This is a genomic window from Ectothiorhodospira sp. 9100 (assembly GCF_022227565.1).
Classification (GTDB): Bacteria; Pseudomonadota; Gammaproteobacteria; order Ectothiorhodospirales; family Ectothiorhodospiraceae; genus Ectothiorhodospira; species Ectothiorhodospira marina.
Map to the genome: position 1 here is coordinate 56,855 of NZ_JAJNAN010000004.1, position 57,671 is coordinate 114,525.

Sequence of the window (57,671 nt, forward strand, 5' to 3'; positions counted from 1 at the left end):
GCCCCTTGCGCAGCTTCTCCGCATCCCGCTCCGTATCCGCGAGAAAATCGCTCAATTGCTGGCTCACCTGTCTGAATTCCTCAAGGGACATCTCGCGCTGGCGAAAGCGCGCCCATTCCCCACCCAACTCTCCGGCTCGACTGGCCAGCGACTCGGCCACGGGCAGGTTGTCCTCCACTGCATTGAGCGTACGGTGGGCCGCCTGCTCGGTCATGGCCACCACGTAGTTCAGACGCTCCTTGGCATCGGGAATGTCCTGATGAGTGAGTTCAGACAGGCGAGTATCCAGGCGGAAGCTGTTAAGCGCCTCATGCAGATCACGGGTCAGTTTGCCCAGTTCCTGGAACAGCATGCTCTCGTGCATGCGGCCCAGTTCCTCGATCAGATGGCCGGCCTTGTCTTCGTGACCGGCTTCCATCATCTGAACCAGTTCCCGGGCCCGTTCCAGTTGTTCCTTCCTGAACAGGGCCTCTTTGTCACTGTCTTGGCGAGTATCCATGGGGAATGATCAACCGTTTTGCTCGAGGCGTTCGAAGATCCTGTCGATCTTTTCCCGCAGGGTTTCGGCCGTGAACGGCTTGACGATGTAGCCGTTCACGCCCGCCTGGGCCGCCTCCACGATCTGTTCACGCTTGGCTTCCGCGGTCACCATGAGCACCGGCATGTCCTTGATGCGGGGATCCGCCCGGACCGCCCGTAGCAGATCAATACCGGGCATGATGGGCATGTTCCAATCGGTGACCAGAAAATCGAAGTTACCATTTTGCAGCATGGGTAACGCCGTATGTCCGTCATCCGCCTCGGAGGTATTGTTGTACCCAAGATCCCGCAGCAAGTTCTTGATGATGCGACGCATTGTGGAAAAGTCATCCACAATGAGGATCTTCATATTCTTATCCACAAAAACCTCCAGTGATGCGCAAATCGTTAGCTGCGCGTCCACCGCGCAGAATGAATACGTGTTCCAGACTTCGGCAGCCTTGAGGGCGTCTCAGACCCGGACGCCATCCCCTACCCAGTCGCCCATGCGTGCCTTCAGTCGCATCAGTGCCTGACCATGGAGTTGGCAAACCCGGGATTCGCTGACCCCCAACACCTGGCCAATCTCTCGCAGGTTCAATTCCTCGTCATAATACAGGGACAACACGAGTCTTTCCCGTTCCGGCAACTCGCCGATGTTGTCCACCAGGGCCTTCTTGAAATCGGTTCGCGTCAGATCCATCAGGGGATCCGGCCCATCGGAGGTCAGCAGGTTGTCTACCGAGGAGTCCGCATCCCCCAGGTCGTCAAAGCCCAGCACCCGGCTTGAGACTGCATCGCGGAGCATATCCTGGTAGGTGGTCATGTCCACACCGAGCGCCTCCGCAATCTCCGCCGCCGAGGCCTCCCGTCCCTCCCGATTCTCGATCTGACGGATCACCTCGCTGATCCGTCGCGAGTGTCGATGGACGGAACGGGGCGTCCAGTCACTGCGACGGACCTCATCCAGCATGGCGCCGCGAATGCGGATACCGGCATAGGTCTCGAAACTGGCACCCTGGGATGGATCATACTGACGGGCAGCCTCCAGCAGGCCGATAATGCCTGACTGAATCAGATCATCGACCTGAACATTGGAAGGCAGGCGCGCCAGCAGGTGATAGGCAATACGCTTCACCAGGGTGACATGCTCATCCACCAGGGTATTGGGGTCCAACTGTTGGCTGGCATACATGGCAAGACCGCTTATGGCGCTGGCTCCAGGTCACTCTGATCGGTATTGATCAGACGTTCCACGAAAAATTCGATTCCCCCCCGGGCCCCCCGCGGCATGGGCCACTGCTCAATGCGCGAGGGCAAGGCCCTGAAGGATCGGGCAGCCGGTGATGAAGGAAAGGCCTCAACCACGGACTGACGACGTTGCACCGCCTTGCGAAGATAATCGTCGTAAGGAATCGAGCCCACATAGTCGAGCATGACATCGTCGAGAAAACGGTCACAGACGGCGACCAGTTTGCGGAACAGACTCCGCCCCTCGTCTTCCTGCTCATTGCGCACCATGTTGGCCAGGATGCGAAACCGCATCACCCCGTGATCCCGATACAGGACCTTGATCAGTGCATAGGCATCCGTGATGGAAGCCGGTTCATCACAGACCACCACCAACACCTCATGGGCGGCCCGACAGAAACTGGTCACGCTGTCATGGAGACCGGCGGCGGTATCCACCACCAACACATCCAGCGGGTGAGTGAGTTCACTGAAGGCATGGATGATGCCTACATGCTGAGCGCGACCCAGGTCAGCCATATCGGCGATACCCGAAGCTGCCGGCACAATCAGTATACCGTTGGGGCCCTCCACCACCACCTCGTCCAGAGAACAATGTCCCTCCAGTACGTGAGACAGATTCCTCTTGGGCTGCAACCCCAACAGCAGATCCACATTGGCCAGCCCCAGGTCCGCATCCATGAGCATGACGTGCTTGCCTGCACGCGCCATGGCGGCACACAGGTTCACCGATACATTGGTCTTGCCCACCCCCCCCTTGCCGCTGGACACGGCAATCACCCGAACCGGCCGGGACGTATCCCGACGCCCCGAGGCGCTGCTTTGATTCTCACTGGGTGAAGGCATGGGTAAACCTGGCGCTAAGATCGTTGACACTGTCAGGACGCGGGGTCACGGGCGATTGCCGTGCCCGCGACAGGGAACGAGGCCGACGCTCGGAATACCTCTCCGGGGCCTCAAGCGCCGCCGCCGCCATCTGAACCAGCCGCGGGGCACTGGCGGCCAGCAAATCCTCGGGGATCCTCTGGCCTGCACTGATGAAATTAAGCGGCAGCCGGGATGAGATCAGGGCGGACAACACCTCGCCCAGGCTGGCGGCTTCATCCATCTTGGTCAAGATGCAGCCCTGGGGCTGCAACCCGCTGAATCCGCTCAGGGTCTCGTCCACCACTGCCTTTTGCACGTTGGCCGCCATGACCAGCATCACCCGGGCGGCAGACGTCGACGTCACTCGGGCAAGCTCATCGAGCATGTCCTTGTCACGCTGATTGGTTCCGGTCGTGTCGATCAATACAAGCCTTTTGGACTTCACCCGCCTAAGCATATCCTTGAGTTGCTGCTCTGTCTGCGCCAGATGAACGGTCACTCCCAGTAACTGACCGATGGTCTGCAACTGACGATGAGCGCCCAGACGATAGACATCGGTGGTGATGATCGCGATGGACTCCTGCCCGTGCCGCAGGCTGACCAGCGCCGCCAGTTTGGCCAGCGTTGTGGTCTTACCCACGCCGCTGGGACCCACAAAGGCAATGATACCATTGTGATCCAGCAGATCATCGTCCGCGATGGGCAGCAGGGCCGCCAACTGGCGCAGGGCCTCGGACCAGCCCTCCACGGGCTCGAACCGACCGGCACCAGGAGCCTCATCCAACTCCACTGCACTGGCCACTGTCCTGGCGACTTCGTGATCCACCCCCATGGAGGCCAGGCGCTGAACAATAGCGGCACGCCAAGGCTCGGAACGGGCAAATTCCTGATCCATCAGTACCGAAAGCTGCTCCTGCAACAGCCCGCGCAAACCCTGAATTTCCTTGCGCATGGCCTTGAAGGCAGCATCCTCGGGGTCACCCTGAGCTGCTGTCCCGGCCTTGGCCGGACCCGCCTCCGTCTTGCGGGAGGGACGGCCCTTGGCCTTGGCCTTGGCCGGCGGCTCAACCAGAGGTGTCATCATCGCGCTCAAGGGGTCATCACCCGACGACTCCATCGTGTTCCCGGGGGAGTCCGTATCCCGAGGTCTACGGGCCCAGGAGTCTCCATGACGCGAGGGGGTGGTCCGCCCTCGAGGCGTCGAGGTCGTATCGACACTCAACGAGAGCAGGTCCTCCTCGAGCCCATCGTCCCGCGGCGAGGATTCAGATCCCGAGGCAGCCCGCGGATCTTCCTCATGACCTGCCTGATCCGCCATCTCCGTCACCAGGTCCTCGTCGTAATCGATGGCGGCGATCAGTTCGATCCCTCCGTCCACGCTGCGACTTGAGAGGATCACCGCATCCGGACCCTGGCTGTCACGCACCTGACGAATCGCCTGGCGCATGTCGGGTGCAAAATAGCGTTTAATCTTCATGTCGATACCCGTTATCCGTTTTATCCCGACCCCGGCACATGACCCAGGCCGGTCTGCATTTCACCCGTCAGGTCTCTTCCCGTCCCACGGTGGCCACCACCCGGATCTGCTTGTTATCCGGTATCTCGGTGTAGGCCAGTACATTCAGCCCCCGTACAGCACTGCGTAACCAGCGGGCCATCCAGGGCCGGATGTCGGGCGAGACCACCAGGACGGAGGGTTCTCCGGACATTTCCTGGCGCTTGGAGGCCTCGGCGATGGAGCGTTGCAGGCGTTCAGCCAGCCCCGGCTCGATGCCCAACCCCGCTCCCGAGGCCCCTTGCGAAGACTTCTGCAAAATCTGTTCCAACGAAGGATCAATGGCCAGCAAAGGCAACTCCGAGGCCGTTCCGATGATGTTCTGCACGATGGAACGGGACAGCGACACCCGCACGGCCGCCGTCAGAACGTCGGGATCCTGACTGCGCGGACCATGCTCCGCCAAGGTTTCGGCGATCGTGCGCATGTCACGAATGGGGATCTGTTCCGCCAACAGGTTCTGCATGACCTTGAGCACCACGCCCAGGTTCAGGGTCTTGGGCACCAGGTTCTCCACCAGCTTGGGCGAATGCTTGCCCAGGGTATCCAGGAGGTGCTGCACCTCCTCATGACCCAGCAACTCGTGTGCATGATCCCTGAGAATCTGTGACAGATGGGTCGCCACCACCGTCCCGGCATCCACCACGGTGTAGCCCAGTCCCTGGGCCTCTTCCCGCTGCGCGGGATCGATCCACAGGGCATCCAGACCGAAGGTGGGATCCTTGGTGGGTGTGCCTTTCACCTCGCCGAAGACCTGCCCGGGATTGATGGCCATCTCCCGGTCAGTGAAGACTTCGCCCTCCCCCACCGTCACCCCCATCAGGGTGATGCGATAGTGATTGGGCCCCAGATCCAGATTGTCACGGATGTGCACCGGCTGAATGAGAAAGCCCAGTTCCTGGGATAGCTTGCGACGCACGCCCTTGATACGCCCCATGAGCTGCCCTCCCTGGGAGCGATCGACCAGGGGGATCAGGCGATAGCCCACCTCCAGCCCGACCAGGTCCACGGGAGGGACATCGTCCCAGGTGAGTTCCTTCATCTCCGGACTCGGCGGCGGTGCTTCGGTTTCCACTTCGTCGGCCTGGGCCAACTCCAGCGCCTTGCGTCGCTGCATCATGAAGTACCCACTCGTCGCCATCAGCAGGGCCAGACTCAGGAAGACCATATTGGGCATGCCGGGCACCATGCCCAGAGCCCCCACAATGCCCGCTGCCACATACAGCGCCCGTGGTGCGCCAAACAACTGGCTGAGCACCTGCTGGCCCATATCCTGGGCGCTGGACACGCGTGTAACAATGATTGCCGTGGCCGAGGACAACAGCAGTGATGGGATCTGCGCCACGAGACCATCACCAATGGTCAGCAGGATATAGTTGGTGGCGGCATCCGCCACACTCATGCCCTGCTGCAGGGTGCCAATGATCAGTCCACCAATGATATTGATAAACAGGATCAGAATGCCGGCAATGGCATCACCGCGCACAAACTTGCTGGCACCATCCATGGAACCATAGAAATCCGCCTCCTGAGACACCTCTTCACGCCGGCGGCGGGCCTCATCCTGGGAGATGAGCCCGGAATTGAGATCGGCATCGATGGCCATCTGTTTGCCCGGCATGGCATCCAGTGTGAAACGGGCACTCACCTCCGAGACGCGCCCCGCGCCCTTGGTCACCACCACAAAGTTGATGATCACCAGGATGGCGAAGACCACCAGGCCAACGGCGTAGTTGCCGCCCACCACGAAGTCGCCAAAGGCCCCGATGACATTGCCCGCCGCATCGGTGCCGGTATGGCCCTCCAGCAGGATCACCCGGGTCGAGGCCACGTTCAGGGCCAGACGCAGCAGGGTCGCCACCAGCAGCACCGTGGGGAAGACGGCAAACTCCAGCGGCCGTGGCGTATAAATGGCCACCATGATCACGACCAGTGACAGGGCGATATTGAACGTGAACAGCAGATCCAGCGCCAACGGTGGCAGCGGGATCACCATCATCGCCAGCAGCGCCGTCAGCAGCATCGGCGCGCCCAGGCCCGACTGCCGGATACTGCGCAGGGCTTCCATCAGGGCACTCATTTACTGTTCCTCCCCACGTGTGGGATCGCGCTTGAGAAATTCACTGGGCACCGGCAGATCATCGGGCGGCGGCGGCTCTTCAGCCCCCTGGCGGTGGGCATGACGCAGTTGATAGACATAGGCCAGCACCTGCGCCACGGCCACATAAAGTCCTGCCGGGATCTCCTGATCCAGACGCGTGCTAAAAAATAGCGCTCGTGCCAGCGGAGGCGCGGAGAACAGGGGCACCCGATGCACCCGCGCCGTCTGACGGATCTCGGCAGCCACTTCATCCACGCCTTTGGCCACCACCCTGGGCGCGCCCATTTTTGACTGGTCATACTTCAGTGCCACCGCATAGTGGGTGGGGTTGGTCACCACCACATCTGCCTTGGGCACCTCCCCCATCATGCGCCGCTGGGAGATTTCCTGCTGTGTCTGGCGGATCTTGCTCTTCACCTCCGGCTTGCCTTCCGTCTCCTTGAACTCGTCCTTGACCTCCTGCTTGGTCATGCGCAATTGCCGCTGGTGATTCCAGATCTGAAACGGCACATCAATGATCGTCACCAGGATCATCGAGACACTCAAGACCACAAAGGTCCAGGCAATCAGATAACCGGCATGGACCACCCCTGGCACCATGTCCTGGGCGCCCAGGCCGACGATGCGTCCGGAGAGGGTCCACAACAGCAAGGAGGCCACGGCAGAGATCAGCGAAAACTTCGCCAGAGTCTTGCCCAGCTCCATGGCGCCCTGGGGGCCAAAGATCCGTTTGATACCCTTGATGGGGCTCAGTTTATCCGGCTTGGGCGCCATGCCCTGGGGCCGGAAACGCCCACCTCCCATCACCACCGGCCCGACGATGGCCGCCACCACCAGGATAACCATCATGGGTGCCAGCACCAGCAGGGCTTCGGCAATGCGGTGCTCAAGGGCTGTCAACATGAAGGCGGGATCAAAGATACGCGCCCGATCCACCATGAAGCTGCGTCGGATCAGTTCCTGAATCCGGTTGAGCATGTCGCCACCGAGCATCAGCAGCGTCCCTGAACCCGCCAGCAACACCAGGGTGGTGTTGAGTTCCTTGGAACTGGCCACCTGCCCCTTGTCCTGGGCATCACGCAGGCGTTTGGGGGTGGGTTCTTCGGTTTTCTCCTGAGACGTCTCGTTTTCAGCCATGAGTTAACTCCCCAGCATCCGTGTGATCACAGTGAATGCCGCCATGGCCAGATCCTCGATTCGAGGGATGAGCGCGGGCAACGTGAACATGATGAGGATGAATCCCAACAGGATCATCATGGGGAACCCCACCGCAAAGATGTTCAACTGCGGCGAGGCACGGGTAATCACCCCCATGGATAGATTGACCATGAGCATGGCAGACACAATGGGCAGGCCCACCAGCAGGGCCCCCACATACATGGTCGAGCCGAACTGCACCACGGTCCACATGTCCACCCGGTTCAGGCCGTCCACCGCCACCGGCATCAACTCAAAGCTCCGCACGATCATCTCCAGCATCACCAGATGACCATTCATCGCCAGAAAGATCAAAGTGCCCATGATCACGAAGAACTGCGACACCACCGGTACCTGAACGCCCATTGCCGGATCCACCATGGAGGCATAACCCAGCCCCATGGACAGGGCGATGGATTCACCTGCCATGGTCAGGGCACTCAACACCATCTGCATGATGAAACCCATGGTGACGCCAATCAGCACCTGTTGGGCGGTGACCACCAGCCCCTCCAGACTGAACGGCGACACGGAAGGTGGTTCGGGCAGCAGGGGGGCCACCATCAGCGCCAACACCAGGGCCAGCACGATACGAATCCGGACCGGGACCGTGCCTGCACCAAAGATGGGAGCCGCCAGCAACATGGCGCTGATGCGCACGAAAGGCCATACGAAAGCGGCGACCAGGGCAATGAGTTCGGTTTCCGTGAAACTGAACATGGGGCCGCCACCTATCCGATCAGGCCGGGGATGGCGTCGTAGAGGCGGGTCACGTAATTGACCAGAAGATCCAGCATCCAGCTTCCAAACACGATCAAGGCGGCGAACATGCCCAATAGCTTGGGAATGAACGACAGGGTCATCTCCTGGATGGAGGTGGCAGCCTGGATCATGCCGATGAACAACCCGATACCCAGCCCGGCAAGAAGTACCGGGGCAGAGAGCATGATGATGGTCATAATGGCTTCCTGGCCCACTTCAACGACGGTTTCGGGGGTCATATCGGCCTCCTCTCAGGCAAAAAAACTGGTCGCCAGGGTGCCCATGATCAGGGCCCAACCGTCCACCAGCACGAACAGCATGATCTTGAAGGGGAGCGAGATGATCAGTGGCGAGAGCATCATCATCCCCATGGACATCAGCACGCTGGCCACCACCAGGTCTATGATCAGGAACGGAATCAGGATCAGGAAGCCGATCTGGAAGGCGGTCTTGAGTTCACTGGTGACGAATGAGGGCACCAGCACCGAGAACGGTACATCCTCGGGTGTCTCGAAACTCTCATACCCGCCTATCCGGGCAAACATGGCAATATCCGTCTCCCGGGTCTGCTCCAGCATGAAGTCCCGCATGGGCCCCCAGGCCCGCTGCACCAGTTCTTCCTGGGAGATTTCTTCTGCCACGAAAGGCTGGATGGCCTCCTCGTTCACGACCTGAAAGACCGGCGCCATGATAAAGAGGGTGAGAAACAGCGCCAGACCGATGAGGATCTGGTTGGAAGGCGTCTGGGTGGTACCGATGCCCTGACGCAGAATACCCAGCACGATGATGATGCGCGTGAAGGACGTCAGCATGATGAGCGCTGCCGGCAGCAGGCTCATCAGGGTCATCAGGATCAGGATCTGCAGGGTGACCGAATAGGTCTCACCGCCATTGGCATCAGGCTCCACGGTCAGGATGTCGAATCCTGCCTGGGCCAGGGCCGTATCCAGGGGCAACAGGGCCAGTAGTGGCAACCACAGGGCCCACCCGACACGGGGTTTCATGACGACGTCCCCTGACCGCTCATGGCGGTCCGCAAACGCTGGGCGAAAGAGGGATCGGTGCCCTTGGCCGCCGCGGGGTTCACCTCAATGGGCCGCTCCAGCACGTGCAGCGTCTGCACGCGGCCCGGGGCCACCCCCACCACCATCTGCACATCACCAACCTGCACCAGCACCATGCGCTCCCGAGAACCCAGCGAGACACTACCAAGCACACGGAATTCACTGGAGAGTCCACCGGACAAACCATGAATGCGGCGCAGCACAAAGCCCAGCGCCACAATGGCCACCACCACTACCATCAGGCCCAGCACCAATTGCAGTAAATACGCGCCACCGTCGCCGGTCATACCCAGACCCGGCGCGCCACGGGGAGCCTCCTCGGCCGCCAGCAGCCAAGGCAGACACAGCAGCCCCAGGGCCATCACGATTTGTGTTGCAGTGCGCATGGTGGACCTCACTTGAGCTTTCTCACCCGTTCCGCCGGGCTGATGACATCAGTGAGCCGAATGCCGAATTTCTCGTTGACCACCACCACCTCGCCATGGGCCACCAATGTGCCGTTGACCATGACATCCAGGGGTTCACCGGCCAGGCGGTCCAGTTCCACCACCGATCCCTGGTTCAATTGCAAGAGGTTACGGATGGGGATCTTGGTACGGCCGATTTCCATGGAGATGGTGACCGGCACGTCCAGGATCACGTCCAGATTCAGGTCCGGATCCCCTTTGCCTTTCTTGGATTCATCCATGAGATCTTCAAACTCCGCCCGAGAGACCTTCTTGGCCCCCATGGCCGCCGAGCTCTCACCTGCGTGTTCGAAATCATCCTTTTTGGCCGCCTTGGTATCAGCTTTCTTTTCCTCGGCATCCTTCATGGAGGCTTCCTGTTCAGCCAGGAGCTGATCCAGATCATCCTGCGCATTCTGGTCGTCTTCCTTGCCCTCAGGCTGCTCCTTGCTCTCGGCTTCGGCCTGCTCCGCCAGAGCGGCAGCCCAGGGATCCTCGGCATCAGCCGCGTTGTCCTGATCGTTCTTTTCACTCATGGTAGCCTCCTGATAATCAGTTAGAGAGCTTCACTTGCCCTGCAATCTTTAAGGCGTTCAGTCCATTGGAGACGCCAAACTCTCCCCGCAGGACCGGCACGTCCTCTGCCCGGAGAATGATGTTTTCAGGCATCTCGATGGGAATGACGTCACCGGGCTTGAGGTTGATCATCTCCGCCACGGTCAACTCGGCCTCTGCCAGGGTCGCGCTGATCTCCACCTCGATCATTTTCAATTCTTCCCGAAGAGCCTTGGGCCAGCGATCATCCACATCGGCGCGGTCACTTTGCAGGCCGGTATCCAGCTGATCCCGGATCGGCTCGATCATTGCGTAGGGCATGGTGATGTGGAACTCCCCACCACCGCCATCCAGTTCCACCTGAAAGGAACAGACCACGACCACTTCGGTGGGACTGACGATATTGGCGAACTGCGGATTGACTTCCGAGCGGCTGTATTCGAATTCCAGATCCATCACCGGGGCCCAGGCCTGCTGGTAATCCTTGAAAGCCTGCTCGAGCAGCATGCGGATCACTCTCAGTTCCGTGGGCGTGAACTCCCGGCCTTCGATCTTCGCGGGGTAACGTCCATCCCCACCAAAAAAATTGTCCACCAGGATGAAGACCAGCTTGGGATCAATCACGAACAGGGCTGTCCCTCTCAAGGGTTTGACACGAACCATGTTCAGGCTGGTGGGCAGATACAGTGAGTGGACATACTCACCGAACTTCATCATCTTCAATCCGAGCACCGAAATCTCAGCGGACCGGCGCAGCAGCTCAAACACACCGATACGCATATACCGGGCGAAGCGTTCGTTGATCATGTCCAGGGTCGGCATCCGCCCCCTTACGATGCGGTCCTGGGTGGTCAGATCATAACCACGCGCCACCCCATCATGGGCCAGGAAATCCTCCTCGGTTTCCACCGCCCCGCTATCGACCCCGTGCAAGAGGGCATCAATCTCGTCCTGGGAAAGAACATCATTGGTCGGCATGGCCCAGCCTCACTGCATCACCAGGTTATTGAAATAGATCGCTTCCACGTTCGCGGGCGCACCGCGCTGCTCAAGTACGCTGCGAATTTCCTCCAGCACTTCCTGGCGCAAAATCTCCTTGCCTTCCGCGGTGACCAATTGGTCATACGTCTTCTGGCTCAGCAACAACATCAGGTTGTTGCGTATCACCGGCATGTGCCTTTCCACTGCCTGAAAGACGTCTTCATTGCGCGCCATCACCACAATGCCCACCTGGGCAAACCGGATACGCTCCGAACCCGAGAAATTCACCACCAGGGGTGGATCCAGCGGCAGGTATTGGGCTTCGGGAATCACGGTCTCCTCCTCCGCGGCGTTCGACCCGGGCATGACCAGGAAATACCAAGCGGCAGCTCCTCCCACGCCTGCGGCCACCACAAAGGTCAACAACACAATCAGGATCAGTTTCAAGATGCCCCCCTTGCCACCGCCTTTGCCGGCATTGGGATTCAGGTCGAGCTTGCTTTTTTCAGGTTTCTTGGCCATCGAATGGTCTCCCTCTTCTGGAGTTGATGCAAGGCATATGCCATGCGGGAAGCCCCCAAAAATAAACTCTCAATCAATACGTTAAAATAAACCCGCCAAACGCTGCGCCAGAATTTTGACAGATATCGCAAACGCAAAGACGCCCCCTGCTCCTGGAGAAGCAGGGGGCGTGTCAAACTTGGGGGAGTCTAACGAAGTACCGAAGTTTCTGCAGGCATGATGGCGGATGGCCCAGCCTTTGGGCCGATCGTTCAGGCGAGCAGGGTCAGATCTTGAATCGGCCCACCGACGATTGCAGATCGGCTGCCAAGCGGGCCAGCTCCTCGCTGGCGCGGGCAATCTGGTCCGAGCCGGTTGCCGTCTGCTCGACGGCATGGCTGATATTGTTGATATTGCGGTTGATCTCCTCCGCGACCGCAGACTGTTCCTCTGCAGCGCTGGCGATCTGCGCGTTCATGTCGTTGATGTTACCCACAGACTGGTTGATGGACTGCAGGCTCTGGCCTGCCGAAGCCGCCTGCTCAACACTATCCCGCGCCTTGGTACGGCTGGTTGTCATGGTCCGTACGGCCTCATGCGTTCCCGCTTGGAGACGCTCGATGATGCCACGGATATCGTTGGTGGACTCCTGTGTACGACTGGCCAACGTGCGCACCTCATCGGCCACCACCGCGAAGCCACGGCCCTGCTCACCGGCTCGGGCCGCTTCAATGGCCGCGTTCAGGGCTAACAGATTGGTCTGTTCCGCCACATCGCGAATCACATCCAGCACCTTGCCAATCTCGTCACTTTGATGAGACACCTGCTCAATCGCCCGCCCCGCGTTCTCCACCTCCTGAGCCAGCGTCTCGATGGCATCAATCGTCCGGGCCACCACCGCATTGCCGGCATGTGCCTCCTGATTCGTACCGGTCGCTGCCTGGGCCGCCTCGGAAGCATTGCGAGCAACATCCTGAACCGTGGTAGCCATCTCATTCATCGCTGTAGCCACTTGATCCGATTCACTTTGCTGTCGTTTGATCTGCTGGACTGTTGCCTCGGTGGTCGCTGAGAGCTGCTCCGCTGCCGCGGCTACCTGAGTGGCAGCACCGACAATCTGCCGCACCAGCTGGTGAATCTTGTCTACAAAACCATTGAAGGACTGGGAAAGTTGTGACAGTTCGTTACGCCCCTGGGCGGGCAGACGCTGCGTAAGGTCACCATCCCCCTGGGCAATCTCATCCATGCGCTGTGCCGCGAGTCTCAGGGGTACCACAATGCCACGGGCGATGAACCAGGCCGCCAACAGTCCACCCAGCATGACCAACGCACCAATACCCAGAACGAGCCCCAGCGCCTGACGGTACTGCGCCACGTAGTCGCTGCGGTCAATCATCACCTCCAACACTCCGACAGGCCGGCCCGCAAAATCCACCACCGACTCTGCATAGATGGCGGCGGCTTGCCCCTGATGCTCGATGGTTTGCAAAAGGTTTTCGCCATCCATCACCCGGTCGAGATGATCCTCACGGAGGCGATCCGGGCCACCGATGGTGCCGGCAAACGTCTCAAAACCCCGTTCACCGCGAATATGCAACGCCGCATGAACACCGTACTTCTCGGTGAAATCCTGAAAAAACGGCTCTCCAAAGGACAACCCGAACTCCACCACCCCCACCTGTTCACCCTGATGGCGAACCGGAGTGACACCACGCACACCCAGGCCAGCGACACCGCGCTCGAGTCCCCTCACTGATCGCCCCTGACGATTGGCCTGAACCACGGTTTCCCGCATATTGCGCAGATCGTCGCCGTAACGCTCCAGCATGTGCAGACGCAGAAAGGAGGTGGCAGGCGCCGTCAGAAACTGGAACTGGACGGCATCATATTCATCGCGCATGCGCTCAAAGACAGGCAGGGTCAGTTCGGTTAATGTCTCGCGCTCACGCTCCGCAAAGGCCCGTTGCACGTTCGGCGAACTGGCCACCACTTCGGCCTGGGCCTGCGCCCGCAGGCTGGTCTCCTCCACGGACGTCTGCAACGCCATGAACAGATCCTCCAGTTGCCGCAGCTGGGCGCGTTCGGTGATCTGGCTGATCGCATTGAGAGCCACGGGTATGACCAGTCCCAAGGTAGCCAAAAGGACCAGGGCAATCCCCACCATCAAGCGGATACCGATGCGAACGTTGCTCAACATGTCCTTTCACTCTCCTTTCGTCTCTGTCCCTGATGGATGACAGGCGTCATTTCCGTTCATGGAACACAGGGCGCATCGGTTCCCGACAGGCACCCAAGCCGGGTTCAGGCGTAAGCGTCCAGCAGGCCCGATTGCCGATCAGGGGCGGGGCCCTCCAGAGACTCGGACGTGAACGCGCCCTCTGCCCGTGTCGCTCCGCCCGACGGGCCCTCATCCTGAGGTGACTGCCCACCCTCGCCCCCTTCGCGGTGCGAGACATCCACATCACCGAGCTGTACACCGTTTTCGGCAAACATCTCCCGCAGCCGAGGGATGGCGGCATCCAGGGTATCCCGAGTGGCCGCGTGGGGCGCGAGAAACTGCACATTGGCGCGATCTCCCTCCATGGACACGCGGATCTCCAGCGGCCCCAGATGGGGTGGGTTCAGGCGCAACTCGGCCCCCTGCACATTCTGGTTCACCATCCAGAGCACCCGGTTGCCCACCGCCTCATTCCATTTGGACTGCGACATATTGGGTTGCGGCATGGGCACCTCCAGGGTCATGACCCGTGGACCTTGTTGCTGAGATGCAGGCTGCAGGCCCAGCGAGACATCCCCGGCCAACTGGACGGACAGCCCCTCCTTGCCCGCCCCCTCCGCCTGGGAGGTCGCACGGGCCAGCAGGGATTCGATGGACTGCATCTGCATTTGGGCCGGTGCCTCACCCTCGACGCCACCCCGCCACACCTGTGCCATGGCCAACACCAGCTGATTGGGCCGATTGCCCGGTTCCGCTGCCGGGAGCGGCAAGACCTGGCCGGACTCAGGCAACTCCGCCCCCTTCAGAGCATGGAGCATGGCGAAAAGCCCCTCCGCATCGGCTTCGCCCTGTTCCTCCATCAAGGCCCTGAGCTTGTCGGCATCCAGATCAGTCGGCAATACAAGCCCCTCCGGAAGCTGATTGCCGAGCTCACCCGGTAAATCCGCCTCCAGATCCTGAAAATACAGTAAAAGACTCTCCCAGAAGTCTCCCCCCTCGACCAGTTCCTCCTGAAGTTCAGGCGGCAATTCCTTGACGAACTGCGCCAGGCTGCCTTCTCCGGAGCCCCGTGTTGACGGGGGTAGTTGCATGATGGGCATATCCATGACGGGATACCTATGTGGTGATCACTCTTGTCCAGTTAACAATCAATAAACGTGCCGATCTAAAAATCGGGTTTGCGTCTCACATTGCGATCATCCTGCTCAGCCTGTTCCCGCCGATCCACCTCGTAACGCTCCTCGCGCTCAAATCGCTCAACCACACGGTTGATCGCTTCGGTACGCCCCCGGGCCTCCACCCATTGACCCCGGCTGCGCTCCAGCTCTGCCCTTGCCGCCTGCACCAGCTTCATCTGTTGATCAATGGCCTGGTTGAGTCGTGACAGGAATAACCGGTAGTCACGCACGCCCACGCCATTGAGGGGAACGGAGGTACTGGATTCAAATCGCTGCGCATATTCATCGCGATAACCGCTCAATTCATCCAGCCTGGCGAGGCGGTCATCCAGGACCTTCTGCCAATCCCCCAGTTGACGCGCAGCAGTCTGCTGTCGGGTGTCGGCCAACCGGGCCACGGGTTCCATACGTTTGGATCGATTCATCGCATCTCACCTCACGACGCTATTCCACGACCTGCATTGACATCCTCCTGAGCGGGCCTTTCTGCCTGCACCGCGCTCCGTCTGGAAACCAACTCTTCCAAATCCCGCAGGCTCTTCTTGAAGTTCACGGCTTCTCGCAGATCCTGCTGTAAAAACCGCTCAAGACGGGGGAACAGGGCAATGGCCTCGTCCACACGGGGGTCGGACCCCTTTTGATAGGCGCCTACACTGATCAGGTCGCGATTTTGCTGATATTGTGAATATAATTGTTTGAACTGACGCGCTGCCTGCATATGCCCCGGGTCGACAATGTCATTCATCACCCGCGACACCGAGGCCTCCACATCAACGGCTGGATAACGTCCCGTATCGGCAATACGCCGGGAGAGGACCACATGCCCATCCAGGATGGCACGAGCCGCGTCGGAAATCGGGTCATTGGTGTCATCCCCCTCCGCCAGCACCGTGTAAAACGCTGTGATCGAGCCTGAGCCCCGATCCCCATTGCCGGCGCGCTCCACCAATTGCGGCAGACGGGCAAAAACCGAAGGCGTGTAGCCCTTGGTGGCAGGCGGTTCGCCGATGGCCAGGGAAATCTCCCGCTGCGCCTGGGCAAAGCGGGTCAGCGAGTCCATCAACAGCAGCACGTTATGTCCCTTGTCGCGGAAATATTCGGCAATGCTGGTGGCCAGCATGGCGCCATGCAGACGCATCAACGGGGGATGGTCAGCGGGCACAGCCACCACCACCGCCCGCGCCATCCCCTCCGGCCCCAGGATCTTCTGCACGAATTCGTTGACCTCACGTCCGCGCTCGCCGATCAGCCCCACCACGGTGATATCCGCCGCGGTGTAACGGGTCATCATCCCCAGCAGCACACTCTTGCCCACGCCACTGCCTGCAAACAGGCCCATGCGCTGACCTCGCCCCACGGTGAGCAATCCGTTGATGGCACGGATCCCCACATCCAGCGGCTCATGAATGGGTTCCCGTGCCAGTGGGTTGATGGGCCTGCCATTCAGCGACACATGATCATCGCATTGGGGTAATCCCCCCCCATCCAGAGGCCGGCCCGAGCCATCCAGAACCCGGCCCAGCAAAGCTTCTCCCACCAGCGTCTCCCGTGCATGACGCGTGGGAATCACCCGGGCTCCCGGTGTCAGGCCGCTGATATCGCCCACGGGCATCAGATAGGTCCGCTCCCCGGAAAAACCCACCACCTCCGCCTCGACCTCCTGGCCACCCAGACTGACGACACGACACCGGCCACCGACGGAAACCTGACACCCTTCCGCCTCCAGAGTCAGCCCCACCATGCGCACCAGGCGACCCTCGGCCACCACCGAGCGGACATGTTCGAGGCGACCCCGATAGCGCTTCAGACGCGCCTCAAGCCGTGCGATACGGGCCTGGGGGGCAATCAACCGGGGAATGATGGCGGCCTCACCCATTCTCGCCGCCAGAACCCGCTACCCGGGGGTCGGGGGAAGGCGCCGGTTCAGCCTCCCGGGCAGGCTCTGTCCTTGCCGATACAAGGGCTTCGGTCGGGTTGTCCTCCTCAATGTGGTCACTGCGGCGCTCGCCGCCCCACACTGATGCAATCACGGCATTCAGCCTCGCTTCCAGACTGGCATCCACCCTTGAGGTATCCGTCTCCAGCTTGACACCCCCCCGGCTGAGCGTGGGGTCATCCACCACCGACCAGGGTCGCTCAAGATCATTGAGATGCAGTGCATCCTTGACCAGCTTGGCATCCTGGGGATGCAGATACAGCCTGACCTTGCGATCGGCACTGGGGAGTACACTCAGGGCTTCACGCAATACCGCCACGACGGCCGATGGATCCGTGCGCAGTTCGCGGCGAACCAACTGTCTGGCCACGGCGATGGCCAGCTGTACCAACTCCTCCTCGATCACCGCATCCAGTTCTTCGTAGGGAGTCACCAGCCCCTGGAGCAACCGGTCCCAGGCCTTTAACCGCTGCTCGGTGGTCTTTTCGGCTGCCTTGACGCCCTTGGCCTCACCATCCTTGTATCCCATCTCGCGCCCGGTGCTCAGCCCCTCTTCGTAGCCGGCTTCCCGCCCCCGCTCAAATCCAGACTGATAGGCCTGGTCCTCGATCTCGCGAATGCGCTCCGCGGTGGGTAACATCAAGCCCGCATCGGCATCGGTCTCCTCATCGGCCTGCGCCTCAGGTTCGGGAGCCGGCGGCGGGTCGCCCACCTCGGGGATCTTCCACAACTGGGCCTGGCCGGCCTGGGCCTGGGGAATCACGCGTTCGTTGCCACCCATGCTCTTGCCTCCTTAGACCATCTGCTCGGAGCCCTTGTTGCCAAGGACAATCTCGCCGGCCTCGGCCATGCGGCGGGCGATGCCGAGGATTTCCTTCTGGGCCGTCTCCACTTCGCTCAGGCGCACCGGCCCCTTGGCCTCGAGATCGTCCTGCAGCATCTCGCCAGCCCGCTTGGACATATTCTTGAAGATTCTGTCCTTCAGGTTCTCGTCGGCCCCCTTCAGGGCCATCACCAGGGAATCCGTGGACAGCTCCCTGAGCAGGGACTGGATGCTGCGGTCATCGAGATCCGCCAGATTACCGAACACGAACATGAGATCCTGGATCTTCTGACTCAGCCCTTCATCCACATCCCGCACCTTATCCAGTATGGAGCCTTCCTTGGAGGAATCCATGAAGTTGAGGATGGTGGCTGCGCTCTTGATTCCACCGACACTGGACGACTTGACGTTCATGTTGCCGGCGAACTGTCGCTCCAGAATCTCGTCCAGCTCCTGCAACGCGGTCGGTTGCACACCGTCGAGTGTCGCAATGCGCATGAGGATGTCCGGCTGCGTCCGATCCGGCAGGAAGGAGAGTACCGAGGCCGCATGATCAGGGTCCAGGTAGGACAACACGATGGCGATGATCTGAGGGTGCTCAAGGCGAATCACCTCGGCGACCGCCCGCGGATCCATCCATTTGAGGGATTCAAGACCCTTGGAGTTGCGGCCCAGCAGGATCCGGTCGATGACGCCATCCGCCTTGTCCTTACCCAGCGCGCTGTTGAGCACACTGCGAATGTAGTCGTCAGAGCCCATCCCCAGGGCTGTCTGCTCATCCACCGTGGCGACGAAATCATCCACCACCTGCGCCACGTCCGATTTCGAGACGTTGGTCAAGGAGGCCATGGCGGTCCCGACGCTCTGGACCTCCTTGGGCCCCATGTGCCGCAGTACCTCCGCTGCTGCCTCTTCACCAAGGCTCATCAGAAAGACTGCGGCGCGATTCGGACCGCTCAATTTGCTTTTAGGCTCCATCTTCCGCCACCCAGTTTTTCACCACTTGAGCCACCAGTTTAGGATCATCCTTGATCAATTCACGCACCCGCTCCAGGTTCGTCTCGTAGTCACGGTTACCCTTGCCGGGCAACGCCATGGGTTCATCCCCCTGACTGGTCAGGCTGAGCTGGTCTTCTCCCACCTCACCCTCACCGGCGGCCTTGCCCTCTTCGTCCTCTTCCTTGCCGGCAGCCCCCTGGGCAGCCAGCCCCTTGAGCAGTGGCCGCACCACCAGCAGGATGGCCAACAGAGCCACCAGAGCCAGTAGGGCCGTGCGGGCCAGTTCCTGCGCCCAGGCCTGCTCCCATACAGGTGGCTCGGGCAGCGGCTCAGGCTCCGGTTCCACCCGGAAAGGCGCACTGATCACATTAACACTATCACCGCGCCGGGCGTCAAAACCAACCGCCTGCTGAACCAGGCCCTCGATGCGCGCCAACTCCTCCGGCGGCAGGGGCTCACGCACCATCTCGCCCTCTTCATTCATCTGTTCCTGAAAGTCGACCACCACGGCCACCGACAGGCGCCTTACCGTGCCGGGTGCCTCGCGCACATGGCTGATGGTGCGGTCCACTTCATAGTTGCGTGTCCCACTGCGCCGCGACGAACCCGGCAACTCCGCGCCGGGCTCCATCACCCCCTCACCCTCGGCGCCCAGTTCACCGCCGGCAGGTGGCTGGTTGGTCAGAGCACCCGGGATGCCCATGACGCCCCCGACCGCTCCTCGGGTTTCTTCCTCCGTATACTGTTCACTGCGCAGCGCAGTGAGTTCCGGGTCGTAGTTCTCGATGGTGCGTTCAATACGAGAGAAATCGAGATCCGCGGACACACGCGCCCGCACGCCGTCCTCGCCAACAATGGGGGCAATGATGTCCATCACCTGCTGAGACAGATCCTCTTCCATCAAACGGGTGAACTCCAGGTTGCGAGTGGACAGGGTCATGCCATCGTCCTCGACATCCTGTGTCATCAGCCGTCCGCGCTGGTCCACCAACGTCACACTCTCGGGCTCCATGCCCGGCACACTGGACGACACCAGGTGCACAATGCCGGCCACGCGCCGCTCATCCAGAGTCCGCCCGGGATGCAGGGTCACCACCACCGAGGCACTGGGCTGTCCACGATCGCGCACGAAGACGGTTTCGCGGGGCATGGCCAGATGCACGCGCGCCGCTTCCACACTGGACAAGGTGGCTACGGAGCGGGCCAGTTCTCCCTCCAGAGCCCGGTGATAGCGGGCAGTCTGCACCAACCGACTGGTGCCGATCCCCTGGTCCTCCTGCATGAGTTCGAAGCCAAAATCGCTCGACTGTGGCAGACCTTCCGTGGCCACCTGCAAACGGGCCTTGTGCACCGAATCGGCGGGCACCGTCAGGGCGCCCGACACCGGGTCCACCCGGTAGTTGATCCCCTGCTGATCCAGGGCCTGCATCACCTCGGCACTCTCGCTTTGTCCCAGGTCTGGATAGAGGATGGTGTAGTCGGGTCGGTTGAGCCAGATGAACAGGCTCACCACCAGCGCAATCGCAGCGGCCACACCGACCAACAGGCCGATCTGGCTCTGTGCGGGCAGCCGGTTGAAACCTTCGACCTGCTGATTGAATGTGGTGGTCAGTGAAGTGGCCATAATGATGCCCTACCGGTCCTCAGACCTGCATGTTCATGATGTCCTGATATGCGGACACCAGACGGTTACGAATCTGGGTAGTGGCCTCAAAGGCGACACTGGCCTTTTGTTTGGCCACCATGACCTGGGGCAGATCCACATCCGGATCGCCCATTTCAAAGCGCGTTGCCAGCTCACCGCTCGACTTTTGAGTCTCGCTCACCTTGTCCAGGGACTCACGCAGCATGGTGGAAAAATCCGGCTGACCGGGCTGGATCTCCCGATTCGCGGCAGGTTGCCCCTCCACCCCGGCATTCGCCGCCAGCGAACGCATCTGTTGCAACACCTGGTTGATTTGTCTGTCGCTCATGACAGTGCCCTCCACATACGATTCAATTCACGACCCATGTCGTCTCAAGCCATCTACCCACGGGAGTCGAGTTTCAAGGAATGGTCACACCGGCTTCACGCAACCTCGCCAATTTGTAACGCAGCGTGCGCGGGCTGATGCCCAACCGGGCGGCAGCGTCCTTGCGGCTGCCATCCTCCATCCGCAGTGCATCCAGAATCAGCTGCTCCTCGCGGGAGCGCAGGTTATCGCCCAGTCGCTGATCTCGAATGACCGAGGAAGATACGTGTTCGGCCTGCCCCATGAACGGTGGCTGCAGTGACGTATCCAGACCCGTCACACCCTCGAACTGAAGGGATTCAGCATCGATATCCACCCCATCCCGCAGGATCATGGCGCGCTGGATCACGTTATCCAGTTCCCGCACATTGCCAGGCCAGGGATGATCCACGAGACGGGCCGCCGCCGCCTGGGTGAGTTGTGCGTGATCGATGCCGCGCCCATGGACATGAATGAGCCGTCGCGCCAGGGGCAGAATATCGCCAGGGCGGTCGCGCAAAGGGGGAATCAGAAGGGGAAACACGTTCAGGCGGTAGTAGAGGTCTTCCCGAAACTGGCCATCGGCCACCGCCTCCTGGAGATTGCGATTGGATGTGGCTAGAACACGCACATCCACCGGACGCGGATGACGCCCACCCAGGCGTTCCACCTCCCGCTCCTGCAATACACGCAACAGCTTGGCCTGCAGCCCGTGGTCCATCTCGGAAATCTCATCGAGCAGCAGGGTGCCCCCCTCGGCCAGTTCGAATTTGCCCGGCCGGGATTCATAAGCACCGGTGAAGGCACCCCGCTCATGGCCAAAGAGCATGGCCTCCAGCATATTTTCAGGGATTGCGGCGCAGTTCAGCGCCACGAAGGGGGCGTTCGCCCGGGAAGAATGGTCATGAATGAAACGGGCGAAGACTTCCTTACCTACCCCGGATTCGCCGTTGATCATCACCGTCACTTCGGACGCGGCAACGCGGCGAGCCAATGTCAGGAGATCCCGACTTCGGGGGTCTTCAGCCACCAGATCCGGAACCTCGCCATCAGGCTCCGTGGTCATGAGGGTCATTTGACTCATTGCACCTGCTCCACATCGTGTCCTGTTGTGACCTGTCAGCGACGCAGCGCGAGACGGGCCTTTACCAGAACTAAAGCAGGTTACATGCCAATCTATTTATTAATTTATATTCAATAACTTAAAATTAACACTCAAGAAATCGTCAAGATTCCGCCGCATCTTCCTCGCGGGTAATGCCAAATTTCCGCATCCGCTCCACCAGCGTCGTGCGGCGCATGCCCAGGAGTTTTGCCGCCTGAGCCACCACGCCACCCGACTTGTCCAGGGCATCCCGGATAAGACGCATCTCCAGCTCACCCATATATTCCTTGAGATCGAGACCTTCATCAGGGACACCGTCGCTGGCGGCTCCTCCAACGCCGCTCGCCATGAAGGGACTCGACACCTCCCCGGCCTGTTCCAGTTCATCCTCACTGAGGTCGCCACGGAACTTTCGAGGCAGATCCATCGGCTCCACGGTCCCACCCGGGTGCATGATGGCCAGGCGCTCCATGAGGTTGGCCAGTTCGCGTACGTTGCCCGGCCATGGGTGCCGGGCCAGCACCTGGAGTGTGCCGGAAGACAGGCGTACGCACCCCCGCCCCTCGGCCTCCATGCGGCGGAGCAATTCACTGATCAACAGCGGCAGGTCTTCGATACGCTCTTTCAGGGAGGGCACTTCAATGGGAAATACATTGAGTCGATAGTAAAGATCCTCGCGAAACCCGCCCTCCTCAATGGCCGACTCCAGATCGCGATGGGTGGCCGCGATGATCCGGGCATCCGTGGTCAGGGTCTTGGTGCTACCCACCCGCTCGAAGGTCCGTTCCTGCAACACCCGCAGCAGCTTGACCTGCATGGGCACAGGCATGTCACCGATTTCATTGAGGAACAACGTCCCGCCCTGAGCCAGCTCAAAACGCCCAGGGCGGGCACTGATCGCCCCCGTGAAGGCACCTTTCTCATGCCCGAACAACTCGCTCTCCAGGAGTTCACCGGGAATGGCGCCACAATTGACGGCCACAAAGGGCTTGCCCTGCCGGGCAGAGCAATTGTGAATATTGCGGGCCACCACTTCCTTACCGGTCCCCGTCTCACCAAGGATCAGCACATTGGCATCCGTAATGGCCACCTGCTCAATGTGATCACGGATACGTTGCATATGCCGATTACAGCCCACCAGGGACTGATAGAGCGCCTGTCGAACCCGGCCACTCAGATCCACGCCATTCACCACCAGATGCCGGGCGCGCTGCAGGGTATCGGACCATTGCGTCACGCGTGGCGGATAATCCAGACGACGCAGCAAACGGGGGGCAACCTCCTCCGGGAGGGCGCCGAACTCACTCTCGTCACCCACCAGCGCGATGGGCGGCGGCTGTCCCTCATGGCTCTTCAACGCCTCAAGGGATTTCAGGTCCCGAGCACTTCCCACACAGCCACTGACCAGAACCATCAGCCAGGACGTATCCGTATCCAGACCCGTGGCCACATCATCCAGCGAGACCACCACGGGATCGCATTCCATGAATTCCAGGACGGTACTGAGTTGCTGAACGCGCTCTGGCTGGCTGGCAAGCACCATGACGCTCCGCGGCATCCGCGGCAGCGGCGTATCGATCATGTTGAATGTGCCTGTATCGTCAATTGCCATGAAATTGTCAGCCGGAAGCAATCGCTGGGCCCGCAGGATAAACCCAAAACCTCACTCATGTCCCACCAGGCCTGCCCCTGACAGGTTCGCTTCCGTTATACCGCACCATGTCACCGACAAGCGGAAGCCCGGTCAGCGGGACCGGGACTGGGCCACGCTGCGGCGGTGTCGCCTGAATACCAGCTTCTGGATACCCTCTTCAAGTAACGGGCTGAGGCCACGAAACCGCACGGAAATCTCGTAACCCTCCGGCAACGCCTGGCACGAGGCCACCTCGCCGTAGAGCTCCAGCGGCCGTGGGAATTGCGGGCACAGGTGCCAGTGCATGCGCAGCATCTGGCCCGGCTCCAAGCGCTCTCCTTGCACCCACCCCAACCCCTCCGCAGAGATCCGCATGTTCACCGGATCCGGTGACGTCACCTGTGTGTGCAGCAAGGACCCCAGCATCTCGAGAATCACATTGAGCTTGGTCTCGATGCGAGCCAATTCATGGGAGATCTCGCTCCCAAGTTCTTCATTCACCCGCGAAGAGGCGTCATCCAGGCTGACATACACCCTCAGCAGACCCTCATTGGCCTCATTGATGCGGGCCAGTTCCTCCCCCTGGGGCAAGGCCTCCACGGTGCTGTGCAGGATCGGCAGGCGATCCTGAATCACGAGCACATCCTGGAAGGGATCGCTGACGGTCATGAGGACATTCCAGCAATGACCAGCCGGCAGCGCAAGAGTCCCACCCCTGCCCCGTGATCGGTGCCCCGTACCGCCAACCTAGAAACTGTATTCAATATTGGCCCGAAGGAAATGGGCATCATCCGCCCCTCTTGCATGGTAATGACCGGGATCCAGGAACTCGGCCCACAGGTGGCCGCGCAGATTCTCGGCCAGGTTCACCCCCAGCACCGCGGTAAGCAGGTCGCCGCGCAGATCACCATTGCCCGGGCCGTCCCTTTCATCCGCGTACATCCGATGATAGCGAAGTTTCAGGGAAGTGCGTGGTGAAGGTTTCATGTCCAGGCCCACAAAGGGAGCCTTCAGATTGCTCCAGCCGGCCACCCCGAACTCACTGCCGATAAAGCCATAGGCATACAGCTCACTGAACTGCGGCCAGCGGGAGAACACCGGGCGCCATCCCTCGTTATCCGCGGTCCCCCCTTCATTGCCGGAAAGATAGTAAAAGCCGGCAGTGAACGCAGGCCGGGTTTCACCCCACATGTCGGGCCGGAGCGTGACCGAGGCATCCAGCAACTCACCCTTGAGATCATCCTCCTCCTGACTGCCCCGCTGTACGGCCATCTCCAGATTGGCGGACCACCGGCCCCAGTCGGGGGCCGCGCGAACACCCACGGTGTGGAAATCGGCATCGGCCTCGATCCCCTGCCTCGGGTAGCTACGGTCCTTTTCTTCCTTATAGATCCAGTAATACTCCAGGGGCATGTCCTCCACCCCCTCATAACGCCCATACAGCCCCGCCGCCGCCTCGTCGTGCTCGATCAACGTCAGTTGCGGTTCCCGGTTGAGGGTCAGCGAATCCTTGGCCTCATTATAGATGGCCAGCAAATCCACACTGTGCTCCGGCCCCAGGGCCACGCTAGCCTTGATGGCATTGTAAAACAGGCTGCGGGAACCATCCCGCGGGGTACCGTTGAGCAGGATGTTGCCCGTACCGTAGATCAGTTCCTGGCGGCCCAGACGCAGGTCCACCCTGCCCCCCGCCAGGTTGTTGATATCCACATAGAGCAGATCGGGAACGATCTCGCCCAGCGGGTCGTGATCGCGGGTGTACTGACGATCCTTGTCGTAGAAGCGGAATTCGTTCATCAGCCGGCCATTGAACTGGATGTCCTCGCTGAACGCATAGCTGGCCCACAGGCGGGTGCGGGTGCGATTGAAGAGTTGATCCACCTCGGCTGGCACCGTCATGGGAATATCCTTCAGATCCGTCACCCGGACTCGAAGACCCCCCCCCCAGTCCCACTCGGCCGTGGCCACGCCCGTCCCCATGCCAATGGACAGCGCCAGCGCACCTGCCACCATCGAAACCACCTTTCTCCCCATACTCCCCCCGAGTCGTCTTGTTCTAAAAAAAACTGCTCCTTTTCCATGGAATTTTTCAGGGGTGAGTTATTACCATGGTAAATAACGATTTTCCAGCGGCCCATGATCATCCCTTGATCTGTCTCGCCTGCTTCTCCATAAGCGCTATTCCCGCAGGGTGGATGCCTGCCCCGATTGCATCTGCAAGCCCACCCGCGCCGCGCGCCGGATGCTCTCCAGCAACGCCTGCTTGCCTGTGCCCGTACAGGGGATCCACGGCCGGGGCGGATCGTTCAGGGCCTCGCGCAGGGCGCGGCCCAGGGTGGTGCGCATCATGGTCATCAGCACCACGGCATCGGCATCGATCGCCTGGCGCTTGAGCACATCCACGTCCCGTCCCCAGTTGGACGACCAGCCCGTGTGACGAAACGACACCACCACCCCCGGCCATTCCTCGGTCAGGGTGCGGCTGATGGTGTCGGTATAGCGGGCCTGGATCTCGTTACCCCCCACGAACAGCACCTTCACCGGGGCGCCCACCCGCAACTGTTCTTCCAGGTCGGCATCGTCACCCTCGTCCGAGGCCGTGTCCGGCAGATGCAAATCGGCAAAATACTCACCCGGGGCATCACACTCCCGAAATAGATCCAGCGCCTGGGCCGCCTCCATGGGGCGGGTGTCACGCAGGGCGTAGAACAACGCCCGCAACTGGGCGAAGGCCTCTGGATCCCGGCCCAGGCGTCGGTAAAGACGAAACCGGGAGCGAAGGATCTCCACCTCCGACCAGGCTGGATCCAGGCGCTCGGGGTACTCCAGCCACTGGAGCATGGGCTCGCAGAAACGCGAATCCTGGGCCAGGGCCTCCATGGCATCCAGCCCCTCCTGGGCCACATCCACGCGCCCTGCCGACAGTGCGGCCGGCACCAGCACCGACCAGACACGCCACTGTTCGGCCCCGGACTTGTCGCCGCTATTACGCGCAAGGGTGAGGAGTTCGTCCTGAAGATACACCGACCCGGCGAACCACTCGGGTCGATCAATCATGGTCAGCGACGATCCCCCCCCATGACGCCAGATGCACTCGGCAATCTCCGTGGCCAGTCGAGGCTCCACCAGGTCGGCCGACTCCAGGAAACGCTGCACGCCCCAGCGGGGCAAGCGACCGGTTTCGTTGGCGATGGCCCGCCAGGACTCGATAGCGGCACGGGCCGAGCCCTGGTCCAGGCGGGCCATCATCAGCACCGCCTGCATGAATCGGCATTGACCCAGCAACCCCAGCCGCTCGTAGGCTGTCGATGCGGTATCGCTCATCATGCCGATCAGGGCCTCATTCACATGCACCAGGGCCCGATCACGGACTGCGTCCTGGCCATCCGGTCCGGACCAGCGCAGGAACTCCAGCACCGCCAGGGCGTGATGGGCATTGATGGCCAGGCGCTCGAAACGATCCACCGCCTGGCGGAAATAGGCCTCACCGTGCTCCAGTTGCACCAGGGTGTTGGCACACCGCTCCGGATCGTCCGGCAGCACCACATCCGCCAGTGACCGGAAGCCTCCGCTCACCAGCCCCCGATCGGCCAGCAGGCAGGGGGTATTCACCCGGTCTTCCTCGATGAGCCGCGCGAAGATTTCACGGGCGCCGATGAAATTCCCCTGGGCCTGCAATGCCTGACCCAGGCGACGCTCCAGCAGGGTATCCATGCGCTCCCGCTGATCCGGGTCCAGCTGCACATAGGGCAAGCCCTGACGCAGTTCCACCAGCAGCACATTGGCCAGGGCCGGATCGCCCTCACGGATGGCGGTGGTGGCCTTATCCAGGATCAGGGAGAAGGTGGCCGGGCTGAGATGCGAGCGCTGACCGCGCAGCAGTTGCATGGCCTCTCGATCATAGCCCTGCTCCAGCAGGTAGCCGTAGACCTCGTTGATGAGCCCCGCCCCGGCACCGCCGGGTGTCTTGGCCGCGCCCCGGAACACCCCGCCATGACGCGCCAGTATTGCCTTGACAGCATCATGGTCCCGCTGCCGCACATGGGCGCTGAGCACACCGGAGAGATACCACTGGCGCTGCTCGTCATCCATCTCCCGGCGAGCGGCGTCGATCTCCCTCTCCGGCAACAGGGCATCCATGAAACCCAGATGGAAATAGGTACGCTGCCGTGTGGTATCCAGGGCATGGACCGACTCCACCAGGTCCACCAGTTCGTTAGGCTTCAGGGCCCGATCGTCACCGTTCAGGGTCGCCAGGATCTGATCCAGGATCACCCGATCCAGTTGGGTGAAGTCCTCCGACACCTCCAGGGTGTCGGCGATCTGGGCATCCACCACCGCCTCCTGGGCGCGGGCGGCCTCCTCTTCCTCCATGGCCCGGGTCAGTTCGGGCAGGACCGGATCCAGGAAATGCCACAGTTGCGGATCCATCTGCGTGAGCACGCGAAAGTAGATGGCCACCTCGCGCGCGCTGAATTCCTCCACCAAGGTCTGCGTGGTGGCCTGCACATCCCCGGGAGCGCGGATCCTTGAATCCCCCCCCACCACGAAGCCGCGGTCATCATGGGGCACGCCACACAGGTCCAGGAACCGGCACATGATGGGCGACTTGTAATCGGCAAAATACCCCAGGAACAGCAGCGTCCACTCCCGGGCGCCGAACAGGGTGGGCGCATTGGGCAGCAGCACACCGGCCAGTTGCGGATTCTTCATGCGACGCAGGGTTTCGACCCGGAAACGCTTGCGCCGCGCCAGGGTCTTGAGGGTGGTATCACAGACCATCTCCAGGCGCGAAGCGGGATCCCGCAGTCGCTCAAGAAAGGAGAGCATCGCCCGATGCTTGTCTCCCGGTTCCAGGCGGTTCCAGATGGCTTTCCAGTCACTCAGGCCCGTCTGGGGCATGGGCTCTATCGCTGTCCTGGCCATGGGGCCGCCTCCTGACCAGGGGCCACTGCAACGCGCCCCGACCGATCATCCAGGCCATTTGGCTGACGAAGCGTTTTTCCTGACACTGGGAATGGATACATGCCCCGATCATACTAAGCCCCACTCCCTACAAGCCAGCGTACCGCTTCGGGGGGCGTGCCATTGACCCGGTGAGTATCGATTAGGGACCCTTCCAGTAAGGGCGCTTCCAGCAGGGACCCTTCGAGTAGGGGCCACCTACCAGTAGGGGCGCTTCGAGAAGCGCCCGGCCGGCGCATCGGATGCCACCATCCCCACCCGATGGATCACCCACGCCAGACACTCCGCCGGGGCCGTTCACGAACGGCCCGTACAGCGCTCACCACGAGCACACCCTCTCCCCAGGACCAGCGGGTAACGATGGCGGAACAGGACTCCAACTCAGTACACTGGCCCATCGCAATGGAGCCAAGGACTCACCGATGAACCATGATGACCTGCAGGACTGGTCCAAACGGGCGGCGGACTGGATCCACGACTATCATCAGGGCCTGCGTGACCGGCCCGTTCGGGCCCAGACCCGTCCCGGCGACACCCGCGCCCAACTCCCCGGCCAGGCCCCGGAAAAGCCCGAGCCCATGGAGGCCATCTTCGAGGACTTTGCCCGCATCGTGCCCGATGCCATGACCCACTGGCAGCATCCGCGGTTCTTCGCCTACTTCCCCGGCAACGCCTCGCCTGCCTCCATGCTGGCCGAGCAACTGGCCAACGCCATGGCCGCCCAGGCCATGCTCTGGCAGACCTCGCCGGCGGCCACGGAGATGGAAGAGGCCATGGTGATCTGGCTGCGCGACGCCCTGGGGCTGGACCCACACTTCACCGGCACCCTGCACGACAGCGCCACCACCGCCACCCTCTCCGCCATCCTCACCATGCGCGAGCAGGCATTGAACTGGCTGGGCAACGCCCAGGGGCTGCAGGGGCAGCCGACGCTGCGCCTCTATGCCTCCAGCCATGTGCATTCCTCCATCGACAAGGATGTGCGCATCGCCGGCATCGGTCAGGAGAACCTGGTCAAGATCCCCACCGATGCCGAACACGCCATGGACATGAAGGCCCTGGACGCTGCCATCCGCGCCGACCGTGAGGCCGGCCATCTGCCCGCCGGCATCATCCTGTGTGTGGGCGGCACCGGGATCGGTGCCTGCGACCGCATCGCCGATGGTGTCGCCGTGGCCCGGGTACATGGTCTGCCCACCCATGTGGATGCCGCCTGGGCCGGTTCGGCCATGATCTGCCCGGAATACCGGCACCTGTGGGAAGGCATCGACGGCGCCGACAGCATCGTCTTCAACCCCCACAAGTGGCTGGGCGTGCAGTTCGACTGTTCGGTGCAGTTCCTGGCCAATCCCGACCCCCAGGTCCGCACCCTGGGCCTGCGCCCTGACTACCTGAAGACCCTGGGCAAGTCCGAGTCCATGACCGACTTCAATGAATGGACCGTGCCCCTGGGCCGGCGCTTTCGCGCGCTGAAGATCTGGTTCACCTTGCGCGCCTATGGCCTGGAGGGCCTGCGCCAGCGCATCCACAATCACGTAGCCTGGGCCGAGGAGCTGGCCGAGACCCTGGCCACCCTGCCAGGCATCCAGATCGTCACCCACCCGCAGCTGTCGCTGTTCAGCTTCGCCCTGGATTCGGGCGATGCCGCCACCGAGGCCCTGCTCAAGCGCATCAACGATGATGGGCGCGTCTATCTCACCCAGACCCGTCACCACGGCCGTCTCATCATCCGCGTCCAGGTGGGGCAGTTCGACTGTACCCGCGAGGATGTGATGTGCGTGTACGAGGTCGTGAAGGAACTGCTTTGACCATGGACACCGCCCACACGGACGCCTGGCCCACGGGCTTCATGCTCATCCAGGGGAATCGCCTGGAGGCCCTCGGGGACCTGATGACCACCTGGATGCGTAGCCACCCGCTGCGCCCGCTGGAGAACGAGGTCATCCTGGTGCAAAGCAACGGCATCGGGCAGTGGCTCAAGCTCGCCCTGGCCCGGGATGCGGGGGATGCGGGCAGTGGCTGCGGCATCGCCGCCGCCCTGGAGGTCACCCTGCCCGCCCGCTTCATCTGGAACACCTACTGCCAGGTGCTGGGCGACCTGCCGGATGTCTCCGCCTTTCACAAGGCCCCCCTGGGCTGGCGGCTGTACCGCATGCTGGGGGATCTGGATGCCCTGGCGACGACGCCGGGCACCATGGATCAGCTGCAGCCCCTGCGGGGCTTTCTGCACACGGACGACGATGTGCGCCGGCGCCATCAACTGGCCATGCGCCTGGCGGACCTGTTCGACCAGTACCAAGTGTATCGCAGCGACTGGCTGCAGGCCTGGGAGGCGGGCGAGGATGTGCTCATCCGCCCCGATGGTCGGACGGATCCCGTGCCCCAGACCCAGCGCTGGCAACCCCTGCTGTGGCGGGCCCTGCTCGAGGACATCGCCCGGGATGAGCACGACCCCGGCGACAGCCGCGCGGCGATCCACCAGCGATTTCTCAAGGCCTCCCGGTCCTTCACCTCGACCAACCGGCCCGCCGGGCTGCCCCGCCGGGTGATCGTGTTCGGCATCTCCTCCCTGCCCCGCCAGACCCTGGAGGTACTGGAGGGCATCGCCCCGGTCAGCCAGGTGATGCTGTTCGTCCATAACCCCAGCTGCCATTACTGGGGGGACATCATCGAGGGCCGGGACCTGTTTCGCCGCGGTTATCGGCGCCTGAGCGCCCGCAAAGTGCCCGACGGCGTGGAACCCGATGAGATGCACCTGCACGGCCACCCCCTGCTGGCCGCCTGGGGCAAGCAGGGCCGGGACTACATCCGCCTGCTGGATGAACACGATCAGCGGGAACAGTACGAGGCCCACTTTCAGGCCCAGAGCCTGTCCATCGACCTGTTCGAATCCCCGGGCCAGAACACCCTGCTGCAGCAACTCCAGGACGACATCCTGGAACTGCGCCCCCTCAGTGAGCGCCGGGCACTGGGCACCACCATCGACCCCGACGCGGACCGCAGCCTGGAATTCCTGGTGGCCCATGGTCCGCAGCGGGAGGTGGAGGTGCTGCACGATCAGCTGCTGGATGCCTTCCAGCAGGCCCACGCTCAGGGTAGCCCCCTGCCCCCGCGGGAGATCCTGGTGATGGTGCCGGATGTGGAGACCTACGCCCCCCACATCGAGGCCGTCTTCGGGCGCATCGGCCCGGGCGACCCGCGGCATATCCCCTTTCATATCGCCGACCAGGGACAACGCCACCGCAACCCGGTACTGATCGGGCTGGAGCGTCTGCTCAACCTGCCCCAGGCCCGATTCTCGGTCAGCGATATCCTGGATCTTCTGGACATCCCGGCCCTCAGGGACCGCTTTGACATCGCCGAGGCCGACCTGCCCCGGCTGCGCCAGTGGATACAAGGCGCGAACATCCGCTGGGGCCTGGACGCCCGCCAGCGCACCGGTCTGGGTCTGCCCCCGGGCCTGGAACAGAACACCTGGCAGTTCGGCCTGCGCCGCATGCTGCTGGGCTTTGCCAGCGATGATGCCGGCCCCTGGCGGGGGGTGGAGCCCTACGATGAGGTGGGGGGCCTGGAGGCGGCGCTGATTGGCCCCCTGGATCAGCTGCTTCAGACCCTGGGCGAGGCCTGGCACACACTGCAGACCTCCCGCACCCCCCAGGCATGGATGGGCGTGATCCTCCAGCTCATGGATGACTGCTTTGCCATCGACAGCGACGCGGATCACCGCGCCATCACCCGCGTGGGCCAGGCCCTGGAACAATGGGTGACCGATTGCCAGGCCGCCGGCGCCGATCAGGAACTCCTGCCCCTGGAGGTGGTGCGCGACACCCTGCTCAGTGCCGTGGACGAGCCCACCCTGAACCAGCACTTCCTGGGCGGGGCCGTGAACTTTGCCACCCTCATGCCCATGCGGGCCGTGCCCTTTCGGCAGATCTGGCTGCTGGGCATGAACGATGGCGACTACCCCCGCAGTCACCACCCGGCGGATTTCGACCTGATGGCCCGGGACTACCGACCCGGCGACCGCTCCCGCCGGGAGGATGATCGCTATCTCTTCCTGGAGGCCCTGCTCTCCGCCCGGGAGCGCCTGGTGATCAGCTGGGTGGGGCGCAGCATCCGCGACAACAGCCAGCGGCCCCCCTCCGTCCTGGTGGGGCAGCTGCGGGATCACATCGCCGCCGGCTGGCGCCTGGGGCCACCCCAGGACGATGCACCCCAGAATGGCGAGGGAGACGAAGGCACGGAGCTGATCCGGGCCCTGACCACCGAGCACCCCCTGCAACCCTTCAGTGCCCGCTATTTCGATCCCGACCGGCCCGCGCGGGTGTTCACCCATGCCCACGAGTGGCAGTCCCTCTCAACGACCCCCCTGCCCGCGGTCCGCCCCCTGCCCCGACTCCCCCCACCGACGCTGGATGCCCCCATCAGCCTGGGGGCACTGGGGCACTTCCTGCGTCACCCGGCCCGGCATTTCTACAGCCAGCGCCTGGGGCTGTATCTTCAGGAGGCCGAGCAGCCCGCCGAGGATGAAGAGCCGTTCCACCTGGACGGCCTGGGCAACTGGTCCCTGCGATCGACCCTGATCGAACGTCTGACCCGGTCCGCCCCCAGAGGGCCTGCGGCGGACCCCGGCGCCCTTGACTTGTCCGCCAGCGCAGAGCGCCTGACCCGGGCCGGCGAGCTGCCCCTGCCCCCCTTCGACGCCCACTGGCGAGAAGCGCTTTTCACCCACCTGGAGCCGCCGGTGACGCAGTACCAGGCCCTGCTGGTGGATCACCCTCACGCCTGCCCGGCGCAGGGCATCGTGGTGGAGGCCGAGGGCATCACCCTGGAAGACACCCTGACCGGCCTGCGCCAGGATGCCTCGGGGGCCCGGCTGCGGGTCGTGCTGCAGGCCAGCCGACTGGTGAAGAAGGAGGATGACTACCAATGGCATCATCTGATCCGCCACTGGCCCGGCCACCTGGCCGCCCAGCTACAGGCCCCCACCACCACCTGCCTGCTGGGTCCGCAGAGCCGGGTGATCCTGCCCCCCATGGACGCCCACGCCGCCCGGGCCACGTTGATCCAGCTCATGGAGGGCTACCGGGAAGGCCTTGAAGGCCCCCTGCCCCTGCCTTGTCGCACCGGGTTCGCGGCCCTGATCGAGTGGGAGGACGGCAAGGTGAGGCCCACCCCCCAGACCCTCTACGAGGGCGACCATCAGTGGAACAGTGAGCGGGATGAGCACGACCTCTTTGCGCGCTTCTGGCCCGACTATGCCAGCCTGGCGGAGGATCCGGGTTTCGCCCGGGCCATCGAGGCCCTGTACCGCCCCCTGTACCGCCATCTGATCGCACCCCAGGGGGCTCAGCCATGACCAACCCCACGACCCTGGATCCCCTGGGCTTTGCCTTTCGCGACAGCCGTCTCATCGAGGCCAGCGCCGGCACCGGCAAGACCTTCACCCTGGCCCTGCTGTACACCCGCCTGGTGCTGGGCCATGGGGATGCACACACCGCGTTTGAGCGCGGGCTGATGCCACCGGAGATCCTGGTGGTCACCTTCACCGAGGCCGCCACCCAGGAACTGCGCGAACGCATCCGCAGCCGGTTGGTGGAGGCGGCCACCTGGTTCGAGGCGGACCCTCAGGCGCTGCCCCCCGCCGATCCCACCACAGCGGCCCACCCGCTGCATCGACTGCGCAGCGACCACCCCCCCGAGCGCTGGCCCGGCTGCGCGCGCACCCTGCGCCTGGCCGCCGAATGGATGGACGAGGCCATGATCTCCACCATCCATGGCTGGTGTCAGCGCATGCTCAAGGAACACGCCTTCGAGACCCGGGGGCTGTTCCAGCGGGAGGTGACCACCGACCAGACCGACCTGATCAACGAGATCCTCAGGGACTACTGGCGGGTGCATTTCTACCCCCTGCCCGCCGCCGAGGCCCGCTGCGTCCGTCAGGCCATCACCTCGCCCGAGCACCTGCACGGACACCTGCTCCCCTGGCTGCGCCAGCGGGATGCCGGGCTCTCCTACCAGGGCCGCCCCCTGCATTGTCCGGACCTGCGTTCGGCCCTGGACCGGGCCCTGGAGCGCCAGGCCCGGCAGGATCAGGTGGACACCCTGGAGCAGGCGGCCCGGGAACAGTGGCAGGCCGACCGGCAGGCCATCGAGGCCCATTTGTGGACACTGCAGCCTCACCTGAACGGCACCCGCCATGGCAGCGCCCAGCCGGAAAAATTCACCGAGGTGCTCAAGGAGATCCAGGCCTGGAGCGAGGGTGAGACCGCTCCCAACCGGCTGCGCCACTTTGCCCAGGGGGCCTTTGGCTTCAAGGCCAAGGCCCCGGTGCAGGAGGAGATGCTGCACCCGGCCTTTGCCGCCATCGCCCAGTGGCAGCAGGCGGCACGCGAACTGGAAGCCCCCGACGGGCACACCGAGCCGCCCCTGAAGGCCTGCATCCTGGCCCATGCCAGCCAGTGGGTGGGCCGCGAACTCACGCAGCGACTGCGCCAGCAGGCACAGATGGGCTTTGATGATCTGCTGCGGGAGATGGATATCGCCCTCACCCCCAGCAGTGATGACGAGGCTGCCGACCCGGCCAGGCACCTGGCGGCCACCCTGCGCCACCAGTTCCCCGTGGCCCTGATCGACGAGTTTCAGGACACCGATCCCATCCAGTACCGGATCTTCGATCGGGTCTATGGCGCTGCGGCCACTCGGGACGCCCAGGCCCCCACCGCCCTGGTCATGATCGGCGACCCCAAGCAGGCCATCTATGGCTTTCGGGGCGCCGACATCCACAGTTATCTGGCGGCCCGCGAGGCCACCCGGGGCCGGCATCACACCCTGGCCACCAACTACCGTTCCACCCAGGGGATGGTGGAGGCCTGCAACCGACTGTTCACCCACGCCGAGGCGCACCCCAGGGGCGCCTTTCGTTTCCGCCCCGAGACCGGGGATGACGCCGAGAACCCCATCCCCTACCAGCCCGTGTCGGCCCAGGGTCGCCAAGAGACCCTGATCCTGGACGGTACCCCGCAGCCGGCCATGACCTTCTGGATGATGGACTCGGACGAGGGACCCGTCTCCCCCGACAGCTATCGGGAGACCCTGGCCGCTGCCACCGCCTCGCGCATCGTGCAGTGGCTGGAAGCGGCCCGCGTCGGTGAGGCCGGGTTTCGCCCCGTGGAAGGCGAGGACGATGCATGGAAACCGCTGCGACCCCGGGACATTGCCATCCTGGTGCGCACCGGCACCGAGGCCGCCGTCATGCGCCAGGCCCTGGCGGCGCGGCAGATACACAGCGTGTACCTGTCGGATCGCAACTCGGTGTTTCGCACCCGCGAGGCCCGGGACCTGCTGCACTGGCTGCGGGCCTGCGCCTGCCCCACCGATGAGGGCCTGGTGCGGGCAGCGCTGGGCACCAACACCCTGGATCTGCCCCTGGAGACCCTGGCCGGCTGGCAGGAGGATGAGCTGGCCTGGGAGGCCCAGCTGGAGCAGTTCCACGGCTATCAACGCATCTGGCAGCGCCAGGGCGTGCTGGCCATGCTGCGCCGCCTGATGCACGACCAGGCCCTGCCCCGCCAGCTGCTGGAGCGCGAGGAAGGTGAGCGGGTGCTCACCAACCTGCTGCACCTGGCCGAATGGCTGCAGCAGGCCGCCCGGGGCCTGGACGGGGAGCAGGCCCTGATACGGCACCTGAGCGAGCACCTGGATGCAGATGACGAGGAATTCCTGGTGCGCCTGGAGAGTGACGCGGAGCTCATCCAGGTGGTCACCATCCACAAGTCCAAGGGCCTGGAATATCCCCTGGTGCTGCTGCCCTTCATCTGTAGCTGGCGGGAGGTTAATGGGCGCACAGCCCAGGTCCCCCTGCGTCGGGACAAGGCGCGGTATATCGAGACGGCGGGCCGGGATGACTATCGCCAGGCCTGGGACGATGCCGACGATGCCCGTTTGAGCGAAGACATGCGCCTGCTGTATGTGGCCATCACCCGTGCGTGCCATGGCGTCTGGCTGGGTATCGCCCCCCTCAAGAGCGGCAACACCCGCAAGATCCAGCTGGAAAAATCGGCCATGGGCCATGTGCTCAACGGCGGCAAGGCCTTCGAGAGCGCCCTGGAGCTGAAGCAGGCCATCCAGACCCTGGGCCAGGACAACCCCCATATCCAGATGGAACCGGCTCCCACCCCCGTCCCCACGCCCCTCTCGCCGCTACCGCAACCCGTTATGGACCCGGCCCGGCCGGCACCGGATTGTCGTCACGAGCCCTGGTGGATCGCCAGTTATTCCGGGCTGCGCCTGGGGCCCCTGGGAGACGGGGCAGCCGAGCCCCCGCCGGCGGCCGAGACCGCCGATGACGAACTGGGAAGGGAAGAAGGCCTGGCCGATGAGCCCCCAGTGCCGCCCCCCGCCCAGCCGGCCCGAACCCACGCCGCGCCACCGGGCACGCCCCTGGCCGGGCTGCATACCCTGCCCCGGGGGCGCCAGGTGGGCAACTTCCTGCACGGCATCATGGAATGGGCCGCCACCGAGGCCCGGGCCCAAGACCCCGCCGATCGGGCAGCGGGGTTTGCCGCCGCCGCCCACTGCCCGGAGGCACGCCGGGACATGCTGGCCCGGCGCTGCCAGCTCAGGGGCCTGACCGACTGGATCGAGCCCCTGGATGCCTGGCTGGCCGCCTATCTCACCACCCCCTGGGCCCTCCCCACGGCGCCCGGAACCTCGGCCACCACGCTGACCCTGGCCGATCTGGCGCCCGAGTCACTGCAGGTGGAGATGGAATTCTGGTTCGCCGCCACCCGGGTGGATACCCGGGACCTGGATCGACTGGCCCAGGCCCATTGCCTGCCGGGCCGGCGCCGGCCCGGGCTGGACCCGGCACGGCTCAATGGCATGCTCAAGGGCTTCATCGACCTGGCCTTCGAACACCAGGGGCGCTATTACGTCCTGGACTGGAAATCCAACTGGCTGGGCCCGGACGATCCGGCCTATTCCACGGCCGCCATGGAGGACGCCGTCCTGCATCATCGCTACGACCTGCAGTACCTCATCTACCTGCTGGCCCTGCATCGACAACTGAGCCTGCGCCTGCCGGACTACGATTATGATCAGCACATGGGCGGGGCCGTCTATGCCTTTCTGCGCGGCGCCGGGGGACCGGCTCTTGGCCTGCACACCCATCGCCCGCCCCGGGCGTTGATCGAGGCCCTGGACGCCCTCTTCATGGGGCAGCGCCCCACCCGGATGGGGGCGCTGGCATGATGGCGCAACACCCCGAGGCCCATCAGGAACACCCGCCCCACCCCACCCTGGCCCTGCTGGGTGAATGGGCCGCCGCCGGCGCCATCCGTGCCCTGGATCTGTCGCTGACACGCTTCATCCACACCCAGGCCCCGGAGGATGATCCCGCCGTGCTGCTGGCCATTGCGCTCACCAGCGAACGCAATGGCCACGGCCATGTGTGCCTGGATCTCGCCCAGGCCCTGCATCACCCGCAGACCCTGCTCACCCGCCTGCGGGACGATCAGCCCCTGGCCCAGGGCATCCGTCTTGCCCTGGGCCGCGAGCTGGGGGCGCTGACCCTGACGGACTGGGTGGCGCGCCTGCGGGCCAGTTCGGCCATCAGCCGTGCGGAAGATGCGCGGGACCCGGTCGATCCGCGTCCCCTGGTGCTGGATGGCGACCCGGAACGTCCCCTGCTCTACCTGCGCCGCTACTGGGCCTATGAGCAGCGCATCGCCGAAGGGATACAGGGCCGCCTGCAGCAACCGCTGCCCCTTCCCGAGACGCCGCTGGCCCGGCTGCTGGACACCCTGTTCCAGCCGGCCGGCGATCGAGCACCCGCGCCCTCGTCATCGCCAGGTCCGGGACCGGACTGGCAGCGCCTGGCCTGCGCCCTGGCGGCCCGCAGCGGCTTTTTCATCCTCACCGGGGGGCCGGGCACCGGCAAGACCACCACCGTGGTGCGTCTGCTGGCCCTGTTGCAGCGCCTGGCGGCCGTGCAGGACCTGCCTGCCCTGCGCATCGAGCTGGCCGCCCCCACCGGCAAGGCCGCCGCGCGCCTGAATGAATCCATCAACGCCCAGGTGAACGCCCTGCCACCCGCCGAGGGCATCGCCTCCCCGGTGGGGCCGATACCCACCCGTGTGAAGACCCTGCACCGGCTGCTGGGCCCGCGGCCCGACAGCCGGCGTTTTTGCCACCACCCGGGCAACCCCCTGGCCGCCGATGTGGTGGTGGTGGACGAGGCCTCCATGGTGGACGTGGAGATGATGGTGCACCTGCTGGATGCCCTGCGCCCCGAGGCCCGGCTGATCCTGTTGGGAGACAAGGATCAGCTGGCCTCGGTGGAGGCCGGCGCCGTGCTGGGTGATCTGTGCCAGCGTGCCCATCGGGCCCATTACACCCCCGACACCCGGGACTGGCTGGCACGGGTCAGTGGTCAGGACGTGCCGGAGGCGATGGTGGATGCGAACGGGGGGGCACTGGATCAGGCGGTGGCCATGCTGCGCACCAGTCACCGCTTCAGCGATCAGGGCGGTATCGGCGCCCTGGCGGCCCGGGTGAATGATCCACAGCAGGACCCACGAGATCCCGATGCCGCCCTGGCGGCGGTGCGCGCGGTCTTTGAACGATCGGCCGCGGAGCCCGACAGTACGCTGGGCAGTGTGGCGGCGATTCAGCTGGTGGATGAGGCCGATCCCCGTTTCGATGAACAGGTCAGGGAGGGGTATGCGGGCTACCTGCAACGACTGGAACAGCGCCCGGATGATCCCGATGCGTCGGCCCGCGTCGATGCCTGGGCCCACGACATCCTTCAGGCCCAGCGGCAGTTTCAGTTGCTCACCGCCCTGCGCGATGGGCCCTGGGGTGTAACCGGGCTCAACACCCGCATCATTCAGGTGCTGCGCGCCGCCCGCCTGCTGCCCGGAGAGGCGGACGCGGGCGCCCCCGCCCAGCGTCAATGGTTTGCCGGACGACCGGTGCTCATCACCCGCAACGACTACACCCTGAACCTGATGAACGGTGACATCGGCATCACCCTGCCCGTACCGGTGCGCCAGAACGGCGAGGTGCGCACGGTACTGCGGGTGGCCTTCCCGGGCGAGGGCGGACAGGTGCGCTGGGTGCTGCCCAGCCGCCTGCAGGCGGTGGAGACCGTGTTTGCGATGACGGTGCACAAGTCCCAGGGCTCGGAGTTCGAACACACGGCGCTGATCCTGCCGGATGCCCCCAACCCGGTGCTCACCCGGGAGTTGCTCTACACCGCCATCACCCGCTCACGCACCCGGTTCACCCTGTTCTACAGCCAGGCCTCGGTACTGGGCGAGGCCATCACCCGCCGGGTGAACCGGGACAGCGGTCTGAGTGGGCGCCTGCTCAGAAGGCATCCCCCGGCACCCTGACCCAGCCTTCCATGAGCACCCGGGCACTGCGGCTCATCACCGCCTTGACCACCTTCCATTCGCCACCCTCCAGGGTGGCCTCGGCCCCCACCCGCAGGGTGCCTGAGGGGTGGCCAAAATGGACCGAGGTGCGATCGCCGCCGCCGGCCGCTTGGTTGACCAGCGTGCCGGGGATGGCCGCCGCCGTGCCGATGGCCACGGCCGCCGTGCCCATCATGGCGTGATGCAGCTTGCCCATGGACAGGGCCCGCACCAGCAGATCCACATCACCTGCCGCTACCTTTTTGCCGCTGGAGGCCACGTAGTCCCTGGGCGGGGCCACAAAGGCGATCTTGGGGGTATGCTGGCGCTGGCCGGCCTCTTCCACCGACTGCACCAGGCCCATGCGCACGGCCCCGTGGACCCTGAGCGTCTCGAACATCGCCAGGGCCTTGGGGTCCCCGTTGATGTCATCCTGCAGTTCGGTGCCGGTATAGCCGATGTCATCGGCATTGACGAACACCGTGGGGATGCCGGCATTGATCATGGTGGCCTTCAAGGTGCCGATACCCGGCACCTCCAGGTCGTCCACCAGGTTGCCCGTAGGGAACATGGAGCCGCCACTGTCATCGGCCGGTTCCATGAACTCCACCTGCACCTCGGCAGCGGGAAAGGTCACCCCATCCAGTTCGAAATCCCCCGTCTCCTGCACCGCCCCATCGGTGATGGGGATATGGGCGATGATGGTCTTCTGGATGTTCACCTGCCAGATACGCACGATGGCGGTGCCGTTGTGGGGGATGCGCTCGGCATCCACCAGGCCGGCGCTGATGGCAAAGGCCCCCACTGCGGCGGTCAGATTGCCGCAGTTGCCGCTCCAGTCCACAAAGGGCTTGTCGATGGAGACCTGACCGAACAGGTAATCCACGTCATGATCCGGCTGGGTGCTGCGCGACAGGATCACCGTCTTGCTGTTGCTGGACACGCCCCCGCCCATGCCATCGATCTGCTTGCCATAGGGGTCGGGGCTGCCGATCACCCGCAGCAGCAGGGCATCCCGGGCGGCCCCGGGGATCTGTGCCACCTGGGGCAGGTCATCCAGGCGGAAGAACACGCCCTTGCTGGTGCCACCCCGCATGTAGGTGGCAGGGATCTTCACTTGGGGAACATGGCTCATCAGGCGCCCTCCGCTTCCAGGAAGTCCTTGGCAAAGCGCTGCAGCACGCCGCCCGCTTCATAGATGGAGACCTCTTCTTTCGTATCCAGGCGGCAGGTCACGGGCACCTCCACGGTTTCGCCGTTCTTGCGATGGATCACCAGGGTGAGATTCGCCCGGGGGGCCAGTTCGCCCTTCACATCGAAGGTTTCCGTGCCATCGATGGCCAGGGTCTTGCGGGTGGTGCCGGCCTCGAACTCCAGAGGCAGCACGCCCATGCCCACCAGGTTGGTGCGATGGATGCGCTCGAACCCTTCGGCGGCGATGGCCTCCACACCGGCCAGGCGCACGCCCTTGGCGGCCCAGTCACGGCTGGAGCCCTGACCGTAGTCGGCCCCGGCGATGATGATCAGGGGCTGTTTGCGCTCCTGGTAGGTCTCGATGGCCTCCCACATGCGGGTGACTTGGCCTTCCGGTTCGATACGGGCCAGGGAGCCCTGCTTCACCTCCCCGTCCACCACGGCCATCTCGTTGATGAGCTTGGGATTGGCAAAGGTGGCCCGCTGGGCGGTCAGGTGATCGCCCCGGTGGGTGGCATAGGAGTTGAAGTCCTCTTCCGGCAGGCCCATCTTCGCCAGGTATTCCCCGGCGGCACTGTCGAGCAGGATGGCATTGGAGGGCGACAGGTGATCGGTGGTGATGTTGTCACCCAGCACCGCCAGCGGGCGCATGCCCTTGAGGGCGCGCTCTCCCGCCAGGGCCCCTTCCCAGTAGGGCGGGCGACGGATGTAGGTGCTCTGGGGCCGCCATTCGTACAAGGGGCTGATCTGCTGTGCCGCCTCGGTCTTCACCTGGAACATGGGCTCGTACACCTGCCGGAAGTGCTCCGGCTTGACGCTGCTGGCGATGATGGCGTCGATCTCTTCATCGCTGGGCCACAGGTCCTTGAGGGTGACCTCGTTACCGTCGGCGTCCACACCCAGCACGTCCTTTTCGATGTCAAAACGAATGGTGCCGGCGATGGCGTAGGCCACCACCAGGGGCGGCGAGGCCAGGAAGGCCTGCTTGGCGTAGGGGTGGATGCGCCCGTCGAAGTTACGGTTGCCCGAGAGCACGGCGGTGGCGTAGAGATCCCGGTCGATGACCTCCTGCTGGATCTTCGGGTCCAGGGCGCCACTCATGCCGTTGCAGGTGGTGCAGGCAAAGGCCACGATGCCAAAACCCAGCTTTTCCAGCTCCGGCAGCAGCCCCGCCTCTTCCATGTACAGTTGCACCGCCTTGGAGCCGGGGGCGAAGGAGCTCTTCACCCAGGGCTTGCGGACCAGGCCCCGGGCGTTGGCATTGCGGGCCAGCAGGCCGGCCGCCACCACGTTGCGTGGGTTGCTGGTATTGGTGCAGCTGGTGATGGCGGCGATGATCACGGCGCCATCGGGCATCTTGCCGGGTTCGTTCTCCACCTTGCCGGAGATCCCCCGGGCCGCCAGGTCGGCGGTGGCCAGGCGCTTGTGGGGGTTGGAGGGGCCGGCCATGTTGCGCACCACCGTGGACAGATCAAAGCGCAGTCGGCGCTCGTATTCCACGTTCTTCAGGTCATCGCCCCACAGACCGGCCTCGCGGGCGTAGGTCTCCACCAGCTTCACCTGCTCGTCTTCGCGGCCGGTGAGCTTGAGGTAGTCGATGGTCTGCTCGTCGATGTGGAACATGGCGGCGGTGGCGCCAAATTCCGGGGTCATGTTGGAGATGGTGGCGCGGTCGGCCAGGCTCAGCTCCTTCACCCCTTCGCCACAGAATTCCAGGTAGGCAGAGACCACCTTCTCCTGACGCAGGAACTCGGTCAGGGCCAGGACGATATCGGTGGCGGTGATGCCCGGCTTGCGCTTGCCCACCAGTTCCACGCCGATGATGTCCGGCAGGCGCATGTACGAGGCCCGGCCCAGCATGACGCTCTCGGCCTCCAGGCCACCCACGCCCACGGCCAGCACGCCCAGGGCATCCACATGGGGGGTATGGCTGTCGGTCCCCACCAGGGTGTCGGGGAAGGCCACACCATCGCGGGCATGGACCACCGGCGACATCCGCTCCAGGTTGATCTGGTGCAGGATGCCGTTACCCGGCGGGATCACGTCCACGTTCTTGAAGGCCTTTTTGGTCCAGCCGATGAAGTGGAAGCGGTCCTCGTTGCGGCGATCCTCGATGGCGCGGTTCTTCTCGAAGGCATCCTCGTCGTAGCCACCGTATTCCACCGACAGGGAATGGTCGACAATGAGCTGCGTGGGCACCACCGGGTTCACCTTGGCCGGATCCCCGCCCCGCTCGGCGATGGCATCGCGCAGCCCCGCCAGATCCACCAGCGCCGTCTGCCCCAGGATGTCGTGACACACCACCCGCGCCGGGAACCAGGGGAAGTCCAGATCCCGCTTGCGCTCGATGTGCTGCTTCAGGGCATCGGTGAGCAGCGCCGGATCACAACGACGCACCAGGTTCTCCGCCAGCACACGGGAGGTATAAGGCAGCCTGTCATAGGCCCCAGGCGCAATGGCCTCCACGGCCGCACGGGTGTCAAAGTAATCCAGCTGGGTGCCTGGCAGTGGCTTGCGGTAATCAGTGTTCATCATGGGCAACTCAGTCAAGGGTGGTCTGGCTGGACACAGGGATTGTCGACATCCAGCGCGGGTGCCGGAAGTATAAACCTTCACGACGACATGCCAAAAGTGCAGGCCAAAAAGCAAAACGGGGACAGACACCTTTTCTGGGAGAATCCCCCGTGGGAGCGGCCCCCGGCCGCGAAGCCCATGCCAGAAAGGACTTCAGTGGCAATCCCAACCCCACTCGCGGGCAGGCCCGCTCCCACAAAAAAACACTCCCTGCTAAATGGGGACAGACCCCTTTTTCGCGAACCCCTTTTTCGGACTCCGACGATCTCTGCAGCGCGAAAAAGGGGTCTGTCCCCATTTAGCACCCATTTAGAAAAGCCGTGACAGCGCTGTTTCAACGTCCACCGACTGGGGCAATGCACAACTGAGGCGCAGGCAGCGCCGGTAGCGACCGCTGGGGGAGAAGTACGGGCCTGGGGCGATGCTCATGCCTGCGTCCAGGGCCTGGCGCTGCAGTTCCAGGCTGTCGTGACCCTCGGGTAACACCACCCAGATCACGAATCCACCCCGGGGGCGGGTCACCTGGGTGCCCCGTGGAAAGTGGCGCAGCACCGCATCGGTCACGCGTCGCACCTGTCGCTGGTAATAGCGCCGCGCCTGACCCAGGTAACGTTCATAGCCCCCCCGTTCCAGATAGTCGGCCACAGCCAGGGTCTCCATGGGCGCCGTGGCCTGGCTGGTGGCGTACTTGAGATAGGTGACCCGCTCGCGATACCGCCCCGGTGCCACCCAGCCCACGCGCAACCCCGCACCCAGCGTCTTGGAGAAACTACTGCAGTAGAGCACATTCCCGCGGGTGTCCCAGGCCTTGGCCGCCCAGGGACGCGGCCCCTTGAAGCACAGCTCCCCGTAGACATCATCCTCGATCAGCGGCACCTCATGGTCCGCCAACAGATTCACCAGTGCCTCCTTGCGCGCGTCGGACGCCAGATGACCCAGGGGATTGCCGAAGCTGGGCATCATCACGCAGGCACGGACAGGCCATGTGGCCAAGGCCCGCTCCAGCGCCTGGGGTGACATGCCCTCCGCGGGGTCCGTGGTGATCTCCAGGGCCCGCATGCCCAGCGACTCGATGGCCTGGAGAATGCCGTAGAAGGTAGGCGACTCGATGGCCACCACATCTCCGGGCGACCCCACCGCCCGAAGGCTCAAGGTCAGCGCATCCTGACACCCCTGCGTGAGCACGACGTCATCGGGCCCCACGGTACAGCCGGCATAGCCCATGCGCTTGGCAATCTGCGTGCGCAACTCCAGGTTGCCCGGTGGAAAGTCATAGGCGCTGACGCTATCGCGCCGGGTGCGACGCACCCGTGCAAAACTGCGATCCAGCGCGGCCACCGGCAGACATTCCGCAGGCGGCGCCGCAGCTCCCAGTGACAGGATGGATGGATCGTTATGGGACTGGACCAGTTCGAGCACCCGCTCCTGCCCCGTGACCAGGCTGGGGCCGTCAAGCTCATTGCAGGGCTCTTCCAGAAGAGGAGCCGAGTCCGATTGACCGCACACATAGAACCCGGATCGCGGACGCGCCTCCAGGATCCCGCGCTGTTCCAGCACCTCGCAGGCCGTCACCATGGTGGCCATGCTGACCCCGAAATGCTGGCGCAGCTGCCTCAGCCCCGGCAGGCGATCACCGGCCACATAGGTGCCCTGCTCGATCTGTTGCTCAAGCAGCGCCGCCACCTGCTGGTAGAGTTTGTCGCCCGTCATCGGCACAGCATAACAAAACTGTACCGCTCATGATTCGCGCAAACTGCATCTGTATCGGTCACGGGAACCCACCCACAATAGCGCTCCAATTTCACACCAAGCCAACAAGGAGCTTTCACATGACCGAGGCACTCAACGCGAACACTGGCAATCACTTCACGCAGTACACGCGCAGTTTTGCTGAATACTGGGACGACCTGGTGGGGTGGGAAGCACGCCTGGCCCGGGAAGGTGCCTTTTACAATCGTCACCTGCACGCCCACGGCGCCAAGCAGGTTATCGATATCGCCACCGGTACCGGTGTCAACGCGGTGTCCCTGGCTCAGTACGGATTCGAGGTCACGGCAGTGGATGGATCCGAAAACATGCTGGCCAAGGCCCAGGAAAACGCCAAGAGCTACGGTGTCAGCTTTGCCGAGGCCAAGGCCGTCGACTGGCTGTCACTGGATGAAAGCCTGGGCACCGAACGTTTCGATGCCGCGGTATGCCTGGGTAACTCCTTCACCCATTTGTTCGATCACGAAGATCGTCGAACCGCCCTGAGAGCCATCTTCCGCATCCTGCGCCCAGGTGGCATGCTCATCATCGATCAACGCAACTACGACGCCATGCTGGACCAGGGCTACAGCTCCAAGCACGCCTTTTGCTACACCGGCAACAACGTGGACGTGGGCCCGGTGGAGTTGCACCGCAGCCTGGCCAAGTTCAACTACGTCTTCTCCGATGGCGCCCGCTTTGAACTCAACATGTACCCCTTGCGCCAGGATTATCTCACCCACCTGCTCGAAGACGCCGGATTCGTCAACGTGGAACGCTACGGCGACATGCGCCGCCCCTACGACATCAACGAAGTCGACTTCGTCCAGCAAATCGCATTCCGTCCATAAAATGGGGACAGATTTATTTTCTCCCAGCAACCGCTGAAAGGGAGAGGATAAATCAGACCAGGCCTGGACAGATAACCCCGGTATATAGCTTATATATTTTTATAAGCACCCAAAAAGGTTGGGCCCCGCTACAATCCATGTAGTGGGGCCCATGTCGCGCGGCAAGACCCATCCGCTGGATCATCCCTGAATGACTACCTGCTCATCCCTGACTGCCATCGATGGCGACAGGACTCATTCTCCATATTTACCGTAATGATACAACTTGAATGTGCCGAACTGTGAAGCGGTTCAAAAGGGGACAGATAAACACGCTCATCCCCCGGATGCATACCAAGCCCCCCTTCCATGATCACGCGGCTATCCACGCTTGCAGTTTAGGCGTAGAAAAAATAACCTGAGCGAATGGGGACAGATTTATTTTCCCTGCGTGGATAAGAACGTAGCACCTTTAACTCTGGGGGAACGGTATGCCAAGGATGGCGCGTGTGGTATTGCCGCATACACCGCACCATGTGGTGCAGCGGGGACATAACCGACAGACGGTGTTCGTCATCGCGGAAGATTACGAGCGGTATCTGGAAGATTTACGCGAGCTCAGCGGCATGCTGGATATTCGGGTACACGCCTACTGCCTGATGACGAACCACGTGCATCTGCTGGTGGATCCGGGCGAAGAAGTGGCCAGCATGGGTTGTTTGATGAAGGCGCTGGCAGCCAGGGCCACGCGCCGGCGCAACCGGCTGGAGAGAAGGTCAGGCACCCTGTGGGAAGGGCGTTATAAATCCAGCCCTGTTCAGACAGATACCTACCTGCTCGCCTGCACCAGATACATCGAGCTCAACCCGGTCCGCGCGGGGATGGTGTCCAACGCAGGAGATCACCCTTGGTCCAGCTACCAGCAGCGCATGGGCCATGAAACATGCTGGATCAACACCGACCCCGGTTACCTGAGCCTGGCTGGAAGCGAGATGGAGCGGCGCGCACGATACGCCCGGTTCGTAGCGCAGGGCGTGCCGAAGAACGAACTATCACTGATGCGAGAAGCGGTCCAACGCGGCCAACTCACGGGCAATCACCAATTCGTGGACGAAGTAGAGAAGATCATAGGCCGTCGAATCGAGCAGCGCCGCCCAGGCAGACCATCGTCACGCTAAACTGTCTGAGGCGATGTTCTAGACCATCTCCTATCAAGACCAACGAGCCAGACCACCTGAAAAACTCATTGGGTCCCCGTTTCAGGAAAATCCTAACCCAAAAAAGTCAGGCCTCGCCGCAATCCATGCAGCGAGGCCTATGTCGCGCGGCAAGACCCATCCACTGGATCATCCATGACTTACAGCCTGTTTCATCCCTGAGTGCCTTCGGCGGCGACGAACCCTATTCTCCACATATCCACCAAGGTCGCAAGCTGTAATGTTTGAAAATGTGAAAGACTTCAAAACGGGACGGATATAGATACCTCCTATACTCCTATATTAATCGACTCAACTGCACCATCATTTGCTCCTTCACCTCCGCATCCAGCCCCTTCACCCAACGCTCGGGTATCGCCTCCAGCCCATAGAACGCGCCAGCCACCATCCCGGCGATGGCGCCGGTGGTGTCGGCGTCCCCGCCCCGGTTCACCACGTCCACCAGGCAGTCCTCGAAGGTGTCGGTGTCGAACAGGGCCTGGAAGACGGCGCGCAGGGTGTGGACGATGAAGCCGCTGGGGTTTTCCTCGCGGCGTGTGCGGAAGTGGAATTCCGGGTGTTGCTGGATAAGGGCCTTCACCGGCCCCTGCAGCAGCTCCCGCTGATCGGCACCCTGCAGGGCCATCTGCACCATGGCCACGATGCACTCGGTGCCCGCGTCGGATAAGGGGTGGTGATGGGTAATATGAGATTGAAGGCGGCAGGCGGCATCCACCGTCTCCCGGGGCTCGCCCAGGGTGGCCAGGGCGATGGGGAGCACGCGCATGCAGGCGCCGTTGCCGGCGTCGTTGTCGTTCAGGGGGACCTGGGTCTGACCGGTGCGGCGATAGTGGATGATGCCGCGGCGCACCGTGTGGCCGATGTCCACGGGGTGGGAGCGCATCCACTGGCTGAAGGCCTCGGCGATGGTGGGGGCATCAATGCCGCCTGCCTGGATGATGGCGTCGCCCAGGGCCAGACTCATCTGGGTGTCGTCGGTGATGGCGCCCGGTTTGAGGTGGAGCCAGCCGCCGCCGATGAGGTCCTTGTGGATGCCGTGCTGGGACTGGATCTCCCTTGGCATCATGAATTCCACGGTGGCGCCCAGGGCGTCGCCGATGGCCAGGGCGAGGTAGGCGGCCTGGGCCCGGGGGGGCGCTCCCCTCACCCCAACCCCTCTCCCCTGAGGGGAGAGGGGCTCTATATCTGGGGGGAGGGTGCCGTCCCTCACACCAACCCCTCTCCCCGAGGGGGAGAGGGGCTTAAGGAAGAATTTCAGGGAAGGGCTCAAGAGACTTCGGCCATCAGGGTGTTGCAGCCCTCCTCCACTGGGGTCAGCTGGCCCGCCTCCCGCATCTCATTGTAGACGGCCAGGATGGCGTCCTCGATGGGCTCCATGGCGTGGTTGGGGTTGGGGGTGATGCCGGCGGCCTCCAGGGTGGACCAGGGTTCAATGCCGATGCGGGAGCACAGCAATACCTCGCAGTCTTCCAGGGAGCGCAGCGTGCTGGCCAGGATCTGCTCCCGGTCACCGCATTCATCCGGGCCGGAACAGTAAAGATCGGCGCGCCGATGGCCTTCAAAACGCACGCCTTCGGGCGAGGCCCGGTAGACCAGGAATTCCCGGGCATGCCCGAAGTGCTGATTGATCACGCCACCGCCCTGGGTGGCTACCGCCATCAGCACCGGGCGGGAAGCGGCCTTGCCGGTCGGCGATGCAGTGGGTGAGCGGGCCGCGCCGGCCAGCCTCTTGGCCCCCATGGACTCGCGAATGGCCGCCTGCACCTGATCGCGTCGTTCACGGGCGCCCGTGTAGTCCACCTCCAGCGCGTCGATACGATCAGCGGTGAACTCGGCTCCCCGATCCTCCCCCAGCCGACCCACGGCGTCGGCACGGCATTGTCGGCAATGGCGCATCATCTTCATGTCGCCTCCACAGGCATCGCGCAGCGCAGTGAGCTCGGCCTGGGTGGGGCCGCGCTGGCCATTGAGGCCAAAATAGGTGCCATGTTCCGGCTCGGAGATCAGCGGCATGATGTTGTGCATGAAGGCCCCCTTGGCCTTCACCACCCGCGAGACCTCCTTGAGATGCTCATCGTTGATGCCGGGGATCATCACCGAGTTCACCTTCACCAGCACGCCCCGCTCCACCAGCATTTCCAGGCCCTTTTGCTGCTGCTGGATGAGCAGACGCGCCCCTTCGACGCCAAAGACCCGCTTCTTCTCCCAGATCACCCAGGGATGAACCCGGGCACCCACCTCGGGGTCGATGCTGTTGATGGTGATGGTGATGTGATCCACCCCCAGGGCCACCAACTCATCCACGTGCTCTGGCAGGGCCAGACCGTTGGTGGACAGGCACAGCTTGATGTCGTCGGCCTGCTCGCGGATGCCGCGGAAGGTCTGGAAGGTGCGGGTGGGGTTGGCCAGGCCATCCCCGGGGCCGGCGATGCCCACCACGGTCATCTCGGGGATGCTGGCCGCCACGGCCAGGGCCTTTTTCACGGCCTGGTGCGGCTTGAGCACCTCCGACACCACACCGGGGCGGGATTCATTGGCGCAGTCGTACTTGCGGTTGCAGTAGTGACACTGGATGTTGCAGGCCGGCGCCACCGCCACGTGCATGCGGGCAAAGTGGTGATGGGCCTCTTCCGAGTAGCAGGGGTGATCCTGGATCTTCTCGCGAATGGCCTGGGGCAGTTCCGGTGTGGCGTCATTGGCGCTGCCGCAGCCACTGGTTGCGCACCCACCCTCTGGGGTGACGGCCTGCTTGATGACGGGAATATCGCTGAGCTTTTTGATTTTCAGGTCCATCACGGTCCTCCCGTTGGGGGTGCCCGCCGGTCTCGCGGTGGGAAAGGTTGGTCTTGGGAGGGTTTATGCAAACGGCGTGCCTGAAACCAAACCAATACAAGGTCCTGTTTTTTAAGGCATTACCAATTCAAGGCCCGATCCGTGTTGCACATGTCACAGAAAAGGCTGTGGTGAAGGACACAATGGATCAGAACTGTCTCACCCGGATCTTCAGGGTCTGGATGCGATAGGCGATCTGCCGGGGCGTCATGCCCAGCAGGCGGGCGGCCTTGGCCTGCACCCAGCCGGCCCGCTCCAGGGCGGCAATCACCCGTTCACGCTCATCCAGGTCGGGGTCATCCAGGTCCACCTCCACCTCGGGCTCCGGCTTGCGACCCAGCGGCAACTTGTCCTCCAGGCCGGTGAGGTTGATGGCATCCAGGTCGATGGTGCCGGTCTCGCTCATGATGGCGGCCCGCTCCAGGCAGTTTTCCAGCTCGCGCACATTACCCGGCCATTCATGCCTCATGAGCGTGCGGATGGCGCTGTCGGTGATATCCAGCGGGCGTCCCTGGGCCTTGGCGAGCTTGTCCACCAGGAATCGGGCCAGATCCGGGATGTCCTCGCTGCGATTGCGCAGGGCGGGCACGAAGATGGGCATGACGTTAAGCCGGTAATACAGGTCTTCCCGGAAATCCCCCCGTTCCACGTCTTCCTCCAGGGGCCGGTTGGTGGCGGCGATCACGCGCACATCCACCTTGAGGGTGCGCGTACCCCCCACCCGCTCGAACTCGCCTTCCTGCAACACCCGCAGCAGCTTGGCCTGAAAGGCCTGGGAGATCTCGCCGATCTCGTCCAGGAAGATGGTGCCCCCATCGGCCTGCTCGAAACGCCCCTTGCGCTGGGACACGGCCCCGGTGAAGGCGCCCCGCTCATGTCCGAACAGCTCGCTCTCCAGCAGGTTGTCTGGCAAGGCCGCGCAGTTGAGCTTGACGAAATGACCATTGGCCCGCGGTGAGTTGTAGTGGATGGCATTGGCGATGAGTTCCTTGCCGGTGCCGGTCTCGCCGCGCACCAGCACAGTGGTGTGCCACTTGGCCACCTGACGCACCTGCTCGAACACCCGGCGCATCTCCTTGGAGTGCCCCACCACATTATCCAGGTGGTAGCCACCCCGCACCTGGCGGCGCAGCCGGTCGCGTTCATCGGTGAGGGCGCGGCGCTCCTGCTCCAGGTCCCAGGCGCGACGCACGGTCTGAGCCAGCAGGTTGGCCACCATCTCCAGGAAGCGGGCGCGCTCCTCCAGCAGGCCGTCGTCCCCACGACTGGGCTGGGCGGCCAGCACGCCAATGGGGTTGTCCTCGCCCACACGAATGGGCACACCCACAAAGGGCAGGTCCGGGGCATACAGCCCCATACGATCCAGAAACCGGGGTTCATCGGCAATGCGATCTACCATGACCGTATCCCCTTCCTTGAGGATGGCCCCCATCAGGCCCTCGCCGGGGCGATAGCGCACCTTTTCCACCTTTTCCCGGGTACCGGTGTGGGCAGCGCCCACCATGAGTTCGCCGCTGCCCGGATCCAGCAGCGAGACCATGCCGCAGCGCATGTCCGAAGATTCATGCAGCACATGGAGCACGCCGGAGAGAATCTCCTGCAATCCGGAGGAACAACTGAGCACCTGACTCACCTGATACAGCGTGTCCAGATGCATTTCGATCACATGGGCGCGCAAGCGCCCCGTCGTACCAACTGCCGAGGGAGAAATCACCATGGGTCTTCCTGAGTCCAATTCAGAGTTTGCGCTGTGAGGCATTGGGGAACTCCAGGCGGATGCGGCAGCCTTGCTGCCAGGAGGGGTCCACTTCCACCAGACCAGCGTGCTGGTTCACCACCTCCTGCACCATGGGCAGGCCCATCCCTGCCCCGCCGCCACTGCGGCCCTTGGTGCTGAAGAAGGGTTCGAACACCCGCAACCGCATGGACTCGGGGATGCCCGGCCCCGAGTCCTGGATGACCACCTGGACCCCATCCTCCAGAGCCCGGGTGGCGATGCGGATCTCACGTTGGCCACTGCCGCTGTCATCCAGGGCATCCAGTGCGTTGTCCACCAGCTGCTTGAACATCCCCCGCAGCCGACCTTCCCGGCCCAGCACATTGGGCAGCACCGGCGCCGGGTCCCAGTCCACCACCACGCCGGAGGTCAGCAGGCGCCGGGTGGACAGGCCAAGGACTTCACGCAGCAGGCCGTTGAGGTTGACCGGGGCGATGGCCTCGTCCCGTTCATCCGGGATGCAGTTCTCCAGGGTCTGCAAGGCCTGGCGACCCGAGGCCAGGGCGTCCTGCAAGACGGTCAGCAGGGGATCGGTCGCGCCCTCCCCCTGGCGACGTTCCAGCAACTGGGTGGCGGCGGCGATCATGTTCACCGGCCCCTGCATCTGGTAGATGGCGCCGGTCAGGGTCTCGCGCATGCTCTCCACCAGCTCGCTCTCGGCGGTCAGGGCCCGCAGGGCGTTCATGCGCATCTCCTCCTGCTGGCGCTTGAGCTCGGTGACCTCCTTGGCCACCAGCATGAGGTATTCCACCTTGCGGGGCTCGAAGAAGGCATCGGCGCTGCTGTCGCGCTCACGGATCCAGGTGCCGGAGCAGGAGAACCAGCGGGGTGCGTGACCCGCGCCCGGATCGAACTGCACCTCGTGATCCACAAAACCCTGGCCGCTGATGCGGGCCTTCTCAAAGTCCTCTCCCATGCTTTCGGAGAGGGCAGAGAGGAAGGCCTCGGCGGGCTCCTGGCCGCGCATGTCCCCCTCCAGCTTCTTGTACTCCTGGTTGTCCAGCACCACCTTGCCCACCTCGTCCAGCAGGGCAATCACCACCGGCTCGGCATCCACCACGGACTCGATCAGGGCCTTTTGATTGCGCACCTGTTCTTCCAGTTGATGCATCTCCGTCACATCCCGGTGCATGCCCAGGTAATGGGTAAGGTGCTCCTGGGCATCCAGGACCGGGGCAATGCTCAGTTCGGCCAGGTAGCGGCTGCCATCCTTGCGGCGATTCACCAGCACCCCGGTCCAGGGCTTGAGTTGGCGCAGGCGTCCCCAGAGGGTCTCGTAGACCAGGCTGGGCGTGCGGCGATCCGAGAGGAGGGATTCGTTCTCGCCCATGACCTCCGATGCCTCGTACCCGGTCACGCGGGTGAAGGCGGGGTTGGCATAGAGGATGTTCGCCTTGGCATCAGTGATGGAGATGGCCATGGAGGATTGTTCCACCGCCTCGAAGAACAGCCGGGCCGGCAACGCGCCCTCGCCGACGCGAATGGTGTGATCGTTGGCCGATTGGAAGGGATGATGGGGTCGGGTCATGACGAGGTCTCTTGGTGATGCCGCGGTTTGCCTATCGTTAATGCAAGAGCCAGGCCACCCACACCGGAGACACCGCGCGGGCCGTTCGCGAACGGCCCCTACCGGCGGGTGGTGGACACCCACCCGACAGGCCACCCACACCGGACGCACCGCGCGGGCCGTTCGCGAACGGCCCCTACGGGCGGGTGATGGAGGGATTGTCGGTTACCTCACATCCCTGCGGACCGGTCGCCCTGGCTGTCGCGATCCTCACAGCCCGAATCGCACCATGTCGGTGCAAACCCACGGCAAATCCCCATGAATGGTGCGTCTAAAGGGTGCATCACCCCTTGGCACGCAAGATGCAGAAACTCCCTCAATCCAAGCGAGGTGAACACCGTGACGGAGTTTCTGTTGCTACTGTTGGGCACAGCCCTGGTGAACAACGTGGTGCTGGTGCAGTTCCTGGGGCTGTGCCCCTTCATGGGGGTGTCCAACAAGCTGGACACGGCCCTGAGCATGGGCCTGGCCACCACCTTCGTACTCACCCTGGCCTCGGTGGCCGGCTGGCTGCTGGAGTACTTCGTGCTCGCACCTCTGGACCTGGGCTTCCTGCGCATCCTCTCCTTCATCCTGGTGATTGCCGCCGTGGTGCAGTTCACGGAGCTGGTCATTCGCAAGACCAGTGCCTCCCTGCACCGGGTGCTGGGGATCTTTCTGCCGCTGATCACCACCAACTGCGCCGTGCTGGGCGTGGCCCTGCTCAACGTCCAGGAAGGTCATGGCTTTCTGCAAAGCGTGACCTTCGGGTTCGGTGCCGCCCTGGGGTTCACTCTGGTGATGGTCATCTTCGCCGGCCTGCGCGAGCGCCTGGCCGTGAACAACGTGCCGGCGGCCTTCGCGGGCGCTCCCATTGCCTTCATCGTGGCCGGACTGTTGTCCCTGGGCTTCATGGGTTTCGCCGGTCTGGACTTCGCCTGACGCGCCCCGAACAGGAGATCAAACCATGTACGCAGCCATCGTTGTCCTGACCGCCATGGGTCTGCTCCTGGGTTATGCCCTGGGTATGGCCGCCAAGTACCTGAAGGTGGAGAAAGACCCCCTGGTGGACGAGATCGAGGCCATGCTGCCGGGCACCAACTGCGGCCAGTGCGGCCTGCCCGGCTGCCCCAGCGCGGCCCAGGCCCTGGCCGCCCATGAGGCCCCCGTGACCCTCTGCCCACCAGGCGGCAAGGCCCTGGCCCAGCAACTGGCGGACAAGCTCTCGGTGAGCGTGGATCTGTCGGGCATGGAGGAGGAGGCGCCGGTCTTTGCCCGGATCAAAGAGGATCAGTGCAACGGCTGCACCCGCTGTTACAAGGTGTGCGCCACCGACGCCATCATGGGCGCCAACCGGCAGATCCACACGGTGTTCACCGAGGCCTGCAACGGCTGTGGCAAGTGCGTGGAGGTGTGCCCCACCAACGGTCTGGTGCTGGTGCCCGACCCCCCCACCCTGCGCACCTGGCGCTGGTCCAAACCCGAAGCCCGCTGAGGTGACCGCCATGCTCTCATTCCTCTTCAAGCGCCGGGCATTCCAGGGTGGCGTGCACCCGGAAGACCGCAAGCAGGCCACCAGTCACCTGCCCATTCAGACCCTGCCCTTGCCCGAGCGCCTGTATGTGCCGGTGCAGCAGCACATCGGGGCCGCCGCCCAGCCCCGGGTGCAGGCGGGCCAAAAGGTGCTCAAGGGTGAGATGATCGCCGCCGGCAGCGGACCTGTTTCGGCGGCGGTGCATGCCCCCACCTCGGGCACGGTGGTGGCCGTGGAGCCGCATCCGGCCCCACACCCCAGCGGTCTGGCGGTGCAGACCATCGTCATCGAAGTCGACGGCGAGGACCGCTGGACAGACGAACCCGAGCCCGAGCACGCCCTCAATCTGGAGCCGGAAGTGATCGCCCAGCGAGTCGCGGAGGCGGGTGTGGTGGGCATGGGTGGTGCCACCTTTCCTGCCGCCATCAAGCTCAACCTGGGCAGTCGCCACACCATCGACACCCTGGTGATCAACGGCTCGGAGTGCGAACCCTACCTCACCTGCGACGACCGCCTGATGCGCGAACGCACCCAGGAAGTCATCGACGGTGTGCGCATCATGCGCCATGCCCTGGGCGCCCGGCACACCCTGATCGTGGTGGAGGACAACAAGCCCGAGGCCCTGGCCGCCCTCCAGGAACACCTCTACGAAATGGATCATCTGGAAGCCATGTCCGTGCCCACCCGCTACCCCATGGGCTCGGAAAAACACATGATCAAGGCGGTGACCGGCCGCGAGATCCCGGCGGGCAAGCTGGGGGCCGACATCGGCGTGATCGTGCACAACGTGGGCACGGCCTACGCGGTGCACCGGGCCGTGCGCATGCGCCGGCCCCTGGTGAGCCGCATCGTCACCGTGGGTGGCGGCGCAGTGCAACGACCCGCAAACCTGCAGGTGCCTCTGGGCACCCGGGTGGAAGAACTGCTGGCCTATTGCGGCGGCACCCGGGAGACGCCAGCGCGGCTGCTCATGGGCGGCCCCATGATGGGCCAGATCATGCCCCACGCCCAGGTGCCGGTGGTGAAGGGCACCAACGGTGTGATCGCCCTCACCGCCGCCGAGATCAATATCGATGACCCCATGCCCTGCATCCGCTGCGGGCGCTGCGTGGCCGCCTGTCCCTGCGGCCTGATGCCCCTGGAGATAGCCTCGCGCATCCGTAGCGAGGACATGGACGGCGCCGCGGCCCATGGCTTGATGGACTGTGTGGCCTGCGGTTCCTGCTCCTACGTGTGCCCCTCCCATATCCCCCTGGTGCAGTACTTCCAGCATGCCAAGGGCGTACTGGGGGATCGGCGCGAGCAGCAGCGTCGCCAGGAGGAACTGAAGGAACTGGCCCAGCAACGACGCGCCCGCCAGGAGGCCGAAGCCAAGGCCAAGGCCGAGGCGGCGGCCCGCAAGAAGGCGGAGCGGGAGGCGGCCAAGAAGAAACGCGCCCAGCAGGCCGAGGCCAAGGAGACGCCCGCGCCCGCCAAGACCACCGACAAGGACAAGGCGGAGGCCTGACCCATGACCACCACGACCCCCGTCAGCGGACCCCACACCCACGCCCCCGGCGGCGTGACCAGCCAGATGGGCTGGGTCATTCTGGCCCTGCTGCCCGCCACGGCCTTTGGCGTGTATCTGTTCGGCTGGCCGGCGCTGAACCTTTTGCTGATCACCGTGCTGGCGGCCATCGCCTTCGAGGTGATGAGCCTGCGCATTGCCCAACGCCCGGTCACACCCTTTCTCATGGACGGCTCGGCCCTGCTCTCCGGGCTGCTGCTGGCCCTGACCCTGCCCCCCTGGGCGCCTTGGTGGATCGCGGTACTGGGGGCCGGATTTGCGATTATCGTGGGCAAGCACGTGTTCGGTGGCCTGGGGCAGAACCTGTTCAACCCGGCCATGCTGGCCCGGGTGGCCCTGCTGGTGTCCTTTCCCCTGGAGATGACCACCTGGGTGACGCCCCAGCCGATGTTTGCCGAGGGTTCGCCGGGCTTCATCGAAGGGCTGGCCATCACCTTTGGTCTTGCAGCGATCCCCGATGCCATGACCGGGGCCACCGTGCTGGGCGAGACCCAGACCGGCTTCAGTCGTGATCTGGGCCTGTCCGAGACCCTGCCGGGGGTGTACGACCCCATGCAGCAGGCGCTGGGCTTCATCCCCGCCAGCATGGGCGAGGGTTCGGCCCTGCTGCTCCTGGCCGGTGGGTTGCTGCTCATGGTCCGGCGCATCATCAGCTGGGAGATCCCGGTGGCCATGCTGGGCACCCTGGCGGCGCTGGCCACGATATTCATGCTCATCGACCCCGAGCGCTACGCCGGTCCGGGTCTGCACCTGATCTCAGGCGGCGCCATGCTGGCGGCCTTCTTCATCG

General features: G+C 63.6%; 44 protein-coding genes (2 of these 44 running past the window's edge). 10 read left to right on the plus strand and 34 right to left on the minus strand.

What is annotated here, in order from left to right:
* The 27 genes from LPW29_RS02495 to LPW29_RS02625 form a co-directional block, all read right to left on the minus strand.
* Window positions 1–499: the 5' portion of a protein phosphatase CheZ gene (locus LPW29_RS02495; protein WP_090253829.1), read on the minus strand. The gene continues 287 nt to the left of window position 1, outside the view; the window shows 499 of its 786 coding nt (coding positions 1–499); the start codon lies at window positions 497–499; the stop codon falls past the left edge of the window.
* A 9-nt stretch (window positions 500–508) separates the two neighbouring features.
* Window positions 509–889, minus strand: a complete 381-nt coding sequence (locus tag LPW29_RS02500; RefSeq protein ID WP_063465161.1) for a chemotaxis response regulator CheY — start codon at window positions 887–889, stop codon at window positions 509–511.
* Window positions 890–991: 102 nt separating this feature from the next.
* On the minus strand, window positions 992–1,714 hold the full coding sequence (locus tag LPW29_RS02505) for an RNA polymerase sigma factor FliA (RefSeq protein ID WP_177169925.1): 723 nt from the start codon (window positions 1,712–1,714) through the stop codon (window positions 992–994).
* Window positions 1,715–1,725: 11 nt separating this feature from the next.
* On the minus strand, window positions 1,726–2,616 hold the full coding sequence (locus LPW29_RS02510) for a MinD/ParA family protein (protein WP_090253834.1): 891 nt from the start codon (window positions 2,614–2,616) through the stop codon (window positions 1,726–1,728).
* Complete coding sequence (flhF, locus tag LPW29_RS02515) at window positions 2,600–4,114, minus strand: flagellar biosynthesis protein FlhF (RefSeq protein ID WP_255705382.1); 1,515 nt, start codon at window positions 4,112–4,114, stop codon at window positions 2,600–2,602. The genes LPW29_RS02510 and flhF overlap by 17 nt, the downstream gene beginning before the upstream one ends.
* Window positions 4,115–4,181: 67 nt before the next feature.
* Window positions 4,182–6,272 (minus strand): flagellar biosynthesis protein FlhA, encoded by a 2,091-nt coding sequence (gene flhA / locus LPW29_RS02520; RefSeq protein WP_238626666.1) that lies wholly within the window; start codon window positions 6,270–6,272, stop codon window positions 4,182–4,184.
* The gene (gene flhB / locus LPW29_RS02525; protein ID WP_238626668.1) at window positions 6,273–7,430 is read right to left on the minus strand and encodes a flagellar biosynthesis protein FlhB; all 1,158 of its coding nucleotides are present in this window, start codon (window positions 7,428–7,430) and stop codon (window positions 6,273–6,275) included.
* Window positions 7,431–7,433: 3 nt separating this feature from the next.
* Complete coding sequence (fliR, locus tag LPW29_RS02530; protein WP_090253841.1) at window positions 7,434–8,210, minus strand: flagellar biosynthetic protein FliR; 777 nt, start codon at window positions 8,208–8,210, stop codon at window positions 7,434–7,436.
* 11 nt (window positions 8,211–8,221) lie between these two features.
* Window positions 8,222–8,491, minus strand: a complete 270-nt coding sequence (gene fliQ / locus LPW29_RS02535) for a flagellar biosynthesis protein FliQ (RefSeq protein ID WP_090253843.1) — start codon at window positions 8,489–8,491, stop codon at window positions 8,222–8,224.
* A gap of 12 nt (window positions 8,492–8,503) precedes the next feature.
* On the minus strand, window positions 8,504–9,256 hold the full coding sequence (gene fliP / locus LPW29_RS02540; RefSeq protein WP_238626670.1) for a flagellar type III secretion system pore protein FliP: 753 nt from the start codon (window positions 9,254–9,256) through the stop codon (window positions 8,504–8,506).
* Window positions 9,253–9,702 carry a flagellar biosynthetic protein FliO gene (gene fliO / locus LPW29_RS02545; RefSeq protein ID WP_238626671.1) on the minus strand — a complete coding sequence of 150 codons (450 nt, stop codon included), beginning with the start codon at window positions 9,700–9,702 and terminating at the stop codon, window positions 9,253–9,255. Before fliO ends, fliP begins: the two co-directional genes overlap by 4 nt.
* A gap of 8 nt (window positions 9,703–9,710) precedes the next feature.
* On the minus strand, window positions 9,711–10,298 hold the full coding sequence (gene fliN / locus LPW29_RS02550) for a flagellar motor switch protein FliN (RefSeq protein WP_238626673.1): 588 nt from the start codon (window positions 10,296–10,298) through the stop codon (window positions 9,711–9,713).
* Window positions 10,299–10,314: 16 nt separating this feature from the next.
* The gene (gene fliM, locus LPW29_RS02555; protein WP_090253848.1) at window positions 10,315–11,295 is read right to left on the minus strand and encodes a flagellar motor switch protein FliM; all 981 of its coding nucleotides are present in this window, start codon (window positions 11,293–11,295) and stop codon (window positions 10,315–10,317) included.
* A 9-nt stretch (window positions 11,296–11,304) separates the two neighbouring features.
* A complete protein-coding gene (locus LPW29_RS02560) occupies window positions 11,305–11,820 on the minus strand; it encodes a flagellar basal body-associated FliL family protein (RefSeq protein ID WP_238626675.1) in 516 nt (171 codons plus the stop codon).
* Window positions 11,821–12,085: 265 nt separating this feature from the next.
* The gene (locus LPW29_RS02565) at window positions 12,086–13,996 is read right to left on the minus strand and encodes a methyl-accepting chemotaxis protein (RefSeq protein ID WP_238626676.1); all 1,911 of its coding nucleotides are present in this window, start codon (window positions 13,994–13,996) and stop codon (window positions 12,086–12,088) included.
* 104 nt (window positions 13,997–14,100) lie between these two features.
* Window positions 14,101–15,123 (minus strand): flagellar hook-length control protein FliK, encoded by a 1,023-nt coding sequence (locus LPW29_RS02570; protein ID WP_238626677.1) that lies wholly within the window; start codon window positions 15,121–15,123, stop codon window positions 14,101–14,103.
* A 59-nt stretch (window positions 15,124–15,182) separates the two neighbouring features.
* The gene (gene fliJ, locus LPW29_RS02575; RefSeq protein WP_238626678.1) at window positions 15,183–15,620 is read right to left on the minus strand and encodes a flagellar export protein FliJ; all 438 of its coding nucleotides are present in this window, start codon (window positions 15,618–15,620) and stop codon (window positions 15,183–15,185) included.
* Between the two features lie 11 nt (window positions 15,621–15,631).
* Window positions 15,632–17,071, minus strand: a complete 1,440-nt coding sequence (gene fliI, locus LPW29_RS02580; RefSeq protein ID WP_238626679.1) for a flagellar protein export ATPase FliI — start codon at window positions 17,069–17,071, stop codon at window positions 15,632–15,634.
* Window positions 17,064–17,912 carry a flagellar assembly protein FliH gene (locus LPW29_RS02585; protein ID WP_238626680.1) on the minus strand — a complete coding sequence of 283 codons (849 nt, stop codon included), beginning with the start codon at window positions 17,910–17,912 and terminating at the stop codon, window positions 17,064–17,066. Before LPW29_RS02585 ends, fliI begins: the two co-directional genes overlap by 8 nt.
* A 12-nt stretch (window positions 17,913–17,924) precedes the next feature.
* The gene (gene fliG / locus LPW29_RS02590; RefSeq protein WP_238626682.1) at window positions 17,925–18,932 is read right to left on the minus strand and encodes a flagellar motor switch protein FliG; all 1,008 of its coding nucleotides are present in this window, start codon (window positions 18,930–18,932) and stop codon (window positions 17,925–17,927) included.
* A complete protein-coding gene (fliF, locus tag LPW29_RS02595; protein WP_238626683.1) occupies window positions 18,922–20,577 on the minus strand; it encodes a flagellar basal-body MS-ring/collar protein FliF in 1,656 nt (551 codons plus the stop codon). The genes fliG and fliF overlap by 11 nt, the downstream gene beginning before the upstream one ends.
* A 19-nt stretch (window positions 20,578–20,596) precedes the next feature.
* Window positions 20,597–20,926: a flagellar hook-basal body complex protein FliE gene (gene fliE, locus LPW29_RS02600; RefSeq protein WP_238626684.1), complete on the minus strand. Its 330-nt coding sequence runs from the start codon at window positions 20,924–20,926 to the stop codon at window positions 20,597–20,599.
* Window positions 20,927–20,999: 73 nt separating this feature from the next.
* Window positions 21,000–22,028 carry a sigma-54 interaction domain-containing protein gene (locus tag LPW29_RS02605; RefSeq protein ID WP_274520300.1) on the minus strand — a complete coding sequence of 343 codons (1,029 nt, stop codon included), beginning with the start codon at window positions 22,026–22,028 and terminating at the stop codon, window positions 21,000–21,002.
* A gap of 142 nt (window positions 22,029–22,170) precedes the next feature.
* Entirely contained in the window at window positions 22,171–23,661 is a 1,491-nt protein-coding gene (locus LPW29_RS02610; RefSeq protein ID WP_238626686.1) for a sigma-54 dependent transcriptional regulator, read from the minus strand.
* A gap of 132 nt (window positions 23,662–23,793) precedes the next feature.
* On the minus strand, window positions 23,794–24,351 hold the full coding sequence (locus LPW29_RS02615) for a PilZ domain-containing protein (protein ID WP_090253869.1): 558 nt from the start codon (window positions 24,349–24,351) through the stop codon (window positions 23,794–23,796).
* A 78-nt stretch (window positions 24,352–24,429) separates the two neighbouring features.
* Window positions 24,430–25,695, minus strand: a complete 1,266-nt coding sequence (locus LPW29_RS02620; RefSeq protein ID WP_238626688.1) for an alginate export family protein — start codon at window positions 25,693–25,695, stop codon at window positions 24,430–24,432.
* A 165-nt stretch (window positions 25,696–25,860) separates the two neighbouring features.
* Window positions 25,861–28,608, minus strand: coding sequence for a hypothetical protein (locus LPW29_RS02625; RefSeq protein WP_238626689.1), 2,748 nt, complete (start codon window positions 28,606–28,608; stop codon window positions 25,861–25,863).
* Window positions 28,609–29,069: 461 nt separating this feature from the next.
* Between LPW29_RS02625 and LPW29_RS02630 the strand changes: the two genes are divergently transcribed.
* From LPW29_RS02630 to recD, 4 genes are read left to right on the plus strand one after another with little or no spacing between them, the layout of a single operon-like run.
* Window positions 29,070–30,455, plus strand: coding sequence for a pyridoxal phosphate-dependent decarboxylase family protein (locus LPW29_RS02630; RefSeq protein WP_238626690.1), 1,386 nt, complete (start codon window positions 29,070–29,072; stop codon window positions 30,453–30,455).
* Between the two features lie 2 nt (window positions 30,456–30,457).
* Window positions 30,458–34,006, plus strand: a complete 3,549-nt coding sequence (recC, locus tag LPW29_RS02635; RefSeq protein WP_238626691.1) for an exodeoxyribonuclease V subunit gamma — start codon at window positions 30,458–30,460, stop codon at window positions 34,004–34,006.
* The gene (gene recB / locus LPW29_RS02640) at window positions 34,003–37,899 is read left to right on the plus strand and encodes an exodeoxyribonuclease V subunit beta (protein WP_238626693.1); all 3,897 of its coding nucleotides are present in this window, start codon (window positions 34,003–34,005) and stop codon (window positions 37,897–37,899) included. The genes recC and recB overlap by 4 nt, the downstream gene beginning before the upstream one ends.
* The gene (gene recD / locus LPW29_RS02645) at window positions 37,896–40,043 is read left to right on the plus strand and encodes an exodeoxyribonuclease V subunit alpha (protein ID WP_238626694.1); all 2,148 of its coding nucleotides are present in this window, start codon (window positions 37,896–37,898) and stop codon (window positions 40,041–40,043) included. Before recB ends, recD begins: the two co-directional genes overlap by 4 nt.
* Here recD and prpF read toward each other — a convergent pair.
* The 3 genes from prpF to LPW29_RS02660 form a co-directional block, all read right to left on the minus strand.
* Window positions 40,018–41,199 (minus strand): 2-methylaconitate cis-trans isomerase PrpF, encoded by a 1,182-nt coding sequence (gene prpF / locus LPW29_RS02650; protein ID WP_238626695.1) that lies wholly within the window; start codon window positions 41,197–41,199, stop codon window positions 40,018–40,020. The two genes, recD and prpF, sit on opposite strands and share 26 nt — an antisense overlap.
* Window positions 41,199–43,790 carry a Fe/S-dependent 2-methylisocitrate dehydratase AcnD gene (acnD, locus tag LPW29_RS02655; protein ID WP_238626735.1) on the minus strand — a complete coding sequence of 864 codons (2,592 nt, stop codon included), beginning with the start codon at window positions 43,788–43,790 and terminating at the stop codon, window positions 41,199–41,201. The genes prpF and acnD overlap by 1 nt, the downstream gene beginning before the upstream one ends.
* 351 nt (window positions 43,791–44,141) lie before the next feature.
* Entirely contained in the window at window positions 44,142–45,542 is a 1,401-nt protein-coding gene (locus tag LPW29_RS02660; protein ID WP_238626697.1) for an aminotransferase-like domain-containing protein, read from the minus strand.
* A gap of 119 nt (window positions 45,543–45,661) precedes the next feature.
* Between LPW29_RS02660 and LPW29_RS02665 the strand changes: the two genes are divergently transcribed.
* Entirely contained in the window at window positions 45,662–46,429 is a 768-nt protein-coding gene (locus tag LPW29_RS02665; protein WP_238626698.1) for a class I SAM-dependent methyltransferase, read from the plus strand.
* Between the two features lie 470 nt (window positions 46,430–46,899).
* Window positions 46,900–47,586, plus strand: coding sequence for a transposase (locus LPW29_RS02670; protein ID WP_238626699.1), 687 nt, complete (start codon window positions 46,900–46,902; stop codon window positions 47,584–47,586).
* A gap of 316 nt (window positions 47,587–47,902) precedes the next feature.
* Here the strand turns inward: LPW29_RS02670 and draG are convergent, their stop codons facing one another.
* The 4 genes from draG to nifL all read right to left on the minus strand — a co-directional run bounded on the left by draG (window position 47,903) and on the right by nifL (window position 53,762).
* Complete coding sequence (gene draG, locus LPW29_RS02675) at window positions 47,903–48,772, minus strand: ADP-ribosyl-[dinitrogen reductase] hydrolase (RefSeq protein ID WP_238626700.1); 870 nt, start codon at window positions 48,770–48,772, stop codon at window positions 47,903–47,905.
* 119 nt (window positions 48,773–48,891) lie between these two features.
* Entirely contained in the window at window positions 48,892–50,418 is a 1,527-nt protein-coding gene (gene nifB, locus LPW29_RS02680) for a nitrogenase cofactor biosynthesis protein NifB (RefSeq protein ID WP_238626701.1), read from the minus strand.
* Window positions 50,419–50,605: 187 nt separating this feature from the next.
* The gene (nifA, locus tag LPW29_RS02685; RefSeq protein ID WP_238626703.1) at window positions 50,606–52,174 is read right to left on the minus strand and encodes a nif-specific transcriptional activator NifA; all 1,569 of its coding nucleotides are present in this window, start codon (window positions 52,172–52,174) and stop codon (window positions 50,606–50,608) included.
* A gap of 19 nt (window positions 52,175–52,193) precedes the next feature.
* Complete coding sequence (gene nifL, locus LPW29_RS02690; RefSeq protein WP_238626705.1) at window positions 52,194–53,762, minus strand: nitrogen fixation negative regulator NifL; 1,569 nt, start codon at window positions 53,760–53,762, stop codon at window positions 52,194–52,196.
* A 378-nt stretch (window positions 53,763–54,140) separates the two neighbouring features.
* Here nifL and rsxA point away from each other — a divergent pair, with 378 nt between their 5' ends.
* The 4 genes in view from rsxA to LPW29_RS02710 are tightly spaced (at most 25 nt apart) and all read left to right on the plus strand, a layout consistent with a single transcriptional unit that may run on beyond the window.
* Window positions 54,141–54,722, plus strand: coding sequence for an electron transport complex subunit RsxA (rsxA, locus tag LPW29_RS02695; RefSeq protein ID WP_238626707.1), 582 nt, complete (start codon window positions 54,141–54,143; stop codon window positions 54,720–54,722).
* Between the two features lie 25 nt (window positions 54,723–54,747).
* The gene (locus LPW29_RS02700) at window positions 54,748–55,275 is read left to right on the plus strand and encodes an RnfABCDGE type electron transport complex subunit B (RefSeq protein ID WP_238626709.1); all 528 of its coding nucleotides are present in this window, start codon (window positions 54,748–54,750) and stop codon (window positions 55,273–55,275) included.
* A 10-nt stretch (window positions 55,276–55,285) separates the two neighbouring features.
* Window positions 55,286–56,821: an electron transport complex subunit RsxC gene (rsxC, locus tag LPW29_RS02705; RefSeq protein ID WP_238626711.1), complete on the plus strand. Its 1,536-nt coding sequence runs from the start codon at window positions 55,286–55,288 to the stop codon at window positions 56,819–56,821.
* A gap of 3 nt (window positions 56,822–56,824) precedes the next feature.
* Window positions 56,825–57,671, plus strand: partial view of an RnfABCDGE type electron transport complex subunit D gene (locus tag LPW29_RS02710; protein WP_238626713.1) — the 5' portion only. 260 nt of this gene lie beyond the right edge of the window; 847 of the gene's 1,107 nt are visible here — the first part of the coding sequence; the start codon lies at window positions 56,825–56,827; its stop codon lies beyond the right edge, outside the window.

Excerpts from the sequence above, each read along its gene's own strand:
- LPW29_RS02500 (WP_063465161.1), bottom strand. The coding sequence starts at position 889 with ATGAAGATCCTCATTGTGGATGACTTTTCCACAATGCGTCGCATCATC.
- LPW29_RS02505 (WP_177169925.1), bottom strand. The coding sequence starts at position 1,714 with ATGTATGCCAGCCAACAGTTGGACCCCAATACCCTGGTGGATGAGCAT.
- LPW29_RS02510 (WP_090253834.1), bottom strand. The coding sequence starts at position 2,616 with ATGCCTTCACCCAGTGAGAATCAAAGCAGCGCCTCGGGGCGTCGGGAT.
- flhF (WP_255705382.1), bottom strand. The coding sequence starts at position 4,114 with ATGAAGATTAAACGCTATTTTGCACCCGACATGCGCCAGGCGATTCGT.
- flhA (WP_238626666.1), bottom strand. The coding sequence starts at position 6,272 with ATGAGTGCCCTGATGGAAGCCCTGCGCAGTATCCGGCAGTCGGGCCTG.
- flhB (WP_238626668.1), bottom strand. The coding sequence starts at position 7,430 with ATGGCTGAAAACGAGACGTCTCAGGAGAAAACCGAAGAACCCACCCCC.
- fliR (WP_090253841.1), bottom strand. The coding sequence starts at position 8,210 with ATGTTCAGTTTCACGGAAACCGAACTCATTGCCCTGGTCGCCGCTTTC.
- fliQ (WP_090253843.1), bottom strand. The coding sequence starts at position 8,491 with ATGACCCCCGAAACCGTCGTTGAAGTGGGCCAGGAAGCCATTATGACC.
- fliP (WP_238626670.1), bottom strand. The coding sequence starts at position 9,256 with ATGAAACCCCGTGTCGGGTGGGCCCTGTGGTTGCCACTACTGGCCCTG.
- fliO (WP_238626671.1), bottom strand. The coding sequence starts at position 9,702 with ATGCGCACTGCAACACAAATCGTGATGGCCCTGGGGCTGCTGTGTCTG.
- fliN (WP_238626673.1), bottom strand. The coding sequence starts at position 10,298 with ATGAGTGAAAAGAACGATCAGGACAACGCGGCTGATGCCGAGGATCCC.
- fliM (WP_090253848.1), bottom strand. The coding sequence starts at position 11,295 with ATGCCGACCAATGATGTTCTTTCCCAGGACGAGATTGATGCCCTCTTG.
- LPW29_RS02560 (WP_238626675.1), bottom strand. The coding sequence starts at position 11,820 with ATGGCCAAGAAACCTGAAAAAAGCAAGCTCGACCTGAATCCCAATGCC.
- LPW29_RS02565 (WP_238626676.1), bottom strand. The coding sequence starts at position 13,996 with ATGTTGAGCAACGTTCGCATCGGTATCCGCTTGATGGTGGGGATTGCC.
- LPW29_RS02570 (WP_238626677.1), bottom strand. The coding sequence starts at position 15,123 with ATGGATATGCCCATCATGCAACTACCCCCGTCAACACGGGGCTCCGGA.
- fliJ (WP_238626678.1), bottom strand. The coding sequence starts at position 15,620 with ATGAATCGATCCAAACGTATGGAACCCGTGGCCCGGTTGGCCGACACC.
- fliI (WP_238626679.1), bottom strand. The coding sequence starts at position 17,071 with ATGGGTGAGGCCGCCATCATTCCCCGGTTGATTGCCCCCCAGGCCCGT.
- LPW29_RS02585 (WP_238626680.1), bottom strand. The coding sequence starts at position 17,912 with ATGGGTGGCAACGAACGCGTGATTCCCCAGGCCCAGGCCGGCCAGGCC.
- fliG (WP_238626682.1), bottom strand. The coding sequence starts at position 18,932 with ATGGAGCCTAAAAGCAAATTGAGCGGTCCGAATCGCGCCGCAGTCTTT.
- fliF (WP_238626683.1), bottom strand. The coding sequence starts at position 20,577 with ATGGCCACTTCACTGACCACCACATTCAATCAGCAGGTCGAAGGTTTC.
- fliE (WP_238626684.1), bottom strand. The coding sequence starts at position 20,926 with ATGAGCGACAGACAAATCAACCAGGTGTTGCAACAGATGCGTTCGCTG.
- LPW29_RS02605 (WP_274520300.1), bottom strand. The coding sequence starts at position 22,028 with ATGAGTCAAATGACCCTCATGACCACGGAGCCTGATGGCGAGGTTCCG.
- LPW29_RS02610 (WP_238626686.1), bottom strand. The coding sequence starts at position 23,661 with ATGGCAATTGACGATACAGGCACATTCAACATGATCGATACGCCGCTG.
- LPW29_RS02615 (WP_090253869.1), bottom strand. The coding sequence starts at position 24,351 with ATGACCGTCAGCGATCCCTTCCAGGATGTGCTCGTGATTCAGGATCGC.
- LPW29_RS02620 (WP_238626688.1), bottom strand. The coding sequence starts at position 25,695 with ATGGTGGCAGGTGCGCTGGCGCTGTCCATTGGCATGGGGACGGGCGTG.
- LPW29_RS02625 (WP_238626689.1), bottom strand. The coding sequence starts at position 28,608 with ATGGCCAGGACAGCGATAGAGCCCATGCCCCAGACGGGCCTGAGTGAC.
- LPW29_RS02630 (WP_238626690.1), top strand. The coding sequence starts at position 29,070 with ATGAACCATGATGACCTGCAGGACTGGTCCAAACGGGCGGCGGACTGG.
- recC (WP_238626691.1), top strand. The coding sequence starts at position 30,458 with ATGGACACCGCCCACACGGACGCCTGGCCCACGGGCTTCATGCTCATC.
- recB (WP_238626693.1), top strand. The coding sequence starts at position 34,003 with ATGACCAACCCCACGACCCTGGATCCCCTGGGCTTTGCCTTTCGCGAC.
- recD (WP_238626694.1), top strand. The coding sequence starts at position 37,896 with ATGATGGCGCAACACCCCGAGGCCCATCAGGAACACCCGCCCCACCCC.
- prpF (WP_238626695.1), bottom strand. The coding sequence starts at position 41,199 with ATGAGCCATGTTCCCCAAGTGAAGATCCCTGCCACCTACATGCGGGGT.
- acnD (WP_238626735.1), bottom strand. The coding sequence starts at position 43,790 with ATGAACACTGATTACCGCAAGCCACTGCCAGGCACCCAGCTGGATTAC.
- LPW29_RS02660 (WP_238626697.1), bottom strand. The coding sequence starts at position 45,542 with ATGACGGGCGACAAACTCTACCAGCAGGTGGCGGCGCTGCTTGAGCAA.
- LPW29_RS02665 (WP_238626698.1), top strand. The coding sequence starts at position 45,662 with ATGACCGAGGCACTCAACGCGAACACTGGCAATCACTTCACGCAGTAC.
- LPW29_RS02670 (WP_238626699.1), top strand. The coding sequence starts at position 46,900 with ATGCCAAGGATGGCGCGTGTGGTATTGCCGCATACACCGCACCATGTG.
- nifB (WP_238626701.1), bottom strand. The coding sequence starts at position 50,418 with ATGGACCTGAAAATCAAAAAGCTCAGCGATATTCCCGTCATCAAGCAG.
- nifA (WP_238626703.1), bottom strand. The coding sequence starts at position 52,174 with ATGGTGATTTCTCCCTCGGCAGTTGGTACGACGGGGCGCTTGCGCGCC.
- nifL (WP_238626705.1), bottom strand. The coding sequence starts at position 53,762 with ATGACCCGACCCCATCATCCCTTCCAATCGGCCAACGATCACACCATT.
- LPW29_RS02700 (WP_238626709.1), top strand. The coding sequence starts at position 54,748 with ATGTACGCAGCCATCGTTGTCCTGACCGCCATGGGTCTGCTCCTGGGT.
- rsxC (WP_238626711.1), top strand. The coding sequence starts at position 55,286 with ATGCTCTCATTCCTCTTCAAGCGCCGGGCATTCCAGGGTGGCGTGCAC.